Origin of the sequence: Kosakonia pseudosacchari (assembly GCF_015167415.1) — a bacterium.
Lineage (GTDB): Bacteria > Pseudomonadota > Gammaproteobacteria > Enterobacterales > Enterobacteriaceae > Kosakonia > Kosakonia pseudosacchari.
This window is the reverse complement of record NZ_CP063425.1, coordinates 2,534,695-2,592,365: the sequence shown is the minus strand read 5'-3', so window position 1 is coordinate 2,592,365 and position 57,671 is coordinate 2,534,695. Positions and strand designations below refer to the sequence as shown.

Below are 57,671 nucleotides of genomic sequence, written 5' to 3'. Positions count from 1 at the left end.
GCAGATGGGTAATGAAGAGATGGATCGGGCGATGGCGTTGCTCAAAAAAGGCGCCGCCGCCGATCGCGATAGCCCGCGCGTCTCTATCATGATGGGCCGTGTGTTTATGGCCAATGGCGATTATGCAAAAGCGGTGGAAAGCCTGCTACGCGTTATCGATCAGGATAAAGAACTTGTCAGCGAAACGCTGGAAATGCTGCAAACCTGCTATCAGCAATTAGGTAAAAATGACGAATGGGCGGCATTTTTACAGCGTTGCGTGGAAGAAAACACCGGTGCGACTGCTGAATTGATGTTGGCAGATATTATGGAGCGTCGGGATGGACCTGACGCAGCGCAAAGCTATGTTACGCGACAACTGCAGCGGCATCCCACTATGCGCGTTTTCCATAAGCTGATGGATTACCACCTGAACGAAGCCGAAGAGGGCCGCGCCAAAGAAAGTCTGATGGTGCTGCGCGAAATGGTGGGCGAGCAGGTGCGCAGTAAACCCCGCTACCGTTGTCATAAATGTGGTTTTACTGCGTTTACCATGTACTGGCATTGCCCGTCTTGCCGGGCGTGGTCGACCGTTAAACCGATTCGCGGCCTCGACGGTCAGTAATTTTTAAAAACCTCTTTATTAGTTACAACATACTATTGATGTTTTTTAAGCATGCAGCATCTGCGCTGGTTTGTGTTTAGCAGCAAAAAATCGAACCTGTTATTTCCACGCGCTCGCGGGTAGAATGCTCGCCGTTTATTCTTCTCGCGCCTGAGCGGGTGCCCTCATTTCAGAAGGTCTGATCATGACGTCTACTGTTTTATCGACTTCCCGCACTGTTACTGCTTCTCCGGTTGTAGTAGCACTTGATTACGATAACCTCGACATGGCTATGGCGTTTGTTGACCGTATCGATCCCCGTGATTGCCGCCTGAAAGTGGGCAAAGAGATGTTCACGTTATTCGGGCCGCAACTGGTGCGCGATCTGCAACAGCGCGGTTTCGATATTTTTCTCGATTTGAAATTCCACGACATTCCGAACACCACAGCGCATGCTATTAAAGCCGCAGCTGATTTGGGCGTCTGGATGGTGAATGTCCATGCTTCCGGGGGCGCGCGAATGATGACAGCGGCAAAAGAGGCGCTACTCGCATTTGGCAAAGATGCGCCGTTACTGATTGCAGTAACCGTTCTGACCAGCATGGAAGCGAGTGATTTACAGGATCTTGGCATCAACGCAACACCTGCAGAGCATGCAGAGCGGTTGGCTCGCCTGACGCAGCAATGTGGCCTTGATGGCGTTGTTTGCTCCGCCCAGGAAGCGGTTCGTTTTAAAAACGCATTAGGCAAAGCGTTCAAACTGGTCACGCCAGGAATTCGCCCGGTTGGTAGCGAATCTGGCGATCAGCGTCGTATCATGACGCCGGAACAGGCGCTTGCTGCCGGTGTAGACTATATGGTGATTGGGCGTCCGGTTACGCAGTCTGCCGACCCGGCGAAAACCCTTAAAGCGATTAATGCATCGTTGGGTAGGGGGGAATAATGAACGATGATAACAGCCGTCTGGTCTATTCAACCGAAATCGGACGCATCGACGAACCTAAAGCGCAACATGCACGCCCGAAAGGTGATGGCACTGTACGTATCCAGCGTCAGACCAGCGGCCGCAAAGGCAAAGGCGTATGCCTGATCACGGGCATTGATGAAGATGATGAAGCACTGGCTAAGCTGGCCGCAGAATTAAAGAAAAAATGCGGCTGCGGTGGTTCGGTGAAAGATGGCATTATTGAGATCCAGGGTGATAAACGTGATTTACTGAAATCATTGCTGGAAGCCAAAGGGATGAAAGTGAAATTAGCGGGTGGTTAAGCCTGAAAACAGAAAGGCCGCGATAATTACCGCGGCCTTATTATTTACACTGTGAAACGTAGACCTGAAAAAGAAAGTATATTTATTTTTTTATAATCGCCGTTTAAATGACCAATTACTTACCAACCTGGTGACCGATGATACCGCCGACAGCTGCACCGCCCAGCGTACCAAGCGTGCTACCATCCGTCAGTACAGCACCACCAAGCGCACCCGCACCCGCACCGATTGCGGTATTACGATCGCGTTTAGACCAGTGACCACAAGCGCTCAGAGACATTGCCAGGGTAACTGCCAGTACTGCTGCGGCCATTTTTTTGCTTGTTAACATCATCATACTTTCTCCTGAATAATCGATTCACGGAAGAATGTTCTCTTTAAGTATAGTGCCTGTGAGCAGACCTAAAGAATTCCCGTGAAACCTTGCTGCGCAGGTGTAATTCAATCACGTCAGTGATAGTCACTTCCTGTTATATCGCTAATAATAATTTTACGCGCAGACTGATAACAAGACAGGTAAATAGTCTTAATCGAAACGTCAGAATAGTCTCAGATATGAGGGAGATAGCCCGCGATAGCGGGCTAATAGATCAGCGAAGCCCGCCAGTGTTGACGACATCGACAATCAGGCCTTTTTGTTGCAGTTGAAGATGTGCTTCCGGCTTAAGGGCTGAATCGGTGATCACCCGCTGAAAGCGTTCATCCGGGCCAAGCGTATAAGGATGAACAACGCCAAACTTGGAGCTATCGGTGAGCACAATCGCTTCGCTGCCTTTTTCCAGCACGGCATTCACTACGTCAGTACGCATCATATCGCGCCCGGTAAAACCCGTTTCTGGCTGCCAGCCATCAATCCCGATAAATGCTTTGCTGAAATGCACCTGTTGAATGTACTGGCGAGTCAGCGGGCCGACCATGCTTTCACTCTTTTTCTGATAAATACCGCCAAGCAGGATCACTTCACACAACGCTTCTTTGAGCAGATGGGCGATATAGCTGCTCACGGTGATAATGGTGATATCACGCTGTTCACCCAGTTTACGGGCGAGGAGGGCGTTGCTACTGCCATTTTCAATAAACACGGTTTCACCAGAACTGACCAGTGATGCCGCAAAATCAGCCAAATCGCGCTTCACGGTGTAGTTGTTCATCATCCGTGTTTCAACATCATCGCTGTCCAGCGGCACAGCAAAACCATGCGTACGGCGTAAATAGCTTTGTTTTTCGAGCGTATTCAGGTCCTGACGAATCGTGACTTCGGAAACCCCAGTCATACGCGCGAGGTCAGTAACGCTCATTTGGCCCTTTTCGATGACCGTCTGCAAAATAAGTTGTTGTCGGGAATTCATAGCCACATATTTCTAATAATGGTTTGGAGAAAGGGAATCGCCAGTACGCGCGTCGCATTCCCGGCTGTCGCGTAATGGCGAAAATAAGGGTAGTTAAATTTCCCAGGGCGTTTTCGGCGCGCCAGCAGAGGCCGCTTTATCGTTGTTATCGAGATCCAATAATTCCGCCTTCAAAATTTCCAGGTTACGAATGGCGGATTGATAATCCCCCGCAACCAGAATATCCAGAACGGTATCTATCCGGCCGGCAAGGTGTTTCACGTCGATGTCTGCCATACCTTCACCTTTATGTCGAAAAACGAATGAATTCAATGATGCAGAAAACAGTTTAAAAAGAGAAGGAAAAAAAGGAAATCTCAAAAACTTATAAGCGCCAATTATATATTCATTACGCAACAAAGAGCTGGCTCTGGCGGTGGATTAGTCTTGCAGTGCGCGCAACGCGCTTTTATTACCGGAGGATAAAGCAATGACGATTATCAACCAGACCACTTTAAAACTGTTTACTGACGATGAACGCTTTACACAGCTTTCTGGCTATTACGAGGAGGAGCGCCGCACCGTGTGGATGATGCTGCGCGCAAGGCCAAGACCATGCTTCAACCATGCATTAATTGAGGAGATCATGAATATTTCCTGGCTTGTCCGGCAAGCGGGATTTGCCGTTGATTTTTGGGTAACGGGATCGTTAGTTCCCGGCATGTTCAACACCGGGGGCGATCTACAATTTTTCGTTGATTGTATCAAGAATGGCCGACGCGAAGCCTTGCGCGCTTATGCCCGTGCCTGCGTGGATTGCGTTCACGCCGCGTCAAGAGGGTTTGACACCGGAGCCATCTCGCTGGCGATGGTCGAAGGTAGCGCGCTGGGAGGCGGTTTCGAAGCCGCGCTGGCGCACCATTTCGTGCTGGCGCAGCGCGACGCGCGGCTCGGTTTCCCGGAAATCGCCTTCAATCTTTTTCCCGGCATGGGCGCATACTCATTGGTGGCGCGCCGTTCGGGAATGAAACTGGCGGAAGAGTTGATCTACAAAGGAGAGTCGCATGCCGCAGAGTGGTATGCAGCGCAAGGGCTGGTGGATGTCTCTTTCGAGTCCGGGCAGGGATTTCTTGCGACACGCACCTTTATCGATACCCTGCAACCCCGGTTGAACGGCGTGCGGGCGATGCTGCGTGCCCGCCAGCGTGTTTTACAGTTACCCCGTAGTGAACTGATGGATATTACCGAAGACTGGGTGGACTCGGCTTTCTGTCTGCAACCCAAAGATATTGCTTATATGGAACGTTTAGTCCTGTTACAGGATCGTCACGCTGCGGTGTCGCTTAAAGCGGGCTAACGCGATTTACGAGCCTGATAACGTCTGAACCATCGCTCGAATACGGCAGCGGGCATCGGTTTAGCAAATAAAAAACCCTGCCGTTCATTGACGCCATTCTTTGTAAGAAAGGCGTCTTCTTTTGCATTCTCGACACCTTCAGCAATCACCTGCAAATTAAGCGCCTGTGCAACGGCGACAATCGCCCGCACCAGTGATTGTGAGACGGGCTGTTTATGTACTTCGCGGACAAAAGATTGATCAAGTTTGATAGCGTCCAGCGGAAAACGCGCCAGTTGTGAAAGGGAAGAGTAACCTGTGCCGAAGTCATCAAGATGCACCTGCGCGCCCAGGGCACTGAACTGCTGAATAACCGACAAAGCCAGCTCCTCGTTTTCAATCAAGCAGCTCTCGGTCAACTCCACATCGATGGGGCAATATTCAAATTTAAGATCCAGTAGCGCTTGTTTCAGATCGCTGAAAATCGTCTGATCCGCCAGCTGTCGCGCCGAAACATTCACCGCAACGCGCACAAAAATGCCTTTATCGCGCCATTTCGCCACCTGGCGCACCACATCCAGCATTACCCAGCGCCCCAGCGGCACAATCAAGCCTGACTCTTCAGCATACGAGATAAAGTCCAGCGGCGGGATCAGACCGCGTTCCGGCGATTGCCAGCGTACCAGCGCCTCAAGGCTGCGCACTTCTCCGCGCCAGGTGATCTTCGGCTGGTAGTGGATCACCAGTTGCTCTTTTTCCAGCGCCTTACGCAGATTGGTATCGAGCCATAAATATTCGAATACGCGTTGATTCATTTCTGGCGAGAAGACACAAAATTTGCCGCGTCCACTCTCTTTCGCGGTATACATCGCTGTGTCGGCGTTACGGATCACGCTTTCGCGATCATTACCGTGCTGTGGGGCCAGTGAAATGCCCAGCGAGCAGCCGGTGTAAACTTCAATAAGGCCGATACGGAAAGGTTGCCGTAAACGGGTCAGAATGCGCGATGCCATCGCTTCCAGCAGGCTTTGCGAGGTGTCTGTCGCCAGTACGATAAACTCATCGCCGCCGAGCCTGGCAAGTACCTGGCCTTCTTCCAGACAACTCAATATGGCCAGCGCGACCGCCTGCAAGAGTTGATCGCCGAACATATGACCATAGGCATCATTTACTTTTTTAAAGTTATCCAGGTCAAGGTAGACAACACCGACTTGCGTTTCCCCGCGCGCGCTTATCGCATCGCTAATCAACTCATGAATAGCGTTGCGATTGGGTAAACCGGTCACAGTGTCGGTATTGGCGAGCACCCGCAATCGCTCTTGCGCACGCCGCTCTTCGGTAATATCCGTACCGGAGCAGATGAGGTAAATTTCATTTTTACCGCTGCCGCTGTGAACAAACTTATTGCGAAACAGAAATAACCGCTGGCCTTTACGGGTTTTCACCCAGCGTTCAACTTCATACGGCGTACCGTCACGGAAAAAACCACTGATGTTGCGCTTTGAGGCCACCGCTTCGCTGCGGCTCATAAACAGTTTAAAAACGTTTTGCCCGATGACCTCTTGCTCTTTCATGCCGGTGTACTCTTCGCTCAGGCGATTAAAACGCTGAATATTGCCGTGCTTATCGAGGATCACTATCACTGAGTTCGCTTCGGAAACAACTTGCTCTGCGAAGGAGAGGCCTTGCATCAGATCGCGGGCCACTGACTTTGTATCGTGCCAGGCCGATGCGCTACCGGCCCATGCTTTGCGGGATATTTTTCTGCCGACAAGGTGTACCGCAACATCCTCACCGAATAAAGAGATGTGCATAGAGAGGCTGGACGTGATGACCGTCATTTCGCGGATCCGCGCGGCTTGTTCGTCGCTCAATGCAACAACCTGGCTGACATCGGCGTTTTCGTCCGGAGCAAAGTGCAGTGCGTTACTGTCGGCGGTTAAACGCCAAAAGGGGCTTGTCGAACCCAGATAGCGAAACAGCAGGTTCTGTTCCTGAAAGTCTTTCATGCAATCTCCCAACCCACATAAAAGCGCAACGGGTACACAATTTATTGACGGATAACCGCCTTTTTAAAGGGGGTAATCAGGCATGAACGTGTTGTTTCTTCTTGGTATGTTTTGTTAAACCCCGGCCTGATATAGAAAAAACTCTGTAATAAATAGCATAAAGCCGCAGTAAACAAACAGTTGCCTGAGGTTTTATTGTGGTCGGTTTTGCAGGATTGTGGGAAGAATTCAGAAAAAAATGCGCGTGGTATCGCAACAGCGATGTGGCGCTTTCCGGGGCCGGAAAGCGCCATGATTAAAAACGTTACAGTACCGGGCGGGCAATAACGCTGCGGGTTTCCATCCGGACTTCCGCAATCGTGACATCAATAACGTCTGTCACTTTAAAGACGGTTTCACCTTTAATTTGCACGGTGCCATTTTCCTGGCTGCACACCAGCTCGTCGCGCACCGCATGAATAAACGGAGCCGGAATAAAGGCAACGGCACCATTATCCACCAGACGTACGCGCATACCGCCGCGGCTGACATCAATAATTTCTGCCGCAAAACGGGTTTCGGTACCGGCTTTGTTTTGCAGGAAGCGAGCGTAGAGCCAGTCGCCGACATCGCGTTCCGCCATGCGGTTCAGGCGACGGCGCTCAGACATTTGCACAGTGGCATCGTCCTGCGGGCGCTTCGGTGTTTCGCCTTTGATAATCGCTTTCAGCAGGCGATGGTTGATCATGTCGCCGTACTTACGGATAGGCGAGGTCCAGGTCGCGTATGCTTCGAGGCCAAGACCAAAATGCGGGCCCGGTTCAACGCTGATTTCCGCGAAGGACTGGAATCGGCGAATGCGGCTATCGAGGAAGCCTGAAGGCTGCGCGTCCAGCTCGCGACGCAATTTGCAGAAACCTTCCAGCGTCAGCACTTCTTCGGCATCAACGTGCATACCATGGGTTTTCAGCATCGCGGCCAGTTGTTCGCTGTTCGCCGGGTCGAAACCGAGGTGTACGTTATAAATGCCAAAACCGAGCTTGTCGCGCAGTACGCGTGCGGCGCAGATATTGGCGGCAATCATTGATTCTTCAACGATGCGGTTAGCAATGCGGCGTGGCTCGGCGACGATATCCAGCACTTCGCCTTTATCGCCAAGCACAAAGCGGTAATCCGGGCGGTCTTTAAAGACCAGCGCGTGATTCTGGCGCCATTGGGCGCGCAGCTGGCTAACGCGCTGCAGCAGGCGGATCTGCCCGGCGATCGCATCGTTTGTCGGTTGCCAGTTGCCGGTATTTTCCAGCCAGTCGGACACATCGTCATAAGCCAGTTTGGCTTTCGATTCGATGGTCGCCGCGAAAAACTCGATATTGTCTTTGATAGCGCCGTCGGCATCCAGCGTCATGCGGCAAACGAGCGCCGGACGCACTTCGTTCGCGCGCAGCGAGCAAAGATCGTCAGAGAGTTCACGCGGCAACATCGGGATATTGAAACCCGGCAGATAGTTGGTGAAGGCGCGGATCTTCGCGGCCTCGTCGAGCTTACTGCCTTCGGCAATCCAGGCTGTAGGATCGGCGATTGCCACGGTCAGTTGCAGTTCGCCTTCGGCAGTCTCTGCAACATACAGCGCATCGTCCATATCTTCGGTACTGGCGCTGTCGATGGTGACAAAATCCAGCGCGGTTAAATCCACGCGCTGCAGGCCGTCATCCAGCATCCCGGTCGCCACGCCATTTGGCGCTTCTTTTTCCAGATTGTGACGCGCCAGTGTGACCCACCACGGCACAAAGTGGTCTTCGGCGAAGGTAATGAACTGCGTCAGTTCAGCGTAGAAACCGCGATCGCCTTTCAGCGGGTGACGACGCATTTCAGCGACAGCCCAGTCGCCTTCTTTGAAATCATGCTCAACGCCACGGGCGGCGCGGCAGGGGATGGCATCTTTTAGCAACGGATGATCCGGCACAATAGAGAGGCGATCGTCTTTCTTTTGCACTTTGCCAACAAAACGGGTCAAGAATGGCTCGACCAGCTCTTCAGGCTCCGCGCTTTCACGGTCTTTATCGCTGTGGATGACGGCAATAATCTTGTCGCCGTGCATCACTTTCTTCATCTGCGGTGGCGGAATGAAGTAGCTTTTTTGCGCGTCGACTTCCAGAAATCCAAAGCCTTTTTCAGTGCCTTTTACAACACCTTCCGCACGCGGAGTTTGGGAATGAAGTTGCTGTTTAAGCTGCGCTAGCAGCGGGTTGTCCTGGAGCATAATTATGTATTTTCGTGGCTAAAAGAGCGGCTGACAGTTTTACGCGATTCTTCCTGTTGCGGCAAGCGCTGTTTCAGCAAAATCATGCTGTGCAATCGGCGGCAAGAGTACTTGCGCTGCGCTATATCAGCCTGTGGTTACACGCTTTGCCCGAGAGCGATATGCAGTCGGTTTAACCAGCCGTGCAGCGCACAAGCGACAAGCAAACTCATTGCCGCCTGGCGGCTGTAGCCTTGTTCCTCAAGCTGTAAAAATTGCGCGGGGCTAAACCTGTCCGGTGCGCAGGTAAGCATCTGAACCGCTTGCACCAGGGCGCTCTCTTTGTTTTTTCCCGCCAGCACACGATTGAGCTCGCGGCTGCCCGCGCGCAGCGCCTGCACCAGGACTTCATCGTCGCCGTCATGTTGTACACGTTGGCTAAAACAACTCGTGCTGCCGTTAATGCGCGCGGTGTAGGCAGCCACCAGCCAGCTCTGCTGTTTATTAGGGCTGGTTTTAGCCACCTGTTCGCTCATTTCGCCCAACTCATTGAGCAGCAGATGTTCATGCGCTAACAAAGGGGCAAGCAGGCGTAATTCCGGCAGCGGTTGCCAGCGCGCTAATGACTCCATTTGCGGAGCATTCGCGATACGTAAATCGACAATATCAATGCCGGGCTGCCATTCAGTAAGGGTATCGCTAAAAAGTGCGGCATCTGCTTCTTGCTGGGTTTCCATGCCGGGGATAAATCGCACGGGCTGGCCGAGCGATGCCTGAAGGACGGCGACAACGCGCGCCTGAAAAGCAACAAAGCCGATAATCTGATTGATGATAACCAGGTCATACAGCGTTAACCCTACGTCTTCCAGCTGTTGTCGCGCACGTGCGTCGATAACCGAGGGAGAGGCGGCAAGTTGCCGCGCATGTTGGGTAATTTGTGCCAGGCGGTAGTTGCTCTCCCGTGACGAGTCCGGGCCGGATAACGGCGCCAGTCGCGCGGCGTAGTGGTTACATAAGCGTTGAACGCCGAATACCTGCGCCGCCGTCAGGGCGGTGCTGAGCCGATCATAGGCGCTGAAGGTGCGTAAACGGCTGGTGCTTACGCGCTGCGGAAATAACAGGGCATAGAGTTTTCGTGCGGGCGAAACAATGCCGTCAAGGTCGGTTTTTTGTTTTTCCGGCAGGGCGAGGTCGAGCAGAAAAGGGTCGTTTACTGTGGCCGCTTCGGGAACTAACGGTAGCGCATGTGCCCGGCTGGCACTCGACTGGGTTTCATGATACCAGTGGCTTTTGCCTTCAATCCGGCGTTGTTCCATGGTCGTTCCTTGGTCTGAAAGTGGCGATCCGGATACGACGGCATATCATTGTCGCCGGATCTTTTTTGCTGCTTAATCCTGGCGTAATGAAGGAGAGGGATGAAAGATTGTTAGGTGATAATAAATATCAGAATGGCATATCGAAAAACGCCCCTTCAGGAGAAGGGGCGGTGAGGATTATTTAATTTCCAGCTCGTTCATGGCAGCGATATTGAAACCACCGTCCACATGAACCACTTCACCGGAGATACCGGCAGAGAGGTCGGAGCACAGGAACGCGGCGGAGTTACCCACGTCCTCGATGGTCACAGTACGGCGAATCGGGGTAACGGCTTCGCAGTGCGCCAGCATTTTACGGAAATCTTTAATGCCGGAGGCGGCCAGCGTACGGATCGGACCGGCGGAGATACCGTTAACGCGCACGCCTTCCGGACCCATAGCGTTCGCCATATAGCGGACGTTTGCTTCCAGAGAAGCTTTTGCCAGACCCATTACGTTGTAGTTCGGGATCGCACGCTCAGCGCCCAGATAAGAGAGCGTCAGCAGCGCTGAACCCGGGTTCAGCATTTCGCGGCAGGCTTTCGCCAGCGCCACAAAGCTGTAGGAGCTGATATCGTGGGCGATTTTAAAGCCTTCGCGGGTTACCGCGTTCACGTAGTCGCCATCCAGCTGATCGCCCGGTGCGAAACCGATGGAGTGAACGAAACCGTCAAACTTCGGCCAGCTTTTCGCCAGATCGGTGAACAGGGCGTCGATGCTCTCATCTTTAGCGACATCACATTCCAGAACGATGCTGGAACCCAGCTGGGCGGCAAACTCTTCAACGCGGCCTTTCAGCTTGTCGTTCTGGTAGGTGAATGCCAGCTCAGCGCCTTCGCGGTGCATAGCCTGTGCGATGCCGTATGCGATGGACAGTTTGCTGGCAACGCCAGTTACCAGAATGCGCTTACCGGAAAGAAAACCCATAGCTCTAATCCTTATATTCATTGTTGTGGCGAGCGCCATCATGTGGGGCGATCGTCGTTAAAACGCGGCGATTCTATCATGAGTCGCCGGATGAGTTAATCCGACCACTGAAACTATTGAATCAGCGGTCTTTTCGCCAGGCATCGGCTGTTAACGCTTCGCCAAAATGCCCGGCTATTAAACGTTTTGTTAAATCATGCAGCGGCGAGGCGAGCACATCGGCAGTGCTGCCGCGCTCAACAACTTCACCCTGGTGCATAACCAAAACCTGATCGCTGATATGTTTCATCATGCCAATGTGCTGGGTGACATAAATATAAGAGATACCCTGTTTTTCCTGTAATTCCAGCATCAGATTAATTAACTGCGAACGCATCGACATATCCAGTGACGCCAGCGCTTCGTCAGCAATAATCACCTTAGGACGCAGGATTAATGCGCGCGCCAGCCCCAGGCGCTGTTTTTGGCCCGGTGCCAGCATATAGGGGTAATAACTGACATGATCCGGCAACAGGCCGACCATACGCAGCGTCTCCAGAATACGCTTCTGGCGGACTTCCGGCTCCAGATCTGTGTTCAGGCGCAACGGGAAATCGAGGATTTGCGACAGGCGCTGGCGCGGGTTCAGCGAGGTGGTCGGATCCTGGAAAATCATGCGAATGTGCTGGCTGCGAAAGGTGTAATCGCCGTAATGCAACGGTTTATCGTCAATCACCAGTTCGCCGGATGAAGGTTCGACCATCCCGGCCAGCATTTTCGCCAGCGTCGATTTACCGGAACCGTTCTCACCAATAATCGCCAGCGTCTGTTTTTCCCGCAGGGTGAAACTCAGCGGTTTCACCGCTTCAACAGTCTGGCGGCGGAACCAGCCGGTACGATAACGGAAGGTTTTGCTCAGATTGCGCACTTCAAGCAAGGTTTCGACCATCTCACTCACTCTCCATATTCAACGGGAAATGGCAGGCGAAGAGATGATTTCTTGCACCGGCTAACCGCGGCGTTTCCACACATTTACGTTGGGCGTAAGGGCAGCGAGGTCCCAGGCGGCAGCCGATCGGCAACTGCTCCAGCAACGGAATAGCGCCAGGCATGGTATTCAGGCGGCTTTTATGCGGCATTGCGCTGCCGAAATCCGGGATCGCGCGAATCAACGCCTGCGTATAGGGGTGATGCGGTGTTGCGATCAACTCTTCACTCGGCGCGGTCTCCACGGTCTGGCCGCAATACATCACATTGATGCGATCGGCCCATTTGCTCAGCATCTGCAAATCATGGCTGATCAACATAATGGTGGTGTTGTTGTTCTGATTGAGCCTGTCGAGCAGGCGAAAAATTTGCGCCTGGGTGGTCGGTTCCATCGCGTTCGTCGGTTCATCGGCAATCAGCAACCGCGGCTGGTTGGCCAGCGCGATAGCAATCATCACTTTCTGGCATTCACCTTCAGTCAGCTCATAAGGAAAGCTGCGCATCGCATCTTTGTGATCTTTAATGCCAACACGATGCAGCAGTTCAATGGCGCGGCGCTTACGCCAGCCAAAACGCTGCCACAAACTGCCTTTCCACGTCCAGCCGGGGATGTTCTGCATCAGCTGTTTGCCCACGCGCTCGGAGGGGTCGAGACAGGATTGCGGTTCCTGGAAAATCATCGATACGTTGTGGCCCAGCAGCTTGCGGCGCTCGCGTGCGGAGAGCCGCAGCAGATCGATATCATCGAAGCGCATACGGTCTGCGGTAACGCGCCAGTTGTCTTTGGTAACGCCACAAATCGCTTTAGCAATCAGGCTCTTGCCAGAGCCAGACTCGCCAACCAGCCCACGAATTTCACCTTCTGCCAGCGTCAGGCTGACGCGATCGACGGCTTTTACCCAATCCTCACCGGTTTTCACTTCGATGGTGAGATTACGAATATCAAGAAGCGGCATTATTCCACCCCCGCTGTGATCGCGCGGCGAATCCCGTCGCCAAGAATATTCACCAGCAACACGCTCACCATAATTGCCGCGCCCGGCAGCATGACCGTCCACGGCGCTACATAAATCAGCTCCAGTGCGTCACCGAGCATCGCTCCCCATTCCGGAGACGGGAGTTGCGCGCCCAGGTCGAGAAAACCGAGTGCGGCGATATCAAGGATCGCCATCGACAGCGCGCGAGTAATTTCTGTCACCATGCCTGCGGTAATGTTTGGCAGCACGGCAAACCACAGAATATTCATGGTGGACGCGCCATCGAGCCGCGCGGCGACCACATACTCTTTTTCCAGCTCGTCATGCACCATGCTGTAAACCGAACGCACCATGCGCGGCAGCAGCGCCAGCCAGACGGCAAACATCGCGTGGGAGAGATGCGGACCTGCGAACGCCACCACAATAATCGCCAGCAGCAGTGTAGGGAGCGACAGCAGGGTATCGAGAATATGGTTCAGCACCGCCGAGCGCAGGCCGTGAGTACAACCGGCGAAAACGCCAAGCGCCAGCCCGCAAAGCGTTGCCGCAAGTGTAACGATAAAGGCACCGCCCACCGTTGGCGCTGCACCGCTCAGCAAACGGCTTAAAACATCGCGCCCCAAATCATCCGTACCAAGGAAAAACGAAACATCGCCATAGCGCGACCATGAGGGGGGCAATAACTGATAACCGAGGAATTGCTGGTCAATGCCGTAAGGGGCAAACCAGTGACCGAAAATACACAGCAGCAGCAATGCGCCGCAGCCATACAGGCCGATCATCGCGGTGGTATCGCCATAAAATTTGCGCCACGCGGTTCGCAGCGCGCCTGGCGGGCGTTTTTCGCTGTAGACGCTATCGTAAGGCATACCATTCCTTATGTTTCAACGGATTAGCCAGTGCGCCGAGGATATCGGACAGCACGTTCACAATAATAACCAGTGAGCCTACCACCATTACACCTGCGGAAATCGCCGCATAATCCTGCTGGCGAATCGCATTAATCAACCAGCGTCCCAGTCCTGGCCAACTGAACACCATTTCGGTGATCATCGCCAGTGTCAGCATGGTCGAAAATTGCAGGCCGAGACGGGGAATAACCGGCGGCAGGGCGTTATGCAAAACATGGCGGCGCAGAATCGTGAGCCGCGAAAGGCCGCGCGTCGCTGCCGCTTTAATATAGTTTTTATCAAATACCTCGATAGTACTGATGCGCATCAGACGAATAACTTCGGTGGTCGGTGCCACCGCCAGCGTTAACACTGGCAACACGACATGTCGTAAGGCGCTGATAATCATCTCTTCGCGCCACGGCGAATCGGAGAGCCAGGCATCAATCAGCGAAAAACCGGTCACGGTTTTGACTTCGTAAAGCAGATCAAAACGACCAGACACCGGCAGCCAGCCTAAATTCAGCGAGAAAAACAGGGTCAGGAGCAGCGCCAGCCAGAACACCGGGATTGAAAAGCCCAGCAGCGCAAAGGCGCTGATCATTTTATCCTGCCACTTGCCGCGCATCACACCCGCCAGCATGCCGACCGGGATACCCACCAATAATGCTGAGCCAAACGCCAGCAGGCACAGCTCCATGGTGGCAGGAAACACCTCTTTAAGCTGTTCTGAAATTAACTGGCCATTAATGCTGGAAACGCCGAAATCCCAGTGCAGCAAACCGTTAAACCAGAATACCCAGGCATTCCACAACGACGCGCCCTGAAGCGGGGCGTGGGGCGTAAAATAGCTCAGGCTAAAGCCAACAAACGTCAGTAAAAAAAGCGTGACCAGCAGCAGTAACAGGCGGCGCAGGGTAAAGATAATCATGGTGGCGAAACCTCTTGTTTTTCCCGCGAAACACCGGCAAAGGAGGCGCTACCAAACGGGCTCAGCACCAGGCCTTTAATGTCATAGCGATACGCCTGCAAACGCAGGGAAGAGGCCAGCGGCAACACCGGCAATTCGCGCGCCAGTATCTGTTGAGCCTCGTCATAATCATCAATACGGGCGGCAAGCTGCTGTGAAGCCAGCGCTTTTTGTAACACCTCGTCGAATTCACGGTTGCACCAGTGCGCGAAGTTCGTCTGCGAGTTGATTGCCGCGCAACTGAGCATCGGGCGGAAGAAACTGTCCGGATCGTTACTGTCTGTTGCCCAGCCGGCAAGGGTTAAATCGTGATTCATATCCATCAGCCGCGCTTCCTGGAAACGGCCTTCCACCGGGACAATAATCACTTTTACACCGACCTGCGCCATATCTGCCTGAATCAGCTCGGCGGTTTTCAACGGGCTTGGGTTCCACGCCTGTGAACTGGTTGGTACCCACAATTGCAGGGTCAGATTTTCCAGCCCCAGCGCTTTCAGGCGTTCGCGGGCCTGCGCCGGATCGTACTCGGTGATCTTCGCTTCGTTATCATAAGCCCAGGAGGCGCGCGGCAATATTGAGGCGGCCGTTTCAGCGGTGCCGTAGTAAATCGACTGCATCAGACGCTGATTATTGATGGCCAGCGCCAGCGCATGGCGCACTTCCGGGTTATTCAGCGGCGGTTTGTTGGTGTTAAACGCCAGGTAGGCAATGTTCATACCCGGGCGCAGTGTAAGTCGTAAACGCGGGTCATCGCGCAAAATCGTTAACTGACTGGCGGCAGGCCAGGCCAGCACATCGCACTCACCGGTTAACAACTTAGACAAACGCCCGGTGCCACCGGAGCCGAGATCGACCACCACTTGCTGCATCAACGGCTCACCACGCCAGAACTTTTCGTGACGTTGTAACCGAATATATTGCCCGGCACGGTATTCATCCAGTCGATAAGGCCCGGTGCCGACCGGTTGTCGATCAAGCAACTCCTGGTGATCGCTTTTCTCTAACTGGGCGGCGTATTCCGCCGACATTACCGAAGCATAGTGTGTCGCCAGATGCCATAAAAAGGAGGCATCCGGTTTTTTCAGGCGGAATTCAACCGTGTGGTTATCCAGCTTGCGAACACTGTCGACAGAATCGGCAAACTGCAAGCTGTCGAAATAGGGGAAGTTACCGCCGTTGACGTTATGCCACGGATGATTGCGCGAGAAAATGCGCTGGAAGGTAAAAACCACATCATCGGCGTTCAGTGCGCGGTGCGGCGTAAACCAGGCTGTTTTTTGGAATGCCACACCGTCGCGCAGGCGAAAGCGGTAAGTCGCGCCGTTATCGAGCACTTCCCAGCTTTCCGCCAGCTCCGGAACCAGCCGGTAGGTATAAGGATCAACATCCAGCAAGCGATCATAAAGCTGCGCTGCCAGCGTATCGACAATCAGGCCGCTGCTGACTTTTTGCGGGTTAAAGGTATCGACCTGGCCATTGACACAATAGACAAAGCCGCTGTCGCGAATATCCGCTTGCTCAGAAAGCGGTGTCGCCGCTTGCACAAAACCTGTCGCCAGGCTTGCGGTCAATAGCAGGGAAGAGAAAACCAGACGCATGATTTTTTCAACGATTTTAAATTCATGTGCAAAGTGTATCGCACTTGCCATGGCTTCGTACAAATGTCTGCTTACGACTGCTGTTATTGTCGGCGATTTCAGCTTATTTGGTGCTTTTTGAGCAGCGCGCGCAGTTGGTGGTAGGTGAGCCCGAGCAACTCCGCCGCGCGTTTTTGGTTAAATTTCGCCTGCTGCAGGCTGGTTTGCAGCAACGCTTTTTCTTGATCGAACTGGAATTGGCGTAAATCCAGCGGCAACGCCGGTAACTCTGCCGCTTCCCGCTCAGTTTGTGGTTGGCTGGTGATGTCACGGTTGAAAGGATCAAGGATGATGTCGTCAAGCGGCGTATCGCTGCTGCCGTGGCGGTAAACCGAGCGCTCCACCACGTTTTTGAGTTCGCGGATATTGCCAGGCCATGAATAGCCCATCAGTACGTCGCGCGCGCGATCGGTAAAACCGGGGAAGAGCGGCAATTTCAGTTCCCGACACATCTGAATCGCAAAATGATCCGCCATCAGCATGATGTCGCTCTGGCGTTGGCGAAGCGGTGGCAGAAGCACAACATCAAAGGCCAGCCGGTCGAGCAAATCCGCGCGAAATGTGCCGTCCTGTACCATTTGCGGTAGATCGGCGTTAGTGGCGCAAACCAGCCGGACATTGACCTGTAACGGCTGGCTTCCGCCGACGCGCTCCAGCTCGCCATATTCAATCACCCGCAGCAACTTTTCCTGCACCAGCATTGGCGCGGTAGCCAGTTCATCAAGAAACAGCGTTCCGCCACCGGCACGTTCAAACCGGCCCGGATGGCGCTTTTGCGCACCAGTGAACGCGCCCGCTTCATGGCCGAAAAGTTCGGTATCAAGCAGGTTTTCATTCAGTGCCGCGCAGTTAAGCGAAATGAACGGTCCTTGCCAGCGCGAAGAGAGAAAGTGCAAACGGTTTGCGATCAGCTCCTTACCCGTACCACGTTCACCAATGATCAGCACCGGCTTATCGATTGGCGCGAGGCGCGAAACCTGTTCCAGCACTTCAATAAAGCTGTTGGCCTCGCCGAGCAAGTTATCCTTTTGTTCCGACATGATGAAATTCGCCACTAGTTAGTGATATTAACTACTCTAGACTAAGTTATCGTTGCGGTAAAACTATTCATCTGCTTTATATTCAATAAGATAAAAAGTTGGCACGGTGTTTGTAATAGTCCAGCAGCAGGGCTGAGCCCGATTACAGAAATCAAGAGGAACAGATTATGGGTATTTTTTCTCGTTTTGCCGACATCGTGAACGCCAACATCAATTCACTGCTGGAAAAAGCCGAAGATCCGCAAAAGCTGGTACGTCTGATGATCCAGGAGATGGAAGATACGCTGGTGGAGGTTCGTTCGACTTCAGCGCGTGCGCTGGCGGAGAAAAAACAGCTGACGCGTCGCATTGAGCAAGCGAGTGCGCAGCAGGCCGAGTGGCAGGAGAAAGCCGAGCTGGCGCTGCGTAAAGATAAAGACGATCTGGCGCGTGCCGCGCTGATTGAAAAGCAAAAACTGACAGCGCTGATTGAAACGCTTGAGCAGGAAGTGACCCTGGTAGATGAAAGCCTGACGCGGATGAAAAAAGAGATCGGCGAGCTGGAAAATAAACTCAGCGAAACCCGCGCCCGCCAGCAGGCATTAACGTTACGCCACCAGGCGGCCAGCTCATCGCGCGATGTCCGTCGTCAGCTCGACAGCGGCAAACTGGATGAAGCGATGGCGCGCTTTGAATCGTTCGAGCGTCGTATCGACCAGATGGAAGCTGAAGCGGAAAGCCATGGCTTTGGTAAGCAAAAATCGCTGGATCAGCAATTTGCAGAACTGCGTGCCGATGACGAAATCAGCGAGCAACTGGCGCAGTTGAAAGCCAAAATGAAACAAGACAACGAATAATAATAACGGCGGCATCAGAAGATGCCGCTCCTCATCCGCTGTAAGGAGTACACATGAGCACGCTGTTTCTGGCTATACCCCTGACCCTTTTCATTCTGTTTGTGTTGCCAGTCTGGTTATGGCTGCATTACAACAATCGCACTTCACGCGGCGAGCTTAACCAGAACGAGCAGCAGCGCTTACTTCAGCTTTCCGAAGAGGCCGCGAGAATGCGTGAACGTATTCAGGCGCTGGAAGATATTCTTGATGCTGAGCACCCGAACTGGAGAGACCGCTAATGGCAACCCTCGATCTTAATAAAAAGTTATGGCGCATCCCGCAGCGCGGAAAAATCGGTGGTGTCTGCGCGGGCATCGCGCAGTATCTGGATATTCGCGTCAAAGTCGTGCGTATTCTCGCCATTCTGGCGATGTTTTTCGGGCTGTTTTTCTTTGTTGTGGCGGCGTATATCGTGCTGTTTTTTGTGCTTGATCCGCTGCCGGACAATTATGCCGAGAGCGAAAAGGTACCGAGCAGCAGCGAATTACTGGATGCGGTAGACGCACAACTTGCCGCGGGAGAAACCCGTTTGCGCCAGATGGAGCGTTATGTCACGTCAGACACGTTCTCGCTGCGCAGCCGTTTCCGTCAGTTATAGGAGCAAAATATGAATCAACGCTGGCAACAGGTTCACCGTAACGTCAAACCCGGTTTGCAGATTGTCGGTAAGCTGGCGTTGCTGACTGCGCTGCGCTATGGCCCGGCAGGTGTCGCGGGTTGGGCGGTGAAATCCGTCGCCCGACGCCCGGTTAAGCTGCTACTGGCGTTCGCGCTGGAGCCGCTGTTGAAGCGCGCCGCGAATAAATTTTCTCGCCGCTTCATGTCGCAAAACGAGATAAAATAAGGAATTACGGCTGAAGCTCTAAGGCGAAACACAATGGCGATGGATCGATTTCGTAACGAATTGAATGCGCTGGTTAACCGCGGAATGGACAGGCATTTGCGACTGGCGGTAACCGGCCTGAGCCGCAGTGGCAAAACCGCATTTATTACCGCACTGGTTAATCAATTACTGAACATTCACGCAGGTTCACGTCTGCCGCTGCTAAGCGCCGTGCGCGAAGAGCGGCTGCTCGGCGTAAAACGCGTGCCGCAGCGTGATTTTGGTATTCCCCGTTTCACCTACGATGAAGGGCTGGCGCAGTTATATGGATCGCCGCCGGTCTGGCCGACGCCGACGCGCGGCGTCAGTGAAATCCGCCTTGCGCTACGTTTTCGCTCTAACGATTCGCTGCTGCGCCATTTCAAAGAGACTTCCACGCTCTATCTGGAAATTGTCGACTATCCCGGCGAATGGCTGCTGGATTTACCGATGCTGGCGCAGGATTACCTGAGCTGGTCGCGGCAAATGACCGGCTTGTTGCAGGGACAGAGGCTGGCATGGTCGGAAAAATGGCAGAAATTGTGCGCGGATCTCGATCCGCTGGCCCCGGCAGACGAAAACCGGCTGGCAGAAATCGCTGCGGCATGGACGGACTATTTGCATCAGTGCAAACGAGAAGGCCTGCACTTTATTCAACCCGGCCGTTTTGTCCTGCCCGGCGATATGGCTGGCGCGCCTGCGCTACAATTCTTCCCGTGGCCGGACGTTGACGGTACCGGGGAAGCGAAACTCGCACAGGCGGGTAAACAGACCAACGCCGGGATGCTGCGCGAACGTTACAACTATTATTGCGAGCAGGTCGTCAAAGGTTTCTATAAACACCATTTCCTCAAGTTTGATCGCCAGATTGTGCTGGTCGATTGCCTTCAGCCGCTGAACAACGGGCCGCAGGCCTTTAATGATATGCGGCTTGCGCTCACGCAACTGATGCAAAGTTTCCACTACGGCCAGCGCACGCTGTTTCGCCGCCTCTTTGCGCCGGTTATCGACAAACTCTTATTTGCTGCCACCAAAGCCGATCATATTACGGTCGATCAGCACGCCAATATGGTGTCGCTGCTGCAGCAGTTGATCCAGGACGCCTGGCAAAATGCGGCGTTTGAAGGCATCAGTATGGATTGTCTGGGGCTGGCTTCTGTGCAGGCGACGCAAAGCGGCATTATTGATGTGAATGGCGAGAAGATCCCGGCGCTGCGAGGGCATCGTTTGAGTGATGGCGCGCCGTTAACTTTCTATCCGGGTGAAGTGCCCGCACGATTGCCGGGGCAGGCGTTCTGGGACAAGCAAGGATTTAACTTTGAGGCGTTTCGCCCGCCGGTGGTGGATGTCGATACACCGCTACCGCATATTCGCCTGGATGCGGCGCTGGAGTTTTTGATTGGAGATAAATTGCGATGACCGAGCCGCTAAAACCGAGAATCGATTTCGCAGGCCCGCTGGAAGCGGAAAACAGCGTGCAGTTTAAGCGCGCGCAAACCTTTAACGATAAGCAAGCGGAAAACTTTGCTCCCACTTTGGTTGATGAACTACCGGAAGAGGGGCAGGCTGAAGCGGTGGTTGAGGCCGCGCTGCAGCCAAAACGGAGCCTGTGGCGCAAAATGGTTACCGCCGGGTTGACGCTGTTTGGCGTAAGCGTGGTGGGTCAGGGCGTGCAGTGGGCCATGAACGCCTGGCAAACGCAGGACTGGGTTGCACTGGGCGGCTGCGCCGCCGGCGCGCTGATCGTTGGCGCCGGTGTCGGTTCGGTTGCCAGCGAGTGGCGACGGCTTTGGCGTTTGCGCCAGCGCGCGCAAGAACGCGATGAAGCGCGTGATTTGTTGCACAGCCATGCGACCGGAAAAGGGCGGGCGTTTTGCGAAAAACTGGCGCAGCAGGCAGGCATTGATCAGTCACATCCGGCGCTACAGCGCTGGTATGCGGCAATCCACGAAACACATAACGATCGTGAAATTGTCAGTCTGTATGCGCATCTGGTTCAGCCCGTGCTGGATACGCAGGCACGGCGTGAAATCAGCCGCTCGGCGGCGGAATCCGCGCTGATGATAGCCGTCAGCCCGCTGGCGATGGTCGATATGGCTTTTATCGCCTGGCGCAATCTGCGACTTATCAACCGTATCGCCACGCTGTACGGCATCGAACTCGGCTACTACAGCCGCCTGCGTTTGTTCCGCCTGGTGCTGCTGAATATCGCCTTCGCGGGCGCCAGCGAACTGGTGCGTGAAATTGGCATGGACTGGGTATCGCAGGATTTGGCGGCCCGGCTTTCGGCACGTGCTGCGCAGGGGATTGGTGCCGGGTTGTTGACGGCGCGCCTGGGTATTAAAGCGATGGAACTGTGCCGTCCGCTGCCGTGGCTTGATGACGATAAACCGCGCCTTGGCGATTTCCGCCGACAGTTGATTAGCCAGCTAAAAGAGACGCTTCAGAAACGACCCGCCGACTAAAAAAGCGGCGCTGCGCGTTTACCTTTACGCCGCAGTGCCGCTTTTCTCCGCAAACTGTCAATAATTGTTGACAGATAGCTTCCTGCAAACCGCGAAGTGGCTTATCATCCTTTCATTACGTGAATGAATAAGGGCGAATTCCCATGCGTCTTGAAGTTTTTTGTGAAGACCGGCTTGGTCTGACTCGCGAATTACTGGATTTACTGGTGCTGCGCGGTATCGACTTGCGCGGGATAGAAATTGACCCTGTCGGGCGGATCTACCTAAATTTCGCCGCGCTCGAATTTACCACCTTCAGCAGCCTGATGGCTGAAATTCGCCGTATTCCCGGCGTGACGGATGTGCGTACCGTGCTGTGGATGCCATCCGAACGCGAACACCGCGCGATGAGCGCGCTGCTTGAGGCGTTGCCGGAGCCGGTATTGTCGCTGGATATGAAAAGCAAAGTGGAACTGGCGAACCCGGCCAGTTGCCAGCTTTTCGCTCTGGATGCCGACAAACTCCGCAACCACAACGCGGTACAGCTGATTGCAGGGTTTAATTTTCAGCGCTGGCTCGACAGTAACCCGCAGAATTCGCATAACGAGCATGTCGTTATCGCCGGGCAAAATTTCCTGATGGAGATAACGCCGGTACACCTTGAAGGCGAAACCGGCGAACCGGTGTTGACCGGTGCGGTGGTGATGCTGCGTTCGACCATTCGTATGGGCCGCCAGTTACAAAACCTGAGCCAACAGGATGTTAGCGCCTTCAGTCAGATCGTCGCCGTGAGCCCGAAAATGCGTCAGGTGGTGGAACAGGCGCGGAAACTGGCGATGCTCACCGCGCCCCTGCTGATCACTGGCGATACCGGCACTGGTAAAGATTTGCTGGCGCATGCCTGCCATCTTGCCAGCCCGCGCGCGGCAAAACCTTACCTCGCGCTGAACTGCGCGTCGATTCCGGAAGAGTCCGTTGAAAGCGAGTTGTTTGGCCACGCGCCGGAAGGAAAAAAGGGCTTTTTCGAGCAGGCGAATGGCGGCTCGGTGCTGCTTGATGAGATTGGCGAAATGTCACCGCGTATGCAGGTAAAACTGCTGCGGTTTCTCAATGACGGCACGTTCCGCCGTGTGGGTGAAGATCATGAAGTGCATGTGGATGTGCGCGTGATCTGCGCAACACAGCGTAACCTTGTGGAGCTGGTGCAAAAGGGATTGTTCCGTGAAGATCTCTACTACCGCCTGAATGTGCTGACGCTGAACTTACCGCCGCTGCGCGATCGTCCGCAGGATATCATGCCGCTAACTGAGCTTTTTGTCGCCCGTTTTGCCGATGAGCAGGGCGTTCCCCGGCCCAAACTGTCGCAGGATGTGCATCAATTGCTTAACCGCTATGGCTGGCCGGGCAATGTGCGTCAGTTGAAAAACGCTATTTACCGTGCGCTAACGCAACTGGAAGGCTACGAGTTGCGCGCTCAGGACATTCAGCTGCCGGATTATGACGCCGCCACGGTGCCGGTGGGCGAAGATGCTATGGAGGGATCGCTGGATGAGATCACCAGCCGTTTCGAGCGTTCGGTGCTGATCCAGCTTTATCGCAACTATCCAAGCACGCGTAAGCTGGCGAAGCGGCTCGGCGTTTCGCACACTGCGATTGCCAATAAGTTGCGGGAATATGGTTTGAGCCAGAAGAAGGGCGACGAGTAAAAAAGAAAAAGCCTCCATTGCGGAGGCTTTTTTGTGGGCGTCAGGTTAATTAACCTTTCAGCACATCCAGCGCGGCGGTGTAGTCCGGCTCGTTGGTGATCTCATTGACCAGCTGGCTGAAAACAACAGTATCGTTTTCGTCAATCACCACCACAGCTCGCGCCGCGAGGCCTTTCAGTGCGCCATCAGAGATGCCAACACCATAATTTTCGAGGAAGTCAGCACTGCGCAGCGTCGAAAGCGTAATGACATTGCTCAGACCTTCAGCACCGCAAAAACGGGACTGGGCAAACGGCAGGTCAGCAGAAATGCACAGCACCACGGTGTTGTTCATCTCCGTGGCTAACTGGTTAAATTTACGCACAGAAGCCGCGCAAACGCCGGTATCGATGCTTGGGAAAATGTTCAGCACTTTACGTTTGCCAGCGAACTGGCTCAGAGTGACGTCAGACAGATCTTTAGCCACGAGCGTAAACGGCCTGGCTTTTGCGCCAGCCTGCGGGATAGCGCCTGCAACGGGAACCGGGTTGCCCTGAAAATGAACGAGTTGTGACATAATATCTTCCTGTTTACATATAGTTAACGTCAGCGCTAGTTTATGCCATCCGCGAAGAGCTCGGCAAACCAATTTTCATATCTATACTGGTTTAGACCTGCGGCAGAGGAGTGAGGAATGAGAACCGTCAAAGTGTATGAGGAAACCTGGCCGCTGCATACGCCATTTGTGATTTCGCGCGGTGCGCGCAACGAAGCGCGCGTGGTGGTGGTCGAGCTGGAAGAGGATGGTGTAAAAGCCGCCGGGGAATGTACGCCGTACCCGCGTTATGGTGAAAGCGAGGCCTCTGTCGTGGCGCAAATTATGACGATTGTGCCACAACTGGAAAACCACCTGACGCGCGAAGCGCTGCAAACACTCCTGCCGCCGGGCGCTGCGCGAAACGCTGTTGACTGCGCCTTGTGGGATCTGCAGGCGCGCAAAGCGGCTATCACGCTGGCTCAGTCCGCTGGCGTCAGTTTGCCGGAAACCATTGTCACCGCACAAACGGTGGTGATTGGCACACCGGAACAAATGGCGGCCAGCGCCGCCGCACTCAGTGAAAAGGGTGCGCAACTACTGAAAATTAAGCTGGATGACCATTTGATCAGCGAAAGGCTGGTGGCAATTCGCGCTGCCGCGCCCGAAGCGACATTAATTGTCGATGCCAATGAGGCCTGGTACAGTGAAGGACTTGCCGCGCGTTGCCAGCTGCTGGCGGATCTCGGTGTTGCTATGCTGGAACAGCCGCTGCCGGCCGGTGAGGACGATGCACTGGCAAATTTCATTCATCCCTTGCCGATTTGCGCGGATGAAAGCTGCCATACCCGCGAAAGCCTGGCTCACCTGCATGGGCGCTATGAAATGGTGAATATCAAGCTGGATAAAACTGGCGGATTAACCGAAGCGCTGGCGCTGGCGCATGAAGCATCTCAACAAGGATTCTCGCTAATGCTTGGCTGCATGATCTGTACGTCGCGCGCCATCGCGGCGGCGCTGCCGCTTGCCAGCCAGGTGCGTTTCGCCGATCTTGATGGCCCAACCTGGCTGGCGGTGGATGTTGAACCGGCGCTGCATTTCAGCACCGGTATGCTTCACCTTTGAGGATCCCAGTGCAGTAGCGCAGTCATGGCTGCAAGGTATTTCTCGCTGGCTTCATCAGAGGAGATGGGCGGGAATTCAACGGTGATACAGTGCAAATTGATATCTGCACACCAACTGCCAAACGAGCCCGGCGTTTCGTAGCCAACGCTGGTGACCAGCGGCAGGGAAAATCCATCCGCGAGCCATTTCCCCAGCGCGCTTTGGCGGGGATCCTCCACGCAGGCCAGCGGATCGTGGAATGTTACGACCCACGCCGGATGAATACGATGGATAAGCTGGCAGAGCGCCTGCGTTTCCGGTTCTGAACCGGGCGTATCGCCTGTCAGCAGTACGACATCACGATCTTCCGCCGCACTGTTCCAGCGATACACCGTTTCACCGGGTTTCCAGTTGGCCGCCGGGAAATTACGGTTGAGATCAACCCCGTTGGCATTTGCACGCAGACCAAGCTGGCAACCATCCGGGTTGACCGCCAGCACCACGTGATGGTGACGTAAATCCGCGTTGAGTGTACGCAACGCGCAGGAGAGCGTCACCACGGAAGAATTCTCGTCACCGTGCGTTCCGGCGATGATGAGCCCGCTTTCACGCGTGGCCACGGGCGCGGGAAACCAGATGAGCGGCGCGCCTAACCGTGAGCGACCAAACTCTTCACTGCCGGGGGCAAATGCGCCTCGTTGAGCACGCGGACGTGTGGCTGGCATAGGCTTCCTTTTATTGTCGTTTATTTACAGCAAGTGTTGAGTATAAAGCGATGCGACGCAAATCATGCCATGAGGGCGAATTTGGCGTCCAGCCTCAATTTTCCGCTGTCCGCCGTTTGCATTCTCTCAAGTTAAAACAAATAATTACCTCATCTTTTGCCGGGAAGTTATACCAATGAGGGGAATCCCATGAAGCATCGAATTTCAACGCTGAGCTGCGCGCTCTGGCTGTGCGGTTTTTCTGCAAGTGCACTGGCAGCCGATGTGCCGCCGGGTACCCAACTGGCCGAGAAACAGGAAGTCGTTCGCCATATTAAAGATGAACCCGCGACGTTAGATCCGGCGAAAGCCGTTGGTTTGCCGGAAATTCAGGTCATTCGCGATCTTTTTGAAGGGCTGGTGAATCAGAATGAGAAGGGCGAGATAGTGCCGGGCGTTGCCAGTAAATGGCAAAGCAGCGATAACCGCACCTGGGTATTTACCTTGCGGGATGATGCGCGCTGGTCAGATGGTTCCCCGGTAACGGCAGAGGATTTTGTCTATAGCTGGCAGCGGCTGGTTGATCCGAAAACCACTTCACCGTTTGCCAGTTTTGCTGCGCTGGCGGGCATTGCGAATGCGAAAAGCATTACGGAGGGTAAAGAGGCGGTGGATAAACTCGGCGTTAGCGCCGTTGATGCGCGCACGCTGCGGGTGCAACTGGAGCGACCTGTGCCGTGGTTCCCAAGCCTGGCCGCAAGTTTTGCCTTTTATCCGGTGCAAAAAGCCAATGTGCAAAGCGGTGCTGAGTGGACGCGCCCCGGCAACCTGGTAGGCAATGGCGCTTATGTGCTTGCCGATCGCGTGGTGAACGAAAAGCTGGTGCTCGAACGTAACAAGCATTACTGGGACGATGCGAAAACGGTTATCCAGCAGGTCACGTTTGTACCGATCAACCAGGAGTCTGCAGCCACCAAACGTTACCTGGCCAACGGTATCGACATTACGGAATCTTTCCCGAAAAACCTCTATCAAAAGTTGCTCAAAGATATCCCCGGACAGGTCTATACGCCGCCGCAGCTTGGTACTTATTACTACGCGTTTAACACCCAGAAAGGGCCGACTGCCGATGCGCGTGTGCGCCTTGCGTTGAGCATGACGATTGATCGGCGGGTGATCGCGCAGAAAGTGCTGGGAACCGGTGAAAAACCGGCCTGGCGTTTCACGCCGGATGTTACCGCCGGGTTTACGCCGCAGCCCTCGCAGTTTGAACAGATGAGCCAGGCCGAGTTGAATGCGCAGGCAAAAACGCTATTGCAGGCGGCAGGCTACGGCCCGCAGCGTCCGTTGAAACTGACGTTGCTGTATAACTCTTCAGAAAACCACCAGAAAATCGCTATCGCGGTAGCATCAATGTGGAAAAAGAGCCTCGGCGCGGACGTAAAATTGCAGAATCAGGAGTGGAAAACCTATATCGACAGCCGGAACAGCGGCAACTTTGATGTTATCCGCGCCTCTTGGGTCGGGGATTACAATGAACCTTCAACCTTCCTGTCGGTGCTGAATTCGACCAGCAGCGGCAACATTCCGCGTTTCAACGATGCGGCGTACGACAAAGTGCTTTCGCAAGCGGCGCTGGAAACCAACGCTAAAGCGCGCAACGCTGATTATAACGAGGCCGAGCATATTTTGGCGGAAAAAGCGCCAATCGCGCCGATTTATCAGTACACCAACGGACGTTTGATTAAACCGTGGCTGAAAGGTTACCCGATCAATAACCCCGAAGATGTGGCCTATAGCCGTACGCTTTATATTCTGAAGCACTGATAAAAAAATCCCCTTACGTCACGGGAAGTAAGGGGAAACTCATTGATTACGGAATGGTTCCTGTCTGAGCAGGAGTGGTGAAATTTTACTTAGGGAATGTGAAGGGACAATGGAGGAAATAAGGAGACGCATTTTTACCCTTTTCCCCGACTTTTCAATAAAAAAGCCGCTTTGTTGAGCAGACGAAAATAGGGGAAGTAAGGTAAGCAGAATCTCAAGTTATTTGCGCAACCGTTCGTTATCGGGAAAGTTAATTTTATCCTTTACGGGTGCAAACCTTTTTAAAGTGGAGGAGGGTGAAAATTATCTTCCCCCGCGAAATGCCGCCTTTTTACGATTTTGGTCAAAAAACAGACAGCCCGGTGTGCTATAGTGGTCAGGTTTTCACCACGAAAGAGGATGCTATGGAGACTGAATTAGACCCAACCCAACTGGCAATTGAATATCTGCGTCGCGACAAAACCACGCTGACACCGGCGGAATACTTAAAAAAACTCAAACAATTGCGCCTGGAGTTTGCGGATTTGCTGACGCTTTCGCATAGCGAGCTGAAAGAAGAGATTGATTTTGCCTGGCGTCTGGGTATTCACTAACTCAGCAACATCACTGCAATGCGCCCGTCAGACGGGCGCTTTTTTTTGCTTGTTATCATGCGGCCAGCACCCGGTTTCGCCCGTTATTTTTCGCCAGATATAAGGCTTCATCCACGCGTTTAAAGAGCGCATCCATGCTCTCATCCGGCAGATGGTGTGCCACACCAATACTCACCGTAAAGCCAGGTAGATCGGCTATGTTGATACTGGCGACGGCCAGACGTACCCGTTCCGCTACGTTTAGCGCCATATCCGTGGTGGTATGCGGCAAGAGTAACAGGAACTCTTCGCCACCCCAGCGGAAAACATAATCGCCTGAACGGCAGTTCGCCTCAAGCATTCGCGCCAGTTCAACCAGCACCTGATCCCCTTTCTGATGACCAAACTGATCATTGATGCCTTTGAAATGATCGGCGTCGACTAACAGTAAACTGAAATCAAGCCCCGTCGGCAGAATGTGTTCCGTCAGATGATAAAACTGGCGGCGGTTGAGCAGGCCGGTGAGCGCATCGCGATGCGCGGCGTATTCCAGTTCCTGCTCAAGCCGTTTTTGTTCGGTAATATCGTGAATAATGCACAGCATTAAACGCTTGCCATAAATCTCAACCGGCCCGGCGTAAGTTTGCACATGCCGGGTGGAACCATCAGCGAGTTGATGAATGAAATTCAACGGCTTATGCCCGCCAGGCAGGTGTGAAATCTCCTGCATTACCGGTAATACGCTGCGCCCAAGCGTATTGATCTCCCAGGTGTGTTTCTGGCACATCTCTTCGTGGTCATAACCATAAAAACGCAGCGCCGCAAGGTTGGCATCGACAATCAACCCATCACGGATGGGGTCGATAAGCAGCATGGGCGCGGATGTTGTATAAAAGAAGCGGGCGTAAAAACCTTGCTTGTGCGGGCGATACGTTGGCGAGTGATGCGCTTTTAACGCCGCCGCAGCAGCACCTGACACGCCTTCAAACAGCAGCACTTCACCGGCTTTTTCTAGCGTACGCAACACGACACGGCAACTGATGGTGGTCTCTTCTCCATCCGGACAAACACTCCAGATTTCGACCACATCTTCATGATTTTGCAAGCTGGGCAGGTACATGGCCAGGCTGAGTTGCGCATAAGCAGAGTATTTTCCGTTTCGCATCTCAGTGAGTGAGCGTCCTGCCGCGATTTTCAGCGCTTGCGCATTCGCGAACAGTAACGCTTCTGTGTCAGGAGCAACCACCCAAACCGGGGTGGAGAGCACATTCAACGCATCCAGGTGATGTTTAAGCATGGCGACTCCCCCTTAATCACGTCTGTTGCAACGCGGTCACAAATGACACATCAGCGGCAATTTAATGACTTTCTTGCAACATACCTGAAAATTAGGGGGTTATGCGGGCTTTTTTTGTGACGAATCTGAACATTCCAGCGATAAAGTGAATCTTTTTTGCTGAAGCAGCACTGCCACTTTCTCGGCCGGTAAAGGACGGGCAAAAAGAAACCCTTGCAGATAAGCACAGCCCATATTGGTCAGTAACGCCTGCTGTTCGGCCGTTTCGATACCTTCCGCCACAACATGCATGTTCATCGAGTGTGCAATATCAATGATCGTTGAAACAATTTTAACGTTGCGGCTGTTATCGCGAATATCCTTCACAAAACTTCTGTCGATTTTAAGCTCTGTTGCCGGTAACCGTTTCAGCATCAGCATATTGGAGTAACCGGTGCCAAAGTCATCAATGGCGACCGTGATACCCATTTGGGCGAACTGGTTAAGCAGTTGCACGCTACGCTCAATGTTTTTCAGCGCGGTGTTCTCCGTGATTTCAAGCGTCAACTGCATGGGATCGATATGGTAGCGGTGCAGTGAATCGGTGATTTGGTCGTATATATCGTGCTGTTCAAACTGGCTGGGGGAAAGGTTGATAGCAAGCGTCAGATGTTTAAACCCTTGGTTGTTCCAGAGATGCAGTTGTCTGCATGCGGCATCAATCACCCAGCGCCCGACGGAGATGATTAACCCTGTTTTTTCCAGCATCGGTAAAAACGTTGCGGGTAGCAAAACACCTCGTGTCGGGTGACGCCAGCGCAGCAATGCTTCGAAACCTGCCAGGGCGTGCTCCGGTGCGTGGTACTGCGGTTGGTACCAGAGTTCAAATTGATCGCGTGACAACGCCTGCGATAAATCTTGCAAAAACAGCGGGTCGTCGACGTTTTTTTGCGCCATGTCAGCATGAAAAACGGCCCAGCTGTTACGGCCTTCCTGTTTTACGCTATACATTGCCGTGTCGGCTTTCAGTTTCAGCTCGTGCGCCGTATCGCCATGCTGCGGGTAGTAACTGATCCCGGCGCTGAGTGAAACATTAATGACATGGTTCAGCTCACAAAAAGGCTGTTGAATGGTGGCAACCAGATGTTTTACCAGCGTCTCAACCTCGCCTTCGTGAGTATCCGGCACCAGCAGCGTAAATTCATCGCCGCCCAGGCGCGCCAGCGACATTTTATCGCTGATACAGGCGGATAATCGCCCGGCAACCGCCACCAGCAACTGGTCGCCAATGTGGTGTCCCCAGGCATCATTAACCAGTTTAAAGCGATCTAAATCCATATAAATCAGTGCGAAAGTGCGGCGTGTCTCCGATGCCTTACTAAGGCAAGCATCAAGAAGATTGTCGAGCTGGGAGCGGTTTGCCAGCCCGGTTAGCGGGTCATAATAGGCTTGTTTTTCGAGTTGCTGGTTAAGCTGGCGCAGGCTGTCCGTCAAACGCGATGTCCGCAATTGGGAGTCAATCATCGAAATAAACAGCATGATGCCGAAAATCACCAGCGTCGTCGTGGCTACCCATAATGAAAGCCCCAACTCGCCGACGTCATGACTCATCAGCGTCGTTGCATGACCGCGGATCACAATGCCTGTGCCATCGCTACTGAATGTGGCGGCACTCATGGCGGTGTAATGCATGGCACTGATAGAACCCCCCATCACCAGTGCAGCAAAGACCCGATTAATAAAGACGCCATGGGTATTTTGCCGCAGGCTAAAGGCCAGCCAAAGGGCAGCCCAGGCACTGAGAAAGGCAATTGCTACCGAAAGGGCAATCAGCGCAACGTTCCAGTAAATCGTGATGAAGCTCATCATCGACGCCATACCCAGATAATGCATGGATACAACGCCGGTACCGAGCAGCACGGAAGCGAACAACAGACGATTTTTCGGCAGTGTTTTGCCCGCCACGGCAATATTGATAGCAAGGATGGATGTCACCATCGCGATAATAAATGAGAGCAGGGTCAGTTCTAAGTCGTAATGCATCATCACCGGCATTTTCATCGCCAGCATGCCGACATAATGCATCGACCAGATGCCGATACCCAGGGTGGCGCCACCCGAAAAACGCCAGAATATTGCGCTGCGCGGTTCAGACGTCGCCACTTTGCCTGCGCTATCCAGTGCGACAAATGAAGCAATGAAAGCGACAAGAAAAGAGATGCCAATCAAAATGGGGTCCCACGAAACATAGAGCATCATGCAATCCACACAGGCAAAAAAGATGATATGTAATCCTGGCACTAATTTTAGCAGCTAACCTAATGAATTTAATGGCTACGCTAATTTTATTATTGCAGGGGCGAATAAACTAATAATAACTCTTCTTTTATTTATCGGTTGGGATGGCAATAACTTAAATAAAGTGAATGATTTAACATATGATAAAATTATCTTAGTTCTGGAATGTTATTTTCAGTAGTAAGGAATGCATCATTTCTTATATGATATATGTTAACAGGCGATTCTGCTTTTTCCGTTTGTTGTTATATCAGTATCTGCTGATTAGCATATAAACTTCGCATTTAAATCAACTTAAGTGAAATTGAAATTATTTAAAGGTAAACATTATTTGGCAGCAATTTCGCCGTGAAAAAGTACATCCCGAATGCTATAAGGATCTTACCGTCCCCGGTGTTCAGGTGGGTTTCCCTATGTTAAGAAATATTAGTGTAAGAACATTTATTATTTTATATCTTCTGGTCTCTTTTATTATCCTCGATGTATTAGTGATCGTTGTCTCAAAAAATATCGCTTTATTTGCCATGACAAGTGTTGTTTCTCTCACATCAATGACGCTGCTCTGGTTTTATATGACACAATATTTGGTGACGCCGATAAACACAGTTAAAAAAAGCATAGAAGAAGTCACATCGGGAAACCTTTCTATCGTTATTCCTGAGTTTGGTAATAATTGCGCGGGTCGGTTAATTCCGGGCATTAACAGCCTTTCTGCCAGTATCGCGAGCCTGGTGAAAGAAATTCGCGCCTCTTCTGATACCGCGCTGGAGCTATCGGCGCAACTGGCCTTACGCAGCGCCGATCTGTCCGTTAAAACGGAAGAGCAATCTGCTGCGCTGGTGCAAACGGCGTCCAGCATGGAGCAGATGGCTTCCAGCACGAAAAACAATGCCGACAATACCCGCCTCGCAAGTACCCGGGCGAAAGACGCCACAACCTGCGCGCAAAAAGGGGGCGGTCTAATGGGGCAGGTGGCGAAAAATATGCAATCGATAACCGAGTGTGCCGGTCAGATGACCGAAATTATCTCCATCATTGATGGTATTGCTTTCCAGACAAATATTCTGGCACTGAATGCGGCAGTCGAAGCGGCGCGCGCCGGGGATCATGGCAAAGGTTTTTCCGTCGTGGCGGGCGAAGTGCGCAGTCTGGCGCATCGCAGTGCAGAGGCGGCGAAAAACATAAAATCACTGATTGCTGTCACCACGGATAACGTCAATCAGGGCGCGACCGTCGTCAGTGAAGCCGAGCAAAATATGCACGAGATTGTTTCGGGTGCGAGTGTGGTGAGTAAATTAATGGATGAAATCGCCGTCACGACGCTGCAGCAGGAAAAGGGGATCTCGCAGATCACGCTTGCGCTGGCAGAGCTGGAAAAAGTGACGCAAAGCAACGTCACCATGGTGGATGAACTGGCAGGATCGTCGGATGTTTTACAACACCAGGTGGAAGGCTTGCTGCAACGGATTGGCAAATTCCGCCTGGCAGCCGTAAAAGCGCAGGATGAGGCATTGCCAGCAAAAGTTTCCCCTGTGCGTGTCAATGCTCCGCTGCTGGGGAAGCAGGAAAATTACTGGCACTCGTTCTGATTCTGATAATTGACGCAAAAGGCCCGGAAATCCGGGCCTTATTTTTTGCATTGTTTGTTAATTTGTTAATAAATTCAGCGTGATGATTGCTTAACGTTGCCATATGGCTAGACTTGCCAAAACACCATGCGGATTGTGGAGGTCCTGTGGAAGCAATTAAAGGAACTGATGTGAACGTTCCGGATGCGGTATTTGCCTGGCTGTTAGACGGTAAAGGCGGTGTGAAACCGCTGGAAGATAACGACGTTATTACCGCAAGCACCCCGTGTTGGGTGCATCTGAATTATACCAACCCGGAGAGCGCCCAGTGGCTGGAAACCACGCCAGTGTTGCCGAACAGCGCGCGCACGGCGCTTTCCGGGGAGAGCACGCGCCCCCGGGTAAGCCGCATGGGCGAGGGGACGTTAATTACCTTGCGCTGCATTAATGGCAGCACGGACGAGCGGCCCGATCAACTGGTGGCGGTACGCGTTTATATGGACGAGCGCATGATTGTCTCAACACGCCAGCGCAAGGTGCTGGCGCTGGACGATGTGGTCAGCGATCTGGAGGAGGGAACCGGTCCGGCGGATTGTGGCGGCTGGCTGGTGGATGTGTGCGATGCGCTGACCGATCACGCCAGCGAGTTTATCGAATCGCTGCACGACCGGATTATCGACCTTGAAGATAATCTGCTCGATCAGCAAATTCCGCCGCGCGGCATCCTGGCGCTGCTGCGTAAACAGTTGATTGTGATGCGCCGTTATATGGCGCCGCAACGGGATGTTTTTGCCCGGCTGGCCAGCGAGCGCTTACCGTGGATGAGTGATGATCAGCGCCGACGTATGCAGGATATTGCCGATCGCCTTGGTCGTGGGCTCGATGAGATTGATGCCTGTATCGCCCGTACCGGCGTGATGACAGATGAAATCACCCAGGTGATGCAGGAGTCGCTGGCGCGGCGAACTTATACGATGTCTTTGATGGCAATGGTGTTTCTGCCGAGCACGTTTTTAACCGGGTTGTTCGGCGTCAACCTTGGCGGTATTCCCGGTGGCGGTTGGCATTTTGGCTTTGCGCTGTTTTGCATGATGTTGGTGGTGCTGATCGGTGGTGTTACCTGGTGGTTGCATCGTAGTAACTGGCTGTAAAATTTCACTTTTTTAACAAAAATTGAACATAAAAACGCCGCATTAATTGAGCGAGGTCAATAAACGAAACACCTGTTCAGGGCAATATTCATCTCGCAGGTGAATGCAACGTCAAGCGATGGGCGTTGCGCTCCATATTGTCTTACTTCCTTTTTTGAATTACTGCATAGCACAATTGATTCGTACGACGCCGACTTAATAGTCGGCTTTTTTTTGCCTCTGCGTTCTCGCCGTCTACCCTTAACGGGAAGCCCACAAAAAGGAGGCAATGATGAACGCACTCTATTTTTTCTCCCCACAGTTGAGCGATCCGGTGCCTACGGACCCGGTTCCTGTTCCTGACCCGATTCCTCGCCCGCAACCGATGCCGGATCCGCCGCCGGATGAAGAACCGATTAAAATGTCGCGTTATAAAGGCAGATCTGAGAGGATACGCGCCTGCTAAACGTATGCCTTTTTATCGCGAGAAAACATTGTGACCGCTTTTTCAACCCTGAATACTTTGCCCGCAGCCCAGATCGAAAACCTCAACGAACTGGGCTATCTCACCATGACGCCCGTCCAGGCGGCGGCGCTGCCCGCTATTCTTGCTGGTAAAGATGTCCGGGTACAGGCGAAAACCGGCAGCGGTAAAACAGCGGCGTTTGGCTTAGGGCTGTTGCAGCACATCGATGCCAGCCGTTTTCAAACGCAATCCCTTATTTTATGTCCCACTCGCGAGCTGGCGGATCAGGTGGCAAACGAGCTGCGTCGCCTGGCGCGTTATATGCCGAACATTAAAATATTGACCCTGTGCGGCGGGCAGCCATTCGGTGCGCAGCGCGACTCGTTACAGCACGCGCCACATATTATTGTCGCCACGCCGGGCCGCCTGCTGGATCACCTGCAAAAAAGCACCGTTTCTCTCGATAGCCTGCAAACACTGGTGATGGATGAAGCGGATCGCATGCTGGATATGGGGTTCAGCGACGCCATTAATGAAGTTATCGCTTTTGCCCCGGCTTCGCGCCAGACGCTGCTGTTTTCTGCGACCTGGCCGGAAGCCATTGCTGCGATTAGCGGTCGCGTGCAGCGCAATCCCGAAACGATTGAAATCGACACGGTTGACGCCCTGCCGTCAGTCGAACAGCAATTTTTCGAAGTTTCCCGCAATGGCAAAGCCAGCTTGCTGCAAAAGCTGCTCAGCGAACACCGCCCGGCGTCCTGTGTGGTGTTCTGCAACACCAAAAAAGATTGCCAGGAGGTGTGTGATGCACTGAACGCCGCCGGGCAGGACGCGCTGGCGCTGCATGGCGATCTGGAGCAGCGCGATCGCGATCAGACGCTGGTGCGTTTCGCCAACGGCAGCGCCCGCGTACTGGTGGCTACCGATGTTGCTGCGCGTGGGCTGGATATCAAATCACTTGAACTGGTCGTTAACTACGAGCTGGCGTGGGACCCTGAGGTTCACGTACACCGTATCGGGCGCACCGCGCGTGCGGGTAACAGCGGTCTGGCCATCAGTTTCTGTGCGCCGGAAGAAGCGCAGCGCGCGAATATTCTGGCCGAAATGCTGCAACTGAAGCTGAACTGGCTGAATCCACCGGCTAACGTCAAGGTTGTACCGCTGGAAGCCGAAATGGCAACGTTGTGCATTGATGGTGGCAAGAAAGCCAAAATGCGTGCCGGTGATGTGCTCGGGGCGTTAACGGGAGAAATGGGGCTGGATGGCGCGGATATCGGCAAAATTACCCTCCACCCGGCGCACGTTTATGTGGCTGTGCGTCAAAGCGTGGCGCGTCAGGCGTGGAAGCAGTTGCAGAACGGGAAAATCAAGGGCAAGACCTTTCGTGTACGGTTGCTGAAATAAAGTAAAAAGCCTCTCTGGCGCACCAGAGAGGCACAACGTTATTTCACTTCAATCACATTGAGGCGCAGCTCATCCAGTTGCGCATCATCCTCTTCCGGCTGCCAGCCCGCCGGCTGCAGCGGGATCTCTTCCCGATCAAAGGCCAGATCGCCGCCGTTCACCACTTCTGAATCGTGGGTGATGCCTTTAAAGTCGAACAAATTAATATCGCTCAGGTGCGAAGGCACTACGTTTTGCATCGCGCTGAACATGGTTTCGATGCGTCCAGGATAGCGTTTGTCCCAGTCACGCAGCATATCGGCAATAACCTGGCGTTGCAGGTTCGGCTGGGATCCACACAGATTGCACGGAATGATAGGGAACCCTTTGGCTTCTGAAAAACGCTCAATATCTTTTTCGCGGCAGTAAGCCAGCGGGCGAATCACGATGTGTTTACCATCATCGCTCATCAGTTTTGGCGGCATCCCTTTCATTTTCCCGCCGTAAAACATATTCAGAAACAGCGTTTGCAGGATGTCGTCGCGATGGTGACCAAGGGCGATTTTTGTCGCACCCAGCTCCGTCGCCGTGCGGTAAAGAATGCCACGACGTAAGCGTGAGCAGAGCGAACAGGTGGTTTTGCCTTCCGGGATCTTCTCTTTAACGATACCGTACGTGTTTTCTTCCACGATTTTGTATTCCACACCCAGCGTATCCAGATACTGCGGCAGAATATGTTCCGGGAAACCCGGTTGTTTCTGGTCGAGGTTAACAGCCACCAGCGAAAAGTTTACCGGTGCGCTCTGTTGCAGGTTGCGCAAAATTTCCAGCATGGTGTAACTGTCCTTGCCGCCGGAAAGGCAAACCATAATGCGATCGCCTTCTTCAATCATGTTGAAGTCGGCAATAGCCTCGCCCACGTTACGACGCAGACGCTTTTGCAGCTTGTTAAGGTTGTACTGTTCTTTCTTTGTAATTTCTTGCTTTTCAATCATTATTTTGTCTCTGGAAGCGTCAGGGGCACCGCAGGGGCAAACCACATCATGAAGTGGCAGCTAGTGATTAGCACGCCTCTTTAGATCCTGGTTCATTTCCGCTCACCATGCACCGTAAATGTCGTAAACCCTTGCCCTTTTCACGCACATTACCTGGCGATGAAAACGGGCTTGTGCCGGTAATCAAAAACCAGCAGGCAAAAGTATGTCGCGTATGGTACGGATTCCGGCGGCGAATACCAGCACGTTTTACGGCGTTGCCAGGCGCAGGCAAGAAATGAAATGGTCATCGCTCACCTTTTTTCAGGTGCGGTATAAAACCTATTCATCAATACAGGAGTAAGATCATTCTCGCCAGGATGTGTAATCAGTTTGTAAAGAAACGAACTGTTATCTAATCATCGAAGGGAGGTAAATGTGATAAGAGCAATGATTGTTCGCTTAGGAGTGTTAATACTTTTCTTTTTTTCATTTCAATTACAAGCAAAAGAAGACATCGGAATGAAGCTGGAGCGCGTCGTGATCGTCAGCCGTCACGGCGTGCGCGCGCCAACCAAGTTCACGCCACAAATGCGCGAAGTGACACCTTTTCAGTGGCCCCATTGGGATGTGCCGCTGGGGTGGCTCACGCCGCGAGGAGCGCAACTTATTACGGCTCTGGGACATTATCAGCGTCTGCGGTTGGCCGATACGGGGTTACTGACCAATAAAACGTGCCCGGATGAAGGACGTGTGGCGGTGATTGCCGATACCGATCAGCGAACCCGCAAAACAGGCGAAGCATTCCTGGCGGGGCTGGCGCCTGAATGTCATATTCCTGTGCATTATCAACAAGAAAAGTCGAAGACCGACCCGCTTTTTAACCCGATAAAAACGGGTAAATGTTCGCTTAACACATCGGCGGTGAAAGAGGCGATTTTAACGAAAGCGGGAGGAAATATTGAGCAATACACCCGGACATATCAGCCTGCTTTTCAGACCCTGGAGCGAGTTTTAAATTTCCCTGACTCAGAGAAATGCAAAACCGCCGGGAAAAACGCTGTCTGTTCACTCACCAAAGATATCCCCACCAAACTCAACATCAAGCCTGACAATGTCTCCTTGCCTGGCGCGTGGGGGCTTTCTTCAACGCTCACTGAAATATTCCTCCTACAGCAAGCACAAGGGATGAAGGAGGTGGCATGGGGAAGGATCGCAGGAGACAAAGCGTGGCAATCGTTATTAAGCCTGCATAATGCCCAGTTTGATCTTTTACAAAGAACACCTGAAGTGGCGCGCAGCAGGGCGACGCCCTTACTTGATTTAATACGCACAGCATTGACCACCAACGGCGCTGATCCGAATCACTACGGCATCACGTTTCCGGTTTCTTTGCTGTTTATTGCCGGACACGATACCAATCTCGCCAATCTCAGCGGCGCGTTAGATCTTAACTGGTCACTGCCATCCCAACCCGATAATACCCCGCCAGGCGGAGAGTTGGTTTTCGAACGCTGGAAGCGGGTGAGCGACAATACGGCCTGGATTCAGGTCTCGTTCGTGTATCAAAGCCTGCAGGAGATGAGAGAGATGCGCGCTTTCTCGCTGGATAACCCGCCGGGTCGGGTGGATCTTGCGCTCAAAGCCTGTAGCGAAAAGAATGCGCAGGGGATGTGCTCCTTAAACAGTTTTGCCAGGCTGATTGAATCGGTACGCGTCGCGGATTGCGGCTTATGAAACACGGCTTTTCGCCAGCAAAGTGCCTCTCGCGAGCCGCTTCCAAATTCTGTGCCCCGAACATTGATAAAGAAACGGGGCACCGGCGATTGGCGCTTACTGTGCCATTGAATCGGTTTGTCTTTAGCGAAAAACGGAAGGCTCGGCACCGTAGCGTTTACTGAACTGACGGCTGAAACTGGCGACCGACGCATAGCCAACACGCGCGGCGACTGATTTTATGGGGATGCGGGTGGTCATCAGTAACTGAAGTGCATCGGCAATCCTCGCATCGGTGATCACCGCGCTGAGCGTGGTGTTTTCTGCCGCAAGACGGCGACGCAGTGTGGCACCGCTAATATTGAGCCGCTCCTCAATCTCACCGGTAGACCAGTGATGTGCCGGGTCATGGCTTACCATTTTGCGTATCGTCATGGCGATGCCCGGCGGCTGAAGACGCAACAAACCGTGATGTCCCATCTCAAATAACCTGAGCACAACCTCAAGCATCGCATGTATTGCGAGTGCCCGGTTCCCGGCCCACAGCGCCGCAACCCAGCGGGTCATCGGGGCGATAAATTTTGCCAGCGGTTCAGCGGCGATGTTACCCGGATTTGCCGGGGGTAAGACGCGCAGTAAGAGCCGCGCGGCCTCCAGTTGCTCCTCGGCCAGTAACACCGTCAGCGCGAGAAACTCGCCACTGCCGGGGTCGGGCGTACACTCAATATCAATGCTACGGGCATTGGGGAATACCAGCATCTCGCCGGGTGCTACGCAGACCCATTTGTCCTGCTCGCGGTAACGAAACGTGCCGCGCAGGGGAAAAGAGAACGTTGCCCCTTCGACCTGAAACTTGTTCACCTGCCAGCTTTGCATGGCGCGCAGGCAACAGCAGGGAAAGGCTTGTCCGGAACAGACCAGATCCAGCAGCGCATTGAGCAGGGTTTCTGTTTCGTGCGCATCGGCATGTAAAACGGGGTTTATCATTCAATCTTCTCTGCAATACGGGTTCCGGCAGGAATACACGCGCGTTTGCCTGCTGGAGAAATTCACATAGCGTAATGCAACGCGTAGCTTTTACCGCTACGGCTGAGTTTTGCCGTAGTCGGCAGGTTGAAATGCATACCGCAAACAGAAATATCATCTGTAGCAACGCGATCCAACAGCGCGCTGCGCGTTTTTGCCGCCAGCGCCGGGTCGCGGTCATAGGCAATCGAGACCTCAGGGCGGGCTATCTGGATATGTGGAAAATGGACAATATCCCCCCAGATAAGCAGAGAACCTTTCTCATTGCCAAGCAGAAAACCGCTGTGACCTGGAGTATGACCAAAAAGCGGCACCGCCTGAATACCGGGCAGAAGATCCTCGTGTGTAAAGGGCACCAGCCTGTCGTCGTAAGCGCTGAAGGCATTCTTCGCGATGTCAAAGGAACGCTTGAGTCCCTCCGGTGCGCTGGCATATAGCGTTTCATCACGCCAGAAGGCCAGTTCTTTCTCATGCACAAACAGACGTTGCACGTTACTGAATAGCGGGGTCTGCAGCGGGCCGGCAAGACCGCCAATATGATCGCGATGGCCGTGGGTCAACAGGATAGTGTCGATACTGAGTGGGTCAATGCCCGCTGCGGCAAGGGCGGCGGGTAACTCGCCGCTTGCACCGTCGGGCGTACCGGTTCCGCTATCGATAAGAATGGTGTGTCCGGTGGTTTCGACCACGCAGGCGTTAATGTTCATACGCGGCAGGGGCGAAACGCCGTTTGCGCGCAGTAACGCTTCGGCATGGTCGGTTTCAATGCCGTTCAACAGCGCAAAAGTGCCTTCAAGGTAACCGTCACTGAGTATCGTGACGGTGATGTCCTGCAATTGCAGGCGTGTTATTCCGGGCGTTTGCTCAAGCATCCTGGACGTCATCATAATCCTCACTTCCTTTTCATCACATTCCGTTGAATGTCGAATACAGCGTAATGAAAAAGCGTGCGCGTATTTGTTCAATGCAGTGCGTTTCGCGCTCATTGTGCACCAAGCGCGCGTCGTTATTCGTCCAGTGTCTGAAAAGAATAGGCTTTTTCCACCCGGCAAATACGGGTTGTGAATGAGTGGTACCACTTTTCACGCCCGGTTTTCTGCGCAATGAGATGTTCGGCATTCATCTTCCAGCTCTTAATGGCCTCAAGCGAGGTCCAGTAAGAGACGGTAATGCCAACCTCTTCACGGGCGGAATCCACGCCCAGAAAACCAGGTTGGTTTACCGCCAGTGCCATCATGCGCTCGGACATGGCGCCGTAGCCATCATCAATAGCGGTGCGCACAGAGGTGAAAATCACTGCGTAATACGGGGTGGGGTGGCTAAAGGCTGACATTGCGGCTCCTGACTCGGGTTGTCTGAACGCTATCCTGACAGGAATTTCACGCAGCGGTAGCTACCTGTTCAGGCGACTTTTTTTTCCGGATATTTGCCTTTTACCACGCCATCATAAAAGCGTCCTTTGGAGACAACGGTAAGAAACAGGGAAAAGATACGTTCCGGCACGCCCTGATACTGGTAAACACTTTTATCGTGAAAACAGATTTCCAGCGTGCGGGTGCGTTCGTCATAACCGACAGAAGCGATGCGTGATGAGGTAACTGAGTGATGCTGCATAAATTCGCTCCTTGCCGTGCGGGCTGAAACCGTGATTATCAGCGAGCTTCCCGCGGGTGTCATGCAAAATCGGTGCATTAAAAAAGCCACCGGCGCTAACCGGTGGCTTTTTCGGCGACAGGCTTATTCCGCCGCGTTTTTCTCCGCTTTCCCTGCCAGTTGGGCGAGGAAGTCGTAGCGTTTTTGCAGGTCGGCTGCGGCATCTTTCCAGAGCTGTTCCGCCACCTCCGGCTGCTGCGCGTTCAGACGACGGAAGCGCTGCTCATTAAGCAGGGTTTCCGCCAGCGCATCTGACGGCGGCCGCGAGTCCAGCGCCAGTGGCACTTTCCCTTCCTCTTCGCGGCGCGGATCGTAGCGGTACAGCGGCCAGAAGCCGGTCGCGGTGAGCTGGCGCATCTGATCGTGGCTCAGCGCCAAATCATAGCCGTGCTCTTCACAGGGGCTGTAAGCAATTATCAGCGACGGGCCGGGGTAGGCTTCTGCTTCCTGAATGGCTTTTACCGTCTGGTTGAGCTGCGCGCCCAGCGAAATCTGCGCGACGTAAACGTGACCGTACATCATCATGCTGACGCCCAGATCTTTGCGTGCCTTGCGTTTGCCATGCTCGCCAAATTTGGTCACCGCACCGAGCGGTGTCGCTTTGGAGGCCTGGCCGCCCGTGTTGGAGTAACACTGGGTATCAAGCACCAGAATATTGACGTTCTCAGTCAGACTCAGCACATGATCGAGACCGCCAAAGCCGATATCGTACGCCCAGCCATCACCGCCAATCAGCCAAATCGATTTTTCGACCAGCGCATCGGCATCAGTTAACAGTTGTTGTGCGCCTTCGACCGATGCCAGCGCAGTACGCAGCTCAGCCACTTGCGCGCGGCGTTCTTCCGGCGTTGCTTGCGCATGCAATGCCGCGTTCAGTTCCGGCGGAATATGCTCAGCGAAGTGATCCACCAGCCGCATTACACGCTGGCGGTGTTGATCCACGCTTAAGCGGAACCCAAGCCCGAACTCGGCGTTATCTTCAAACAGCGAGTTCGCCCACGCCGGCCCGCGCCCGTTTTCATCGGTGGTGTAGGGCGTCGAGGGCAAATTACCGCCATAAATTGATGAACAACCGGTGGCATTGGCGATCATCATCCGGTCGCCATACAGTTGCGTCAGCAGTTTGATATACGGCGTTTCGCCACAGCCTGAGCACGCCCCGGAATACTCAAACAGCGGAGTAATCAGCTGCGAGGTACGAATGTCGATGCGCTCCAGTTTGCTGCGGTCGATCTCCGGCAGGTCAAGGAAGAAGTCGTAATTCACTTTCTCTTCTTCAACGTGTTCAAGGCGCGACATCATATTGATGGCTTTGATGTCCGGGTTCTGGCGATCTTTTGCCGGGCAAACTTCCACGCACAGGTTACAGCCGGTGCAATCTTCCGGCGCGACTTGCAGCACATATTTCTGCCCGCGCATATCGCGGGATTTCACATCCAGTGAATGCAGACTTGACGGGGCGTTTTCCATCGCCTGCGGTGAGACCACTTTGGCGCGGATCGCCGAGTGCGGGCAGGCGGCAACGCAGTGGTTACACTGGGTACAGAGCTCTTCTTTCCAGACAGGGATCGCTTCGGCGATATTGCGTTTCTCCCAGCGCGTGGTGCCCACCGGCCAGGTGCCGTCCGGCGGCAGCGCGGAGACGGGCAATGCATCGCCAAGACCGGCCAGCATGGCCGCCGTCACGGTTTTCACGAAATCAGGTGCTGAATCAGAGACCACCGGCGGGCGATGAGCGCTTTGCGGATTAACCGCTTGCAGCGGTACGCTGAACAACGACTCGCGAGCCATTGCCAGTGCCTGCCAGTTTCGTTCCACCAGTTCCTGACCTTTACTGCTGTAGCTTTTGGCAATCGCCCCCTGCAATTCTGTCAGCGCGCTGTCGCCCGGCAGAATATTGGTGAGATGGAAGAACGCCATCTGCATGACGGTGTTAATGCGGGCGGCAAGCCCGCATTCACGGGCGATTTTCGCGGCGTTAATCACATAGAGACGGGCTTTTTTCTGGTTTAGCACCGCCTGCACTTCCTGCGGCAAACGTGACCAGACTTCGTCGGCGCTGTAGGGCGTGTTAAGCAGGAAAATACCGCCCGGTTTCAGGCGCTCGGCCATCTGGTATTTGTCGATAAACTGCAACTGGTGGCAACCGACGAAATCCGCCTGCGACACCAGATAAGCCGAGTTGATCGGCTTTTCACTGACGCGCAGGTGCGAGACCGTCAGGCCGCCTGCCTTTTTCGAATCATAAACAAAATAACCCTGCGCATACCACGGTGTGGAGTTACCGATAATTTTGATGTTGTTTTTCGTTGCCGAGACGCTACCGTCGCTGCCAAGCCCGTAGAACAGCGCTTCTAATTTGGCATGCGATGGCAGGGTGTTTTCCGGTAGCGGCAGAGAAAGGTGGGTCACATCGTCGTAAATGCCGACGGTAAAACGCGGTTTGGGTTTCGCCGCGCGCAGCTCGTTAAAAATGGCCAGCACGCATTCGGGGCCAAACTCTTTTGAGGAGAGACCGTAACGCCCGCCGATGACGCGCGGCAGGGTTTCCCGCTCGCCGTTATTAAATGCTTCAGCCAGCGCGGTCATCACATCCAGATAAAGCGGTTCGGCCTGGGCGCCGGGTTCTTTAGTGCGATCCAGCACGGCAACGGTTTTCGCGCTTTCCGGTAACACGGACAACAGATGCGCGGCGCTGAACGGGCGATAAAGACGCACTTTCAGCACGCCGACTTTTTCACCGCGCGTCAGCAGTTCATCGACCACTTCTTCGCAGGTACCGATCGCTGAGCCCATCAGCACGATCACGCGATCGGCCTGCGGGTGACCATAATACTCAAAAGGTTTGTACTGCCGCCCGGTGGCGGTGGCGAAATCGTCCATCGCCTGCTCAACGTGATCGTAGACCGCGTTGTACCATGGGTTGGTGGCTTCGCGAGACTGGAAATAGGTGTCCGGGTTGGCAGAAGTACCACGGATCACCGGGTGTTCAGGGTTGAGCGCGCGGGCACGATGCGCGTCAATTTCCGGTTGAGGAAGCAGGTTGCGAAGGGTGTCATCCGCCAGCGGCACGATTTTGTTAATTTCGTGCGAGGTGCGAAAACCATCAAAGAAATGAATGAATGGCACCCGGCTTTTCAGTGTCGCTATCTGCGAAATAAGCGCGAAATCTTGCGCTTCCTGCACGCTACTGGCAGCGAGCATCGCACAACCGGTCTGGCGAACCGCCATCACATCGGAGTGATCGCCAAAAATAGAGAGCGCGTGGGTGGCGACGGTGCGTGCGGCTACATGCAGAACAAACGGCGTTAATTGGCCAGCCAGTTTGTAAAGTGTGGGGATCATCAGCAGCAAACCCTGCGATGAAGTAAATGAGGTCGAAAGCGCACCGGTTTGCAAAGCGCCGTGCACAGCGGCAATCGCGCCCGCTTCCGACTGCATTTCCACGACGCGCGGCGTGTCGCCCCAGATGTTTTTCAGACCGTTTCCGGCCCATGCATCCGCCTGTTCAGCCATCGTCGAGCTGGGGGTAATGGGGTATATGGCGATAACTTCACTGGTGCGGTAAGCGACTGAGGCGACCGCGCCATTACCGTCAATAGTAATCATATGGCACCCTTGCATTGCTCAATAGAAAGGGGCTTGTGAAACGGCGACAAGCCCTGTAGTTATCTTCTTATTTTAGCAAAGCACCGTGCGAGCAATTTTCGCTTTTGTGTCCTGAGGTATAACTGGAATCAATGAATTGCCATTTAAACCGCGCCAGGAAAGCGGCATTATTGCGCGGGGGCGAACGTTTCCTGTTACGCTGCTGAATGAAGCAGGCTAAGCAACCGAGACGATGGACATGAGCGGTCAGGCCGCTGCCCCTGCTGTAGACGTGAAACGCTAGCCAAAAAGGCCAGTGGGAGATTTGCCCCGTTTGCCACCGGGAAGATAATCCTCTTCAGGAGAATGATCCCGACTTTACCGGCGGCGCGAACGTGCGCAATCTTAATGAGGCAACAAAAGCGTACCAAGGCAAAATTACCGAATAAGGGTGTGATGGGCCGCTCAATAATAGAGCCAGAGTGTTATCTGAATGGTATTTATACTCAACTCATGCTGCCTGAGCGGCTTCTGAACAGGTTATAAAACAAAAGACAGGTAGACGCCTGAACGTGGGTTTTTAACGGTTGGAATTTACCGCCGCAGCCGATCTGAAGGTGGAGTCGTTACGGGAAATATGTCATGAAAAAAGAGCGCCTTGCTGCGGCAATTTTTATCACTGTGGTTTTCTTTGCGATATCGATTACGCTAGTTGCTCAAATAATAAGTACAAGAACGCATACGCTTAACGATCTGAATACCAATATCTCCAACTTAAGCCATACCCTGGATACCTATTCCGAGGGGATTATTCGCCAAAGTGAGATGTTGATAAAAAACATTTCTGACATAACCGAAATTTACGGCATGGGTGCTGATCAAAAAAATAACCTTAAACGGATATTGTCAGAACAGGATCAGCTGCTTATACAGCTCAACAATATCGTCATTTATGATGCCAGAGGCGACAAAGTCATCTCCTTGCGGGACGGTAATTCTGTCAACAGTAATGGGGCTGACCGATCTTTCTTTATCTATCATCGCAACAACCCGTCAAGAAATGTTTTTATTGGCCCGCCGGTAGTGAGCAGGACCAATGGGCAATGGGTATTAACAGTGAGCCGCAGGCTGGAAGATAAAGAGGGAGTATTTAATGGCGTTGCGGTATTGACGCTCAATATTGCCAATTTCCTGCAAACTTACGGCAAGCTCGATACAGGAAAAGAAGGGACCATTGCGTTAACAAGCGGCACGGGCACCTTATTAATTCGCTACCCTTTTGATGCGAAATTTATTGGCCGCGAACTGTCAGATTCGCCGCTCTTTACGGTTTACCTGAAAAAGAGCAGCGCAGGGATTGCAACGTCCGTTTCGCGTTTTGATAAAATCGAACGCATCTATTCCTTCCAGAAAAATAAACGCTATGGATTGGTGACCACCGTGGCTGTCAGCATGGATGAAGCCATGGCTTCGTGGCGCCGTCAGGCGGAAATACTTGCCATTGTTATTCTCTTCCTTATGGGCTGCGTTGTGTTTTCCAGCTTTTTCATTATCAAAGAGGTTCGCCGCCGTATCCGTATCAGTAAAGAGATCTCGGAGGCGAAAGCGTCTCTGGCGTCCGAGAACGCAGAGTTGCAAGTTATCGCCACGGAAGATGCATTAACCGGTCTTGCGAATCGGCGTAAATTCGATGAGGCTCTAGTGGCCGAAGTAGCGAAAGGTGCCAGCAACAAACAGCAGATTGCACTGCTATTAATTGATGTCGATTACTTTAAAAAATATAACGACAATTACGGTCATATCGCCGGTGACGGCTGTTTACAAGCTGTCGCTGAAAATTTGAAAAAGACCATCAGCGAAACTCCTTATCTGGCCGCCAGATATGGCGGAGAGGAGTTTGTGGTTATTCTGCCTGAAACAGATGCGGACTCCGCTAAGCATATTGCCAGCAAGATAGGCCGTAATATTAAGCTTGCGAATATTCCCCACCAGCAAAGCCCGCTCGGCGTCGTGAGTGTGAGTATTGGTGTCGCTGCCGGGTCTGCCGCCTCATTGACGGGCAATGAGGCGATGCTTATCGAATTAGCGGATGAGGCGCTTTACGAGGCGAAATCTTCAGGACGCGACCGTGTTGTTATCTCACAACGTGAAATAACGTAAGGTGAGAACAATGTTGCCGCACTTGCCAGTGTCGCCTGTTGAGCCCTTTGAAATCCGCCACGGGTTCTGAGTCGGCATACCCGATGAATCCCCGTTTGCGATGAATTATGTTTACCCGCCCAAAAAACCGCAAAAAAGTGTTTCGAATTCACATAAAGATGCTTTTCAGCTCTCGACGTATTGCGCCTGGCTGCCTATGATGCTTGGGTTTCGCTTTTTTTAATTATCCTGAGGACACAGGGCAGGGGGAGAGATGCGCGCAGCGTTGTTAGTAGGATGTGCCGCTTTATTATTATCGGCATGCAGCAGTGAACCCGTTCAGCAAGCGACCGCAGCACACGTAGCGCCGGGGCTTAAAGCCGCGATGTCAAATGGTGGTCAGGCGAATTGCGCGATGATTGGCGGTTCGTTGTCAGTTGCCCGGCAACTCGATGGTTCAATGGTGGGAATGTGTGCGTTGCCAAATGGCAAGCGCTGCAGTGAACAGTCGCTTGCCACCGGAAGCTGCGGCAGTTACTGAGCGTTCGCCGCGCGTGTGTAGATCAGAGTTTGCGTCGCTGTCGCCAGCGTCAGCTGATTGTCAGTAAGATCAACCTGCGCCCCTTCGCTGAGCATCGCATTAATGGTGTGATCCAGTTCGTTACGCTGCTGGTCAGGGCAGAGCATCATGGTCATGCCCATTTGTTTGACGGTCAATTTGCCTTCAGAGAGTTTTCCCTGGCCCATAAAGCCGTTGCACATTTTGCCGGACACGCGCAGGTCTTTATCAAAACGGATTTCCGGTGCCGGGCCATTACCCTGCACGGCCTGGCCGTTTACGGTGGTCAGCACAAAACGCTGATCTGCCAGTTGCTGCGGCTTCAATGTGTCGGTGCGGGAACTCACGCAGCCAGAAAGCACTACGCTCAACGCAACCAAAGTCATAATTTTCTTCATCTCGTCCTCTAAGGGGTTATCCATTACGTGGGGGAATTCTAACAGGCTTAGCCTGGGCGTCATCGGGGTTTGTCCGAAAGGGTTCCCGAGCAGGCAGGGGAACCCCGGACAATCAGGCCAGCGCGTTCGGGCAGGCTTCGCCGTCACGTAACTGGCGCAGGTTTTCCAGCGTCGTTTCGGAAATGCTAATCAACGCCTCGGCCGTCAGGAATGCCTGGTGACCGGTAAACAGTACGTTATGGCAGGCGGATAAACGACGGAACACGTCGTCCTGAATAACATCGTTGGATTTATCTTCAAAGAACAGATCGCGTTCGTTTTCATAGACATCCATTCCCAGCGCGCCGATCTTTTGCGTTTTCAGTGCTTCTATCGCCGCTTGCGAATCCACCAATCCGCCGCGGCTGGTATTGATGATCATCACGCCATCTTTCATCTGAGCAAAGGCGTCGCGATTAAGCAGGTGGAAGTTTTCTGGCGTGAGCGGGCAGTGCAGGGAGATAACATCCGCCTGTGAAAACAGCGTCGGTAGATCAACATACTCCACGCCAAGCTCCAGTGCTGCTGCGCTCGGGTAGGGGTCGAACGCCAGCAGACGCATACCGAATCCTTTCAGAATACGCAGTGCGGCAACACCAATTTTACCGGTGCCGATAACGCCCGCTGTTTTACCGTACATGGTGAAGCCGGTCAGCCCTTCCAGGGAAAAGTTAGCATCGCGGGTACGCTGATATGCGCGGTGAATGCGACGGTTCAGGGTCATCATCATGCCAATGGCATGCTCTGCTACCGCTTCCGGTGAGTAGGCCGGCACACGCACCACCTGCAAACCCAGCTCTTTTGCCGCGTCGAGATCAACGTTGTTGAACCCGGCACAGCGCAGGGCGATAAATTTCACGCCGAGCTTTTTCAGCTCTTCCAGCACCGGGCGGCTGCCATCGTCGTTAACAAAAATACAGACCCCATCACAGCCATTCGCAGTTTTGGCAGTCTTTTCGGTTAACAGAAAGTCGAAAAATTCAAGATCGTAGCCATATTTCTCGTTTACCTGCTGCAAATACTTTTTATCGTATTGCTTTGTGCTGTATATCGCGAGTTTCATAAGACTTTCTCCAATGGTTTTCTACCCACATTATCACGTTTTAAAATTATTATGTAAACGTTCAAATTTTATTGACAACCATGGGCACGGTGAATGTGTTCAGTTCAGTATATCCGCTGTGACACACCTGTTAGCGCAATTGTTTTAATGCGCTGCGCGTGCTCCAGCAGATAGCTGTCGCCGCAACAACCCCGATAAGCCATGGAATTTTGGAGTCGTGAAAGTAGTTAGCACTGAGATAATCGCTGAAGGTAAAGCAGGTGAAAACGGTGGTGCCGGTAAACCAGCCGCGAATTAAAGAGCCTTTCGTGAACATGCGCTGAATCCATAAATTAATGATATTAAAACACTATTCTCTGTAACTACTGAAAATGCAATCGCCCGACTATGATTAAAACGACCTGCGCCTTCAAAGGGGCGGCCAAACATGCCACAATAACCACCAGAATCGGCTTAATCACATGCAAAATCAGGATATTAGCTACCCATGAAGGGTAAATACAAAGCCGCCATCGCACTGGTGTTACTGGTCATTCTGCTGCCGCTTACGCTACTGCTGACGCTTGCGCAATGGGTGCCGACGCTGGCCGGGATCTGGTTGCCGGCGGGCACGCGTATCGCCATGGAAGAGAGCCCGCGCTTTTCCCGACACGCGTTAAAAATTCCCGATCTGCGCTATCTGGTCGCTGATTGTCAACTGGCGTCATTACAGAACGCCGAACTCACCCATCCCAGCCGCTGGCAGCTTCATATTGGCGCGCTGGATATTAACACCGCCTGCCTGAATAAACTGCCACAAAGTGAAACGGTTTCTGACGCGCCGCGCACGCTGGCCGAATGGCAAGCCATGCTCCCTTACAGCTGGCTGACGGTGGAGCGTTTTACCGTTTCGCCGTGGAAAACATGGGCAGGCAAATTATCCGCGTCGTTGACACCGGATGTGCAGCAACTCACCTATTCTGGCGAGCGCATCGATCTCAGCGCCCGTTTGCGCGGGCAGGCGCTGACGATTAGCCGCATGGCGCTGCGTCTTGTTGATGACCAGCCGCCGTTTACGCTCGGTGGCGAATTTACCCTGCCGGACGTTCCAGGCAGCGTTCCGGTTAACGGACATATGGAAAGCACCTTAACTCTGTCACAGCAGCCGGGCGTGGTGGATGTGGATGTCGACTGGCGCGATAACGAAGGGCAACTGGTGGTCATGGCGCGCGATCAGGGCGATCCGCTGCTCGATCTGCCGTGGCAGCTTACCCCCGAACAATTGACCATCAGCGATGGGCGCTGGAGCTGGCCCTATCAGGGCTTTCCACTTAGCGGTCGGGTCGGCTTAAAAGTGGAGAACTGGCAACAGGGGCTGGAAAAGGCGCAGTTCAGTGGCCGGTTAAACGTGCTGACGCAGGGCGACGCCGGAAAAGGCAATGCGGTGCTGACAATTGGCCCCGGCCGTCTTGGTATCGACAATAGCGATATGCCGCTGCAGCTGACCGGAGAAGCAAAGCAGGGCGATCTGGTGTTTTATGCGGTGCTTCCCGCCCATCTGAGCGGTAGTGTTGACGATCCGCAACTGGCCTTCACGCCAGGTGCGCTGCTGCGCTCGCGCGGACGGGTGATTGATTCGTTAAATATTGATGAAGTGCGCTGGCCGCTGGCGGGCGTCAAGCTCACTCAGCATGGTATTGACGGGCGTTTGCAGGCCATCCTTCGCGCGCATGAAAATGCGATGGGGGATTTCCGTCTGCATCTTGATGGCCAGGCGCAGGATTTTCTGCCGGACAACGGCCTGTGGCGCTGGCGTTACTGGGGCGAGGGCAATTTCACGCCGATGAACGCGCGCTGGGATGTTGCCGGTCGCGGCGAATGGAATAACAACACGATTACGCTTAACGATCTCTCGACCGGCTTTGACCAGTTGCAATATGGCGCGATGCATATGGCTACGCCCCGGTTAGTGCTGGATGCGCCAGTAAAATGGGTGCGTGATGCGGCAAATCCGCAGTTCACCGGTGCACTGACGCTGGATGCCGGGCAAACCCGCTTCAGCGCGGGAAGCGTCTTACCGCCATCGACATTGACATTCAGCGTGACCGGCGACGACCCAACCATGTTCCAGTTTAAGGGCGCGTTGCAGGCCGACACGATTGGCCCGGTGCAGGTTAATGGCCGCTGGGACGGTGAGCGTTTACGTGGGCAGGCATGGTGGCCGCGCCAGGCGCTCTCGGTATTCCAGCCGCTTATTCCGCCGGACTGGAAAATGAAGCTGCTGGATGGCGCACTGTATGCGCAGGTCGCCTTTTCTGCCGCCGCGGATCAAGGTTTTGAAGCCGGTGGTCACGGCGTGCTAAAAAGCGGCAGTGTCTGGACGCCGGACAACCAAATTCGCGGCGTCGATTTTGTGCTGCCATTCCGCTACCGCGAAGGGGGCTGGCAGTTGGGCACCCGCAGGCCGGTTTCGCTGCGCATTGGTGAGATAACGAACCAGGTGACGGCGAAAAATATCACCGCCGATTTGCAGGGCGCGTGGCCGTGGAGCGAGGAAAATCCGCTCATATTAAGCGATGTCAGCGTAGATGTGCTGGGCGGAAAAGTGACTATGCAGCAGCTACGTATGCCGCAGCACGACCCGGCGCTGCTGCGTCTGAAGCACATTTCCGCCAGTGAGTTAATCAGCGCGGTGAATCCGAAGCAGTTTGCGCTTTCCGGGCCATTTGACGGCGCACTGCCGCTGTGGCTGGATAACCCGCAATGGATCATTAAAGATGGCTGGTTGCACAACCCCGGCCCGATGACGCTGCGGATCGATAAAGATACCGCCGATGCGGTGGTGAAAGACAACATGGCGGCGGGCGCGGCGATTAACTGGTTGCGCTATATGGAAATTTCCCGTTCATGGACGAAGATCAATCTGGATAATTTAGGGCTGTTGACGCTGCAGGCCACTCTGCGCGGCACCAGTTTTGTTGATGGCAAAAGCAGTACCGTGAATTTGAACTATACCCATGAGGAGAATGTATTCACCTTATGGCGCAGTTTACGTTTTGGCGACAATCTGCAGTCATGGCTTGAGCAACACGCGGCGCTACCGCAAGCCCGCTGCGCGAAGGGCGAAGAGTGTGAGGATAAAAAATGAGTACCCTGAAAGCCGTGCCCGTATTGATGGCGATAATGTTGCTGGCCGCTTGCACGCCGCGCATCGAGGTGGCGGCGCCGAAGGAGCCGATCACCATCAATATGAATGTGAAGATCGAGCATGAAATTCACATCAAAGTGGATAAGGACGTTGAAACCCTGCTGAAAACCCGTAGCGACTTGTTCTGAGGCGATGATGAAAAAACGTGTCATAAGCGCGCTGCTGGCCGTTGGCCTTTTCAGCGCAACCGCGCAGGCGTTGACGCTTGATGAGGCCCGCAGCCAGGGGCGCGTCGGTGAAACGCTCAGTGGCTATGTCGCGCCGATAAGCCAGGATAAAGAGACGCTGGCGCTGGTGGAACGCATTAACAAAGCGCGCACAGAAAGCTACCAGCAACTGGCCGATCGCAACAACATTGCCGTTGATGACGTAGCCAGAATGGCCGGGCAGAAACTGGTGGAACGCGCGAAGCCCGGCGACTATGTACAGGGTATTAACGGTAAATGGCTGAAGAAACAGTAAGCGGCGCGTGATCTTTCAGAGCAACCTGCCAGTGCTTTCGCGGTCCGGTGAATCCGTCGTAAGGTATCAAGCCTGAAAGCTGTGTTTGATAAAAAAACGGGAGTTGTCGCAACCGCAGGGGGCTGCTAAGCATGCCGGGAGCGGCAAATTAATGATGTCATTGCGGAAGGGGTATAGCCGTACAAGCGGGGAAAGACCCCTCCCACCTGGCGGTGAGAGGGGAGAAATCTCAGGCAGCCACCAGGCTGTCGATTGCGGCTTTTGCGTCAGTCTGCGCTTTGGTCGCCACTTCCGGACCGTAAGCAATGCCTTCAGCAAAGACAAAGTTCACATCGGTAATGCCGATAAAGCCGAGGAACAATTTAAGGTACGGCGCAACCAGATCGGACGGGGTATCTTTATGGATACCGCCACGGCTGGAAACCACGACGACGCGTTTCCCTTTCACCAGACCTTCCGGGCCTGCTTCGGTATAACGGAACGTCACGCCAGCACGCGCCACCAGGTCGAAGTAGTTTTTCAACTGCGTCGGGATGTTGAAGTTGTACATCGGGGCGTTAATGACAATCACGTCATGCGCTTGCAGCTCAGCGATCAGCTCGTCGGAGAGCGCCAGTGCTTCCTGCTGACGCGGTGTCAGCGGTGCATCGCTCGGGCGCAGCGCGCCAACCAGTTCGCCATCCAGCACCGGGATCGGGTTAGCGGCCAGGTCACGCACGGTAATTTGATCCGCCGCGTGTTTTTCACGCCACTGTTCAACGAAATAATCGGCCAACTGACCAGACTGTGAGTACCCTGCCAGAATACTGGATTTAAGAACTAAAACTTTGCTCATTGGGTGTTTCCTTTATTGTATTTGCAATGGGTTGCCCCGTGACGTCATGACACTCTATTCACAAACTCTCTACATGAATAGCGCAATATATCGAATCCTATGTTCGAATTTCTTGAACAAGAAAAGGATTACGGCGATGTGCTATCCTACTGCGATTGCGAACTTAAGATGTTTCCCGGCAGTGCTCTGCCCAATAACGCTATGACAGAACAACAGAAATTGACGATTACCGATCTTAGCGCGCAGCTCAGCACTCTGATGCTACGCGACCAGCAGCGCTTCGCCCGCCGCCTGCATGGCAGCAAGAAAGTTAAAAATCCTGAATCTCAGCAGGCACTGCTCCGGACGCTGGCGCAGGAGATAAGCGACGCCGCCGGAAAAGTGGCGCAGCGCGAAGCCGCGCGTCCGACTATTGATTATCCGGACAACCTGCCGGTCAGCCAGAAAAAACAGGCGATCCTTGAGGCCATCCGCGATAACCAGGTGGTGATTGTGGCCGGCGAAACTGGCTCCGGTAAAACCACGCAGTTACCGAAAATTTGCATGGAACTGGGGCGCGGCATTAAAGGGCTGATTGGCCATACTCAACCGCGTCGTCTGGCGGCGCGCACCGTTGCCAACCGTATTGCCGAAGAGCTGAAAACGGAGCCGGGCGGTTGCATCGGTTATAAAGTGCGTTTCAGCGATCATGTCAGCGATAACACCATGGTCAAACTAATGACCGACGGTATTCTGCTGGCGGAAATCCAGCAGGATCGCCTGCTGATGCAATACGACACCATCATTATCGATGAGGCGCACGAACGCAGCCTGAACATCGATTTCCTGCTGGGTTATCTGCGGGAATTACTGCCGCGTCGCCCGGATCTGAAAATCATCATCACCTCCGCCACCATCGATCCGCAGCGTTTTTCTCGCCATTTCAATAACGCGCCGATTATCGAAGTGTCCGGGCGCACCTACCCGGTGGAAGTGCGCTACCGGCCGATTGTCGAAGAAGCGGATGACACGGAACGCGACCAGTTACAGGCGATTTTCGATGCGGTGGATGAGCTCGGGCGCGAAAGCGCAGGCGATATTCTGATCTTTATGAGCGGCGAGCGGGAAATCCGCGATACCGCCGATGCCCTGAGCAAGCGCGATCTGCGCCACACGGAAATCCTGCCACTGTATGCGCGGTTATCGAACAGTGAACAGAACCGCGTCTTTCAGCCACACAGCGGGCGGCGCATCGTGCTGGCGACCAACGTAGCGGAAACCTCGCTGACCGTACCGGGCATCAAATATGTCATTGATCCGGGTACGGCGCGCATCAGCCGCTACAGCTATCGCACCAAAGTGCAGCGCCTGCCGATTGAGCCGGTTTCTCAGGCCTCCGCTAACCAGCGTAAAGGGCGCTGCGGCCGCGTGTCGGAAGGGATCTGTATTCGTCTTTATTCAGAAGATGATTTCCTGTCCCGCCCGGAATTTACCGATCCGGAAATTCTGCGCACCAACCTGGCGTCGGTCATTCTGCAAATGACGGCGTTGGGGCTCGGCGATATCGCCGCCTTCCCGTTTGTTGAAGCGCCGGATAAACGCAATATTCAGGACGGCGTGCGCCTGCTGGAAGAGTTGGGTGCCATTACCACCGATGAGCAACAAACCGCCTATAAACTGACGCCGCTGGGGCGCCAGCTGTCGCAACTGCCGGTCGATCCGCGCTTAGCGCGTATGGTGCTGGAAGCGCAAAAACATGGCTGTGTGCGTGAAGCAATGATCATTACCTCGGCGCTGTCGATTCAGGATCCGCGCGAACGGCCGCTGGATAAAAAGCAGGCTTCAGACGAGAAGCATCAGCGCTTTCATGATAAAGAGTCCGACTTCCTCGCGTTTGTGAACCTGTGGAATTACCTGGGCGAGCATCAAAAAGCGCTCTCGTCAAACCAGTTCCGCCGTCAGTGCCGGGTCGATTACCTGAACTATCTGCGCGTGCGCGAATGGCAGGATATCTACACCCAACTGCGCCAGGTGGTGAAAGAGTTGGGGATCCCGGTCAACAGCGAGCCTGCGGAATATCGCGAAATTCATATCGCGTTGTTAACCGGTTTGCTGTCGCACATTGGTATGAAAGATGCCGACAAACAGGAGTTTACCGGCGCGCGTAACGCCCGTTTTGCCATCTTCCCCGGCTCGGGGTTATTCAAAAAACCGCCGAAGTGGACCATGGTTGCAGAACTGGTGGAGACCAGCCGGTTGTGGGGGCGCATCGCTGCGCGCATTGATCCGGAGTGGGTTGAACCGGTCGCGCAGCACCTGATTAAGCGTTCGTACAGTGAACCGCACTGGGAGCGAGCGCAGGGCGCGGTAATGGCAACGGAAAAAGTGACCGTTTATGGTCTGCCGATCGTGGCGGCGCGCAAAGTGAACTACAGCCAGATCGACCCGATGCTTTGTCGTGAACTCTTTATTCGCCACGCGCTGGTCGAGGGTGACTGGCAAACCCGGCATGCTTTCTTTCGCGACAACCTGAAACTGCGCGCGGAAGTGGAAGAACTGGAACATAAATCCCGCCGCCGCGACATCCTGGTGGACGACGAAACGCTGTTTGAGTTTTATGACCAGCGCATCAGCCACGACGTGATTTCCGCCCGCCATTTCGACAGCTGGTGGAAAAGGGCCAGCCGCGAAACTCCTGATCTGCTCAACTTCGAAAAGAGCATGCTGATCAAAGAGGGCGCAGAAGGGGTGAGTAAACTCGATTACCCCAACTTCTGGCATCAGGGCAACCTGAAGCTGCGCCTGAGTTACCAGTTTGAACCGGGCGCGGATGCCGACGGCGTCACGGTCCATATCCCGCTGCCATTATTAAACCAGGTCGAAGAGAGCGGGTTTGAATGGCAAATTCCCGGCCTGCGCCGTGAACTGGTGATTGCGCTGATCAAATCGCTGCCGAAACCGACGCGGCGCAACTTTGTTCCCGCGCCGAACTACGCCGAAGCGTTTCTCGGCCGCGTCACGCCGCTGGAACTGCCGTTGCTGGATGCGCTGGAGCGTGAGCTGCGCCGGATGACCGGCGTTACCGTTGACCGCGATGACTGGCACTGGGATCAGGTGCCCGATCACCTGAAAATCAGCTTCCGTGTAGTCGATGACAAGAACAAGAAACTGCTCGAAGGCCGTTCGCTGGCTGAACTGAAAGAGCGTCTGAAAGGCAAAGTGCAGGAAACCCTTTCGGCGGTGGCCGATGACGGTATTGAGCAGAGCGGTTTACATATCTGGAGTTTTGGTCAGCTTCCGGAAAGCTACGAGCAAAAACGCGGTAATTACAAGGTAAAAGCCTGGCCTGCGCTGGTTGATGAACGTGACAGTGTCGCGATCAAGCTGTTCGATAACCCGCTGGAGCAGCAACAGGCGATGTGGCGCGGTATCCGCCGTTTGTTACTGCTAAACATTCCGTCGCCAATTAAATACCTGCATGAAAAATTGCCGAACAAAGCCAAACTGGGTCTCTATTTCAACCCGTACGGCAAAGTGCTGGAGTTGATCGATGACTGCATCTCCTGCGGCGTGGATAAACTTATCGACGAGGCAGGCGGCCCGGTGTGGAGCGAAGAGGGCTTCGCGGCGCTGCATGAGAAAGTGCGTGCGGAGCTGAACGAAACGGTAGTGGAGATCGCCAAACAGGTCGAACAGATCCTGACGGCGGTGTTCAATATCAACAAGCGACTGAAAGGGCGCGTTGATATGACCATGGCGCTTGGGCTGTCGGACATCAAAGCGCAGATGAACGGTCTGGTGTATCGCGGGTTTGTTACC

52 protein-coding genes and 2 pseudogenes (2 of these 54 only partly in view) are annotated in these 57,671 nt (G+C 53.7%); 26 read left to right on the top strand and 28 right to left on the bottom strand.

Going from position 1 to position 57,671, the window contains the following annotated elements; genetic code table 11:
• The 3 genes from lapB to yciH form a co-directional block, all read left to right on the top strand.
• Positions 1–604, top strand: the 3' portion of a protein-coding gene (gene lapB, locus IP581_RS12135; RefSeq protein WP_193820491.1) for a lipopolysaccharide assembly protein LapB. 566 nt of this gene lie to the left of the window's left edge; the window shows 604 of its 1,170 coding nt (coding positions 567–1,170); the start codon falls outside the window, past its left edge; it ends in the stop codon at positions 602–604.
• A 184-nt stretch (positions 605–788) separates the two neighbouring features.
• Entirely contained in the window at positions 789–1,526 is a 738-nt protein-coding gene (gene pyrF / locus IP581_RS12130; protein ID WP_193820490.1) for an orotidine-5'-phosphate decarboxylase, read from the top strand.
• Positions 1,526–1,852: a stress response translation initiation inhibitor YciH gene (gene yciH, locus IP581_RS12125; RefSeq protein WP_193820489.1), complete on the top strand. Its 327-nt coding sequence runs from the start codon at positions 1,526–1,528 to the stop codon at positions 1,850–1,852. The genes pyrF and yciH overlap by 1 nt, the downstream gene beginning before the upstream one ends.
• A gap of 115 nt (positions 1,853–1,967) precedes the next feature.
• On the opposite strand, the gene osmB is transcribed toward yciH, so the two are convergent.
• The 3 genes from osmB to yciZ form a co-directional block, all read right to left on the bottom strand.
• On the bottom strand, positions 1,968–2,186 hold the full coding sequence (osmB, locus tag IP581_RS12120) for an osmotically-inducible lipoprotein OsmB (protein WP_025263597.1): 219 nt from the start codon (positions 2,184–2,186) through the stop codon (positions 1,968–1,970).
• Between the two features lie 256 nt (positions 2,187–2,442).
• Positions 2,443–3,201 (bottom strand): DNA-binding transcriptional regulator YciT, encoded by a 759-nt coding sequence (gene yciT / locus IP581_RS12115; RefSeq protein WP_193820488.1) that lies wholly within the window; start codon positions 3,199–3,201, stop codon positions 2,443–2,445.
• Positions 3,202–3,294: 93 nt separating this feature from the next.
• Positions 3,295–3,477, bottom strand: a complete 183-nt coding sequence (gene yciZ / locus IP581_RS12110) for a protein YciZ/DeoL (protein WP_086868697.1) — start codon at positions 3,475–3,477, stop codon at positions 3,295–3,297.
• A 193-nt stretch (positions 3,478–3,670) separates the two neighbouring features.
• Here yciZ and IP581_RS12105 point away from each other — a divergent pair, with 193 nt between their 5' ends.
• Entirely contained in the window at positions 3,671–4,537 is an 867-nt protein-coding gene (locus IP581_RS12105) for a crotonase/enoyl-CoA hydratase family protein (RefSeq protein WP_086868699.1), read from the top strand.
• Here the strand turns inward: IP581_RS12105 and pdeR are convergent.
• From pdeR to pspF, 10 genes are all read right to left on the bottom strand, one after another.
• Positions 4,534–6,525, bottom strand: a complete 1,992-nt coding sequence (gene pdeR, locus IP581_RS12100) for a cyclic di-GMP phosphodiesterase (protein WP_193820487.1) — start codon at positions 6,523–6,525, stop codon at positions 4,534–4,536. The two genes, IP581_RS12105 and pdeR, sit on opposite strands and share 4 nt — an antisense overlap.
• 304 nt (positions 6,526–6,829) lie before the next feature.
• Positions 6,830–8,764 carry an exoribonuclease II gene (locus tag IP581_RS12095; protein WP_193820486.1) on the bottom strand — a complete coding sequence of 645 codons (1,935 nt, stop codon included), beginning with the start codon at positions 8,762–8,764 and terminating at the stop codon, positions 6,830–6,832.
• A gap of 137 nt (positions 8,765–8,901) precedes the next feature.
• On the bottom strand, positions 8,902–10,059 hold the full coding sequence (locus IP581_RS12090; protein WP_193820485.1) for a CMD domain-containing protein: 1,158 nt from the start codon (positions 10,057–10,059) through the stop codon (positions 8,902–8,904).
• 177 nt (positions 10,060–10,236) lie between these two features.
• Positions 10,237–11,025, bottom strand: a complete 789-nt coding sequence (fabI, locus tag IP581_RS12085; RefSeq protein WP_086868710.1) for an enoyl-ACP reductase FabI — start codon at positions 11,023–11,025, stop codon at positions 10,237–10,239.
• Between the two features lie 121 nt (positions 11,026–11,146).
• Positions 11,147–11,953: a putrescine export ABC transporter ATP-binding protein SapF gene (gene sapF, locus IP581_RS12080; protein ID WP_016495888.1), complete on the bottom strand. Its 807-nt coding sequence runs from the start codon at positions 11,951–11,953 to the stop codon at positions 11,147–11,149.
• Position 11,954: 1 nt separating this feature from the next.
• Entirely contained in the window at positions 11,955–12,947 is a 993-nt protein-coding gene (gene sapD / locus IP581_RS12075) for a putrescine export ABC transporter ATP-binding protein SapD (protein ID WP_086868714.1), read from the bottom strand.
• Entirely contained in the window at positions 12,947–13,837 is an 891-nt protein-coding gene (gene sapC, locus IP581_RS12070; protein WP_086868716.1) for a putrescine export ABC transporter permease SapC, read from the bottom strand. Before sapC ends, sapD begins: the two co-directional genes overlap by 1 nt.
• Positions 13,824–14,789: a putrescine export ABC transporter permease SapB gene (sapB, locus tag IP581_RS12065; protein ID WP_097401092.1), complete on the bottom strand. Its 966-nt coding sequence runs from the start codon at positions 14,787–14,789 to the stop codon at positions 13,824–13,826. Before sapB ends, sapC begins: the two co-directional genes overlap by 14 nt.
• Entirely contained in the window at positions 14,786–16,426 is a 1,641-nt protein-coding gene (gene sapA / locus IP581_RS12060; RefSeq protein WP_193822687.1) for an ABC transporter substrate-binding protein SapA, read from the bottom strand. The genes sapB and sapA overlap by 4 nt, the downstream gene beginning before the upstream one ends.
• 98 nt (positions 16,427–16,524) lie before the next feature.
• Positions 16,525–17,505, bottom strand: coding sequence for a phage shock protein operon transcriptional activator (gene pspF, locus IP581_RS12055; protein ID WP_193820484.1), 981 nt, complete (start codon positions 17,503–17,505; stop codon positions 16,525–16,527).
• 167 nt (positions 17,506–17,672) lie between these two features.
• Between pspF and pspA the strand changes: the two genes are divergently transcribed.
• From pspA to tyrR, 7 genes are all read left to right on the top strand, one after another.
• Positions 17,673–18,341 (top strand): phage shock protein PspA, encoded by a 669-nt coding sequence (pspA, locus tag IP581_RS12050; protein WP_016495894.1) that lies wholly within the window; start codon positions 17,673–17,675, stop codon positions 18,339–18,341.
• A 53-nt stretch (positions 18,342–18,394) separates the two neighbouring features.
• Positions 18,395–18,619 carry an envelope stress response membrane protein PspB gene (gene pspB / locus IP581_RS12045; RefSeq protein ID WP_086868720.1) on the top strand — a complete coding sequence of 75 codons (225 nt, stop codon included), beginning with the start codon at positions 18,395–18,397 and terminating at the stop codon, positions 18,617–18,619.
• Positions 18,619–18,978, top strand: a complete 360-nt coding sequence (gene pspC, locus IP581_RS12040) for an envelope stress response membrane protein PspC (protein WP_086868722.1) — start codon at positions 18,619–18,621, stop codon at positions 18,976–18,978. The genes pspB and pspC overlap by 1 nt, the downstream gene beginning before the upstream one ends.
• 9 nt (positions 18,979–18,987) lie before the next feature.
• A complete protein-coding gene (gene pspD, locus IP581_RS12035) occupies positions 18,988–19,224 on the top strand; it encodes a phage shock protein PspD (protein ID WP_086868724.1) in 237 nt (78 codons plus the stop codon).
• Positions 19,225–19,263: 39 nt separating this feature from the next.
• Positions 19,264–20,661 carry a YcjX family GTP-binding protein gene (locus tag IP581_RS12030; RefSeq protein WP_193822686.1) on the top strand — a complete coding sequence of 466 codons (1,398 nt, stop codon included), beginning with the start codon at positions 19,264–19,266 and terminating at the stop codon, positions 20,659–20,661.
• A complete protein-coding gene (locus IP581_RS12025) occupies positions 20,658–21,707 on the top strand; it encodes a YcjF family protein (protein WP_193820483.1) in 1,050 nt (349 codons plus the stop codon). The genes IP581_RS12030 and IP581_RS12025 overlap by 4 nt, the downstream gene beginning before the upstream one ends.
• 143 nt (positions 21,708–21,850) lie before the next feature.
• Positions 21,851–23,392: a transcriptional regulator TyrR gene (tyrR, locus tag IP581_RS12020; RefSeq protein ID WP_086868728.1), complete on the top strand. Its 1,542-nt coding sequence runs from the start codon at positions 21,851–21,853 to the stop codon at positions 23,390–23,392.
• A gap of 49 nt (positions 23,393–23,441) precedes the next feature.
• Here tyrR and tpx read toward each other — a convergent pair whose 3' ends face one another.
• A complete protein-coding gene (tpx, locus tag IP581_RS12015; protein ID WP_086868730.1) occupies positions 23,442–23,948 on the bottom strand; it encodes a thiol peroxidase in 507 nt (168 codons plus the stop codon).
• 117 nt (positions 23,949–24,065) lie between these two features.
• On the opposite strand from tpx, the gene ycjG reads away from it, so the two are divergent.
• Positions 24,066–25,031, top strand: coding sequence for an L-Ala-D/L-Glu epimerase (gene ycjG, locus IP581_RS12010; RefSeq protein ID WP_193820482.1), 966 nt, complete (start codon positions 24,066–24,068; stop codon positions 25,029–25,031).
• On the opposite strand, the gene mpaA is transcribed toward ycjG, so the two are convergent.
• Positions 25,022–25,735 carry a murein tripeptide amidase MpaA gene (gene mpaA, locus IP581_RS12005; RefSeq protein WP_193820481.1) on the bottom strand — a complete coding sequence of 238 codons (714 nt, stop codon included), beginning with the start codon at positions 25,733–25,735 and terminating at the stop codon, positions 25,022–25,024. The genes ycjG and mpaA overlap by 10 nt on opposite strands.
• A gap of 189 nt (positions 25,736–25,924) precedes the next feature.
• Here mpaA and IP581_RS12000 point away from each other — a divergent pair, with 189 nt between their 5' ends.
• Positions 25,925–27,541 carry a peptide ABC transporter substrate-binding protein gene (locus IP581_RS12000; protein ID WP_193820480.1) on the top strand — a complete coding sequence of 539 codons (1,617 nt, stop codon included), beginning with the start codon at positions 25,925–25,927 and terminating at the stop codon, positions 27,539–27,541.
• A gap of 404 nt (positions 27,542–27,945) precedes the next feature.
• Entirely contained in the window at positions 27,946–28,134 is a 189-nt protein-coding gene (locus IP581_RS11995) for a YdiH family protein (protein WP_044489640.1), read from the top strand.
• 55 nt (positions 28,135–28,189) lie between these two features.
• Here IP581_RS11995 and IP581_RS11990 read toward each other — a convergent pair whose 3' ends face one another.
• Both IP581_RS11990 and IP581_RS11985 read right to left on the bottom strand, forming a co-directional pair.
• On the bottom strand, positions 28,190–29,410 hold the full coding sequence (locus tag IP581_RS11990) for a sensor domain-containing diguanylate cyclase (protein WP_193820479.1): 1,221 nt from the start codon (positions 29,408–29,410) through the stop codon (positions 28,190–28,192).
• Between the two features lie 99 nt (positions 29,411–29,509).
• The gene (locus IP581_RS11985; RefSeq protein WP_193822685.1) at positions 29,510–31,645 is read right to left on the bottom strand and encodes an EAL domain-containing protein; all 2,136 of its coding nucleotides are present in this window, start codon (positions 31,643–31,645) and stop codon (positions 29,510–29,512) included.
• A gap of 455 nt (positions 31,646–32,100) precedes the next feature.
• Between IP581_RS11985 and IP581_RS11980 the strand changes: the two genes are divergently transcribed.
• The 4 genes from IP581_RS11980 to dbpA all read left to right on the top strand — a co-directional run bounded on the left by IP581_RS11980 (position 32,101) and on the right by dbpA (position 36,255).
• Entirely contained in the window at positions 32,101–33,276 is a 1,176-nt protein-coding gene (locus IP581_RS11980; RefSeq protein ID WP_193820478.1) for a methyl-accepting chemotaxis protein, read from the top strand.
• A gap of 146 nt (positions 33,277–33,422) precedes the next feature.
• Positions 33,423–34,406: a zinc transporter ZntB gene (gene zntB / locus IP581_RS11975; protein ID WP_086868748.1), complete on the top strand. Its 984-nt coding sequence runs from the start codon at positions 33,423–33,425 to the stop codon at positions 34,404–34,406.
• Positions 34,407–34,677: 271 nt separating this feature from the next.
• The gene (gene ynaL, locus IP581_RS11970; protein WP_017457224.1) at positions 34,678–34,851 is read left to right on the top strand and encodes a proline-rich small protein YnaL; all 174 of its coding nucleotides are present in this window, start codon (positions 34,678–34,680) and stop codon (positions 34,849–34,851) included.
• A 30-nt stretch (positions 34,852–34,881) separates the two neighbouring features.
• On the top strand, positions 34,882–36,255 hold the full coding sequence (dbpA, locus tag IP581_RS11965) for an ATP-dependent RNA helicase DbpA (RefSeq protein ID WP_193820477.1): 1,374 nt from the start codon (positions 34,882–34,884) through the stop codon (positions 36,253–36,255).
• Between the two features lie 38 nt (positions 36,256–36,293).
• Here the strand turns inward: dbpA and ttcA are convergent, their stop codons facing one another.
• Together ttcA and IP581_RS24125 are read right to left on the bottom strand one after the other, a co-directional pair.
• A complete protein-coding gene (ttcA, locus tag IP581_RS11960) occupies positions 36,294–37,229 on the bottom strand; it encodes a tRNA 2-thiocytidine(32) synthetase TtcA (RefSeq protein ID WP_193820476.1) in 936 nt (311 codons plus the stop codon).
• A gap of 102 nt (positions 37,230–37,331) precedes the next feature.
• Positions 37,332–37,485, bottom strand: a pseudogene (locus tag IP581_RS24125) (site-specific integrase); the annotation flags it as partial.
• 164 nt (positions 37,486–37,649) lie between these two features.
• On the opposite strand from IP581_RS24125, the gene IP581_RS11955 reads away from it, so the two are divergent.
• Positions 37,650–38,945 carry an AppA family phytase/histidine-type acid phosphatase gene (locus tag IP581_RS11955; protein WP_407659151.1) on the top strand — a complete coding sequence of 432 codons (1,296 nt, stop codon included), beginning with the start codon at positions 37,650–37,652 and terminating at the stop codon, positions 38,943–38,945.
• A 123-nt stretch (positions 38,946–39,068) separates the two neighbouring features.
• On the opposite strand, the gene IP581_RS11950 is transcribed toward IP581_RS11955, so the two are convergent.
• The 5 genes from IP581_RS11950 to nifJ form a co-directional block, all read right to left on the bottom strand.
• Positions 39,069–39,911, bottom strand: a complete 843-nt coding sequence (locus tag IP581_RS11950; protein WP_193820475.1) for a helix-turn-helix transcriptional regulator — start codon at positions 39,909–39,911, stop codon at positions 39,069–39,071.
• A 62-nt stretch (positions 39,912–39,973) separates the two neighbouring features.
• On the bottom strand, positions 39,974–40,837 hold the full coding sequence (locus IP581_RS11945; RefSeq protein ID WP_228007758.1) for an MBL fold metallo-hydrolase: 864 nt from the start codon (positions 40,835–40,837) through the stop codon (positions 39,974–39,976).
• A gap of 119 nt (positions 40,838–40,956) precedes the next feature.
• On the bottom strand, positions 40,957–41,283 hold the full coding sequence (locus IP581_RS11940; protein ID WP_086868758.1) for an antibiotic biosynthesis monooxygenase family protein: 327 nt from the start codon (positions 41,281–41,283) through the stop codon (positions 40,957–40,959).
• Between the two features lie 68 nt (positions 41,284–41,351).
• Positions 41,352–41,564 (bottom strand): KTSC domain-containing protein, encoded by a 213-nt coding sequence (locus tag IP581_RS11935; protein WP_086868761.1) that lies wholly within the window; start codon positions 41,562–41,564, stop codon positions 41,352–41,354.
• Positions 41,565–41,687: 123 nt separating this feature from the next.
• Positions 41,688–45,212 carry a pyruvate:ferredoxin (flavodoxin) oxidoreductase gene (gene nifJ, locus IP581_RS11930; protein WP_193820474.1) on the bottom strand — a complete coding sequence of 1,175 codons (3,525 nt, stop codon included), beginning with the start codon at positions 45,210–45,212 and terminating at the stop codon, positions 41,688–41,690.
• A gap of 296 nt (positions 45,213–45,508) precedes the next feature.
• On the opposite strand from nifJ, the pseudogene IP581_RS11925 reads away from it, so the two are divergent.
• The 3 genes and pseudogenes from IP581_RS11925 to IP581_RS11915 form a co-directional block, all read left to right on the top strand.
• Positions 45,509–45,640, top strand: a pseudogene (locus IP581_RS11925) (CPCC family cysteine-rich protein); the annotation flags it as partial.
• 193 nt (positions 45,641–45,833) lie between these two features.
• Complete coding sequence (locus IP581_RS11920; protein ID WP_193820473.1) at positions 45,834–47,351, top strand: sensor domain-containing diguanylate cyclase; 1,518 nt, start codon at positions 45,834–45,836, stop codon at positions 47,349–47,351.
• Between the two features lie 253 nt (positions 47,352–47,604).
• A complete protein-coding gene (locus tag IP581_RS11915) occupies positions 47,605–47,871 on the top strand; it encodes a putative hemolysin (protein WP_193820472.1) in 267 nt (88 codons plus the stop codon).
• Here the strand turns inward: IP581_RS11915 and hslJ are convergent.
• The 3 genes from hslJ to IP581_RS11900 form a co-directional block, all read right to left on the bottom strand.
• The gene (gene hslJ / locus IP581_RS11910; RefSeq protein WP_097401110.1) at positions 47,865–48,287 is read right to left on the bottom strand and encodes a heat shock protein HslJ; all 423 of its coding nucleotides are present in this window, start codon (positions 48,285–48,287) and stop codon (positions 47,865–47,867) included. The two genes, IP581_RS11915 and hslJ, sit on opposite strands and share 7 nt — an antisense overlap.
• Before the next feature lie 112 nt (positions 48,288–48,399).
• Complete coding sequence (locus IP581_RS11905) at positions 48,400–49,389, bottom strand: 2-hydroxyacid dehydrogenase (RefSeq protein ID WP_193820471.1); 990 nt, start codon at positions 49,387–49,389, stop codon at positions 48,400–48,402.
• Positions 49,390–49,519: 130 nt separating this feature from the next.
• The gene (locus IP581_RS11900) at positions 49,520–49,705 is read right to left on the bottom strand and encodes a hypothetical protein (protein ID WP_086868770.1); all 186 of its coding nucleotides are present in this window, start codon (positions 49,703–49,705) and stop codon (positions 49,520–49,522) included.
• A 171-nt stretch (positions 49,706–49,876) separates the two neighbouring features.
• On the opposite strand from IP581_RS11900, the gene IP581_RS11895 reads away from it, so the two are divergent.
• The 3 genes from IP581_RS11895 to IP581_RS11885 are packed head-to-tail and all read left to right on the top strand — an operon-like array spanning position 49,877 to position 53,038.
• The gene (locus IP581_RS11895) at positions 49,877–52,516 is read left to right on the top strand and encodes a YdbH family protein (RefSeq protein WP_193820470.1); all 2,640 of its coding nucleotides are present in this window, start codon (positions 49,877–49,879) and stop codon (positions 52,514–52,516) included.
• Positions 52,513–52,704 (top strand): YnbE family lipoprotein, encoded by a 192-nt coding sequence (locus tag IP581_RS11890; RefSeq protein WP_086868774.1) that lies wholly within the window; start codon positions 52,513–52,515, stop codon positions 52,702–52,704. Before IP581_RS11895 ends, IP581_RS11890 begins: the two co-directional genes overlap by 4 nt.
• Before the next feature lie 7 nt (positions 52,705–52,711).
• Positions 52,712–53,038: a YdbL family protein gene (locus IP581_RS11885; protein WP_193820469.1), complete on the top strand. Its 327-nt coding sequence runs from the start codon at positions 52,712–52,714 to the stop codon at positions 53,036–53,038.
• Between the two features lie 229 nt (positions 53,039–53,267).
• Here the strand turns inward: IP581_RS11885 and azoR are convergent, their stop codons facing one another.
• On the bottom strand, positions 53,268–53,873 hold the full coding sequence (azoR, locus tag IP581_RS11880) for an FMN-dependent NADH-azoreductase (protein ID WP_086868780.1): 606 nt from the start codon (positions 53,871–53,873) through the stop codon (positions 53,268–53,270).
• A gap of 201 nt (positions 53,874–54,074) precedes the next feature.
• Between azoR and hrpA the strand changes: the two genes are divergently transcribed.
• Positions 54,075–57,671, top strand: the 5' portion of a protein-coding gene (gene hrpA, locus IP581_RS11875; protein ID WP_193820468.1) for an ATP-dependent RNA helicase HrpA. Its footprint extends 306 nt past the window's final position; only the first 3,597 of its 3,903 coding nucleotides appear in the window; its start codon is at positions 54,075–54,077; its stop codon lies beyond the right edge, outside the window.

Excerpts from the sequence above, each read along its gene's own strand:
- pyrF (WP_193820490.1), top strand. The coding sequence starts at position 789 with ATGACGTCTACTGTTTTATCGACTTCCCGCACTGTTACTGCTTCTCCG.
- yciH (WP_193820489.1), top strand. The coding sequence starts at position 1,526 with ATGAACGATGATAACAGCCGTCTGGTCTATTCAACCGAAATCGGACGC.
- osmB (WP_025263597.1), bottom strand. The coding sequence starts at position 2,186 with ATGATGTTAACAAGCAAAAAAATGGCCGCAGCAGTACTGGCAGTTACC.
- yciT (WP_193820488.1), bottom strand. The coding sequence starts at position 3,201 with ATGAATTCCCGACAACAACTTATTTTGCAGACGGTCATCGAAAAGGGC.
- yciZ (WP_086868697.1), bottom strand. The coding sequence starts at position 3,477 with ATGGCAGACATCGACGTGAAACACCTTGCCGGCCGGATAGATACCGTT.
- IP581_RS12105 (WP_086868699.1), top strand. The coding sequence starts at position 3,671 with ATGACGATTATCAACCAGACCACTTTAAAACTGTTTACTGACGATGAA.
- pdeR (WP_193820487.1), bottom strand. The coding sequence starts at position 6,525 with ATGAAAGACTTTCAGGAACAGAACCTGCTGTTTCGCTATCTGGGTTCG.
- IP581_RS12095 (WP_193820486.1), bottom strand. The coding sequence starts at position 8,764 with ATGCTCCAGGACAACCCGCTGCTAGCGCAGCTTAAACAGCAACTTCAT.
- IP581_RS12090 (WP_193820485.1), bottom strand. The coding sequence starts at position 10,059 with ATGGAACAACGCCGGATTGAAGGCAAAAGCCACTGGTATCATGAAACC.
- fabI (WP_086868710.1), bottom strand. The coding sequence starts at position 11,025 with ATGGGTTTTCTTTCCGGTAAGCGCATTCTGGTAACTGGCGTTGCCAGC.
- sapF (WP_016495888.1), bottom strand. The coding sequence starts at position 11,953 with ATGGTCGAAACCTTGCTTGAAGTGCGCAATCTGAGCAAAACCTTCCGT.
- sapD (WP_086868714.1), bottom strand. The coding sequence starts at position 12,947 with ATGCCGCTTCTTGATATTCGTAATCTCACCATCGAAGTGAAAACCGGT.
- sapC (WP_086868716.1), bottom strand. The coding sequence starts at position 13,837 with ATGCCTTACGATAGCGTCTACAGCGAAAAACGCCCGCCAGGCGCGCTG.
- sapB (WP_097401092.1), bottom strand. The coding sequence starts at position 14,789 with ATGATTATCTTTACCCTGCGCCGCCTGTTACTGCTGCTGGTCACGCTT.
- sapA (WP_193822687.1), bottom strand. The coding sequence starts at position 16,426 with ATGCGTCTGGTTTTCTCTTCCCTGCTATTGACCGCAAGCCTGGCGACA.
- pspF (WP_193820484.1), bottom strand. The coding sequence starts at position 17,505 with ATGTCGGAACAAAAGGATAACTTGCTCGGCGAGGCCAACAGCTTTATT.
- pspA (WP_016495894.1), top strand. The coding sequence starts at position 17,673 with ATGGGTATTTTTTCTCGTTTTGCCGACATCGTGAACGCCAACATCAAT.
- pspB (WP_086868720.1), top strand. The coding sequence starts at position 18,395 with ATGAGCACGCTGTTTCTGGCTATACCCCTGACCCTTTTCATTCTGTTT.
- pspC (WP_086868722.1), top strand. The coding sequence starts at position 18,619 with ATGGCAACCCTCGATCTTAATAAAAAGTTATGGCGCATCCCGCAGCGC.
- pspD (WP_086868724.1), top strand. The coding sequence starts at position 18,988 with ATGAATCAACGCTGGCAACAGGTTCACCGTAACGTCAAACCCGGTTTG.
- IP581_RS12030 (WP_193822686.1), top strand. The coding sequence starts at position 19,264 with ATGGATCGATTTCGTAACGAATTGAATGCGCTGGTTAACCGCGGAATG.
- IP581_RS12025 (WP_193820483.1), top strand. The coding sequence starts at position 20,658 with ATGACCGAGCCGCTAAAACCGAGAATCGATTTCGCAGGCCCGCTGGAA.
- tyrR (WP_086868728.1), top strand. The coding sequence starts at position 21,851 with ATGCGTCTTGAAGTTTTTTGTGAAGACCGGCTTGGTCTGACTCGCGAA.
- tpx (WP_086868730.1), bottom strand. The coding sequence starts at position 23,948 with ATGTCACAACTCGTTCATTTTCAGGGCAACCCGGTTCCCGTTGCAGGC.
- ycjG (WP_193820482.1), top strand. The coding sequence starts at position 24,066 with ATGAGAACCGTCAAAGTGTATGAGGAAACCTGGCCGCTGCATACGCCA.
- mpaA (WP_193820481.1), bottom strand. The coding sequence starts at position 25,735 with ATGCCAGCCACACGTCCGCGTGCTCAACGAGGCGCATTTGCCCCCGGC.
- IP581_RS12000 (WP_193820480.1), top strand. The coding sequence starts at position 25,925 with ATGAAGCATCGAATTTCAACGCTGAGCTGCGCGCTCTGGCTGTGCGGT.
- IP581_RS11995 (WP_044489640.1), top strand. The coding sequence starts at position 27,946 with ATGGAGACTGAATTAGACCCAACCCAACTGGCAATTGAATATCTGCGT.
- IP581_RS11990 (WP_193820479.1), bottom strand. The coding sequence starts at position 29,410 with ATGCTTAAACATCACCTGGATGCGTTGAATGTGCTCTCCACCCCGGTT.
- IP581_RS11985 (WP_193822685.1), bottom strand. The coding sequence starts at position 31,645 with ATGCTCTATGTTTCGTGGGACCCCATTTTGATTGGCATCTCTTTTCTT.
- IP581_RS11980 (WP_193820478.1), top strand. The coding sequence starts at position 32,101 with ATGTTAAGAAATATTAGTGTAAGAACATTTATTATTTTATATCTTCTG.
- ynaL (WP_017457224.1), top strand. The coding sequence starts at position 34,678 with ATGAACGCACTCTATTTTTTCTCCCCACAGTTGAGCGATCCGGTGCCT.
- ttcA (WP_193820476.1), bottom strand. The coding sequence starts at position 37,229 with ATGATTGAAAAGCAAGAAATTACAAAGAAAGAACAGTACAACCTTAAC.
- IP581_RS11950 (WP_193820475.1), bottom strand. The coding sequence starts at position 39,911 with ATGATAAACCCCGTTTTACATGCCGATGCGCACGAAACAGAAACCCTG.
- IP581_RS11945 (WP_228007758.1), bottom strand. The coding sequence starts at position 40,837 with ATGATGACGTCCAGGATGCTTGAGCAAACGCCCGGAATAACACGCCTG.
- IP581_RS11940 (WP_086868758.1), bottom strand. The coding sequence starts at position 41,283 with ATGTCAGCCTTTAGCCACCCCACCCCGTATTACGCAGTGATTTTCACC.
- IP581_RS11935 (WP_086868761.1), bottom strand. The coding sequence starts at position 41,564 with ATGCAGCATCACTCAGTTACCTCATCACGCATCGCTTCTGTCGGTTAT.
- nifJ (WP_193820474.1), bottom strand. The coding sequence starts at position 45,212 with ATGATTACTATTGACGGTAATGGCGCGGTCGCCTCAGTCGCTTACCGC.
- IP581_RS11920 (WP_193820473.1), top strand. The coding sequence starts at position 45,834 with ATGAAAAAAGAGCGCCTTGCTGCGGCAATTTTTATCACTGTGGTTTTC.
- IP581_RS11915 (WP_193820472.1), top strand. The coding sequence starts at position 47,605 with ATGCGCGCAGCGTTGTTAGTAGGATGTGCCGCTTTATTATTATCGGCA.
- hslJ (WP_097401110.1), bottom strand. The coding sequence starts at position 48,287 with ATGAAGAAAATTATGACTTTGGTTGCGTTGAGCGTAGTGCTTTCTGGC.
- IP581_RS11905 (WP_193820471.1), bottom strand. The coding sequence starts at position 49,389 with ATGAAACTCGCGATATACAGCACAAAGCAATACGATAAAAAGTATTTG.
- IP581_RS11900 (WP_086868770.1), bottom strand. The coding sequence starts at position 49,705 with ATGTTCACGAAAGGCTCTTTAATTCGCGGCTGGTTTACCGGCACCACC.
- IP581_RS11895 (WP_193820470.1), top strand. The coding sequence starts at position 49,877 with ATGAAGGGTAAATACAAAGCCGCCATCGCACTGGTGTTACTGGTCATT.
- IP581_RS11890 (WP_086868774.1), top strand. The coding sequence starts at position 52,513 with ATGAGTACCCTGAAAGCCGTGCCCGTATTGATGGCGATAATGTTGCTG.
- IP581_RS11885 (WP_193820469.1), top strand. The coding sequence starts at position 52,712 with ATGAAAAAACGTGTCATAAGCGCGCTGCTGGCCGTTGGCCTTTTCAGC.
- azoR (WP_086868780.1), bottom strand. The coding sequence starts at position 53,873 with ATGAGCAAAGTTTTAGTTCTTAAATCCAGTATTCTGGCAGGGTACTCA.